The sequence below is a fragment of the Nonomuraea sp. CA-141351 genome, from assembly GCF_050944675.1.
GTDB lineage: Bacteria > Actinomycetota > Actinomycetes > Streptosporangiales > Streptosporangiaceae > Nonomuraea.
The window spans coordinates 11,527,328-11,582,030 of the sequence record NZ_CP191982.1 but is presented as its reverse complement, the minus strand read 5'-3'; the positions used below and the strand labels follow the sequence as shown (position 1 = coordinate 11,582,030).

Sequence of the window (54,703 nt, the reverse complement as noted above, 5' to 3'; positions counted from 1 at the left end):
CGAAACACCTGTGAACTCAGGAGCGCCGTCGGCTCCCTTGATGTTGCGCAGCACCGGTGCGAGCTCTATTCGGTGAGCAAGGCGCCGGGTGAGCAACTGGTACGTGCCTTCGCCCGTGAGGTGGCCCCACGTGGGATAACGGCGCTCGATGGGTCACCGGTCAGAGGATCGCCGTCGACGGCGGTCTGACCGCCTGACCTGAGAGAGCCTCAGCCAGCGACAGGGGCCACGCGAAGGATGCTCCTGCCGCGGGTCGCGCCGTTGGCGAGCCGCTGGATGGCGGTGTCGAGGTCGGCTGGTTCGTATTCGGCGGTGATGTCGATGTGTATCCGGCCGTCGGCGACGAGCCGCAGTGCCCGGCGTGCGCTGTCGGCGAGGCGGCCGGGGTGGGTCTGGCTGAGCAGGTTGCTGTTGTACGTCAGCAGGGACTTCCCTTGCATGAGGAGGTCGTTGGCGGAGGCCTGGACGGGTTCGAAGGTGGCGATGTTGCCGTAGACGGCCAGCCGGCCGTGGGGAGCGAGGCGTTCCAGATTGGCGTGGCGAGTGGGGCCGCCGATGGGATCGAGGATCACGTCGAACTTCCTGCCGCCCAGAGCATCGGGAAATTCCTCGCGCACCAGCACCTGATCGAAGCCGAACCGGACGGCGTAGCCGGCCCGGTCGGTGTCGCCTGCCACTCCGACGATGGCGCCCGCTCCGGCGGCTCTGGCGAACTGCGCGGCCAGGGTGCCCACGCCGCCGGCCGCGGCATGGATCAGCACGTGCTCACCGGGCTGCACGCGAGCGACGGTGTTGATCAAGTCGTACGCGGTGGGGGTGGCCCAGCCGAAGCCCGCGGCGATCCGCGGGTCGATGCCTGCTGCCTCGATGGCCAGCTCCGCAGAGGCGAGGACCACTTCGGCGTAGGCGCCGGCACCGGTCAGCGCGGTGACCTGCTCGCTGATGCGGGCCTGGTCGACGCCGTCGCCGACCGCGATGATGCGCCCGGCGGCCTCAAACCCGGGGACGAACGGCCGCGGGAGGTCGAAGTGGCCGTTGCGGACCAGTACGTCGCCGTACTGGATCCCGGCGTAGGCGACGGCGATGGCCACCTGGCCAGGGCCCGGGGTGGGCTCGTCGAGGTCGGTGAGATGGAGCCGGTCGTCGGTGTCGAGCACGACAGCCTTCATTGCAGCCTCCTGAGCTGAATCAGTAACCTGATACTGGGAAACCGTAGTGAGTATCAGGAAGCTGAGTCAACCCAGCAGTCTGTGAAAGTGGTGGGATGATGACCGAGATCCCGGTCGAGGAGTACCTGTGCACCCGCATCAGGCGCACCGAGCAGGCGCTGATGGGCCACCATGAGGCGGTGCTGCGCGGTTATGGGCTCACTATGACGCAGTACACGGTGCTGCTGACGCTCTCGCGGGAGGGCGGGATGTCCGGCGCCCAGCTCGCCCGTGCCTGCGGCGTCACCCAGCAGACCATGGCCACCGTCCTCACCAGTCTGCAGAACAAGGACCTCATCGTCCGCGAACCGTCCCCGGTGCACGCCAAGGTAATGATCGTCACGCCGACCGAGGGGGGCAGGCAACTGCTGGATCGCGCCTACCAGGAGGTGATCGTGCTGGAACGCGCGCTCACCGACGCTTTCACACCCGACGAACATGCCGCCTTCTGCGACTTGCTGGAGCGCGCGACCGCCATCTTGGTCCAGCAGACTCCCCAGCGCGAGACCCAGCCCGCCACCTGAGCCCGGCGGCCGGCTCCATGTGGTCGGGGCATGCCTGCTCATCGCGTCGAGCATCCGCCAGGTCCAGACGGCTTTCGCGGCGTGATCTTCAAAAGTCGTCGAAGCCTCGGCCCCAGGACTCGAACGGATCGCTTCGTTCTACGAAGAGGTCGACGCCCGCAGCCGCCGATTGATGGCCACCTTCTGACCGCTGGCATCCTGGCGCTGACCGCCGCGATCTGGCACAACGACCGCACCGGCCGGCCCGTCGAACACCTACGACTGAACCCCTTGGAAGCAGCCTTCTAGTGCTGTGGCCCCACCGTCCACGGCCGGAGCTTCTCGGGATTGCGTACCGCCCAGATGCGCATGATCCGGTCGCCTGCAACGTCGAACGCCGCCACCGTCAGGACGACGCCGTCTCGCTCAGCCACCAGCCCGGGCTGACCGTTGACCGTACGCTCCAGAATCGTCAGGCCGGGTACCCTGCCGGCGATATCGACCATGTAGCGGGCAACCCGCTCGCTGCCTTCGATCGGGCGGAGTGCGGCGCTGACCAGGCCGCCGCCGTCGGCGATCATCGTGGCGTCGGGGTCGAGGAGGCCGATGAGGGCGTTGATGTCCTTGGCCTCCCATGCCTGCTTGAAGTCCTTGACGATGCCGGCGCGCTGGGCTGCGGGAGTCGCGGGAGCCTGCGACGCGCCAATGCGACGGCGGGCCGACCAGGCCAGCTGGCGGCATGCAGCCGGGGTACGGCCGATGATCTCGGCCACTTCGGCGAAGGAGTACTGGAAGACGTCGTGCAGGATGAACGCGACGCGCTCGGCCGGGGTCATCGAGTCGAGCACGACGAGGAAGGCCATGTTGACCGACTCGTCGAGGGTGACCCGGTCGGCCGGGTCGACGGTGGTGCCGCCCGGCCGCGCGTTGATCCACTCCGTACGCTCGGGCAGCGGCTCGGGGATCCATTCGCCCACGTAGCGTTCCCGCCGGGCGCGTGCCGAGCCGAGCAGATCGAGGCAGATGCGACTGGCGACCTTCGTCAGCCAGCCGCCGGGGGACTCGATGGCCTCCTGCTGCTGCCGGGACATGGCGTACCAGCGGGCGTAGGTCTCCTGTACGACATCTTCGGCATCGGCCAGGGAGCCGAGGAGCCGGTACGCCAGATTGATCAGCTGACGCCGCTCACTCATGATCGCGCTCAGGCCCGGATCGAGCCGGTCGGCTCCTGGCTCGGATGGGGTGGTCATGGTGTCGCCGACTCCCTTGGTCGCATCGGCCCCCGCCAGTTCGACGAGACAGCGCACCGAACTGTCAGGTTGGCGTCGCCTGACATTTCCAGCGGTCGTGTCGTCGGACTACTGAGACACCGGTCGCAAGTCTCAAACCACCGCTGAGATTTAGAAGGGAAGACCTTGCCATGTCCATGCTTACGACGACAAAGCAGGGCAACCTCATGTTCTTGCGTGTCGCGATCATCCTGCAAACCTTGGCCGTCTTCGCCGCGCCGATCACCGCCGGACTGTTGCTGTCCTCGCCGAGCGGACGGGCATTGCACAGTGTTGCGGCGTACGGGGTGTTCACCGTGGCGCTGTTGCACCTGGTCGCCGCGATCCTGGTGTGGCGGCCGGGCGGCGGCTCGCCCAGGCCCATCCTGTACGCGCTCGTGTTCTTCGGGCTCACGCTGGCACAGATAGCGCTGGGCATTTCGCACGTGAAGACCCTACATGTCCCATTGGGCGTCCTGATGTTCGGCGTGAGCGTCCTTGAGCTCAGCCGCGTCTCGGCCGGTCGCCGCGCTCAGGTGGACGCAGCGGCATGACCCTTGGCGCGTCGCCTCGACCGATCCCACCAGATCCCCACGCCTCAAACCACCGCTGAAATTCAGAAGGGAACCTCGCCATGTCCACACCCACGACGACCAAGCAGGACAACCTCCAGTCGCGTCTGCCCGACCCCACCCAGCTCTTCCCCGAGCTGGCAGCAATCGCCGGAGCCATGTCCAAGGCCACCCGGAACGGTTCGATTCCGCACACCACCATCGGCCTGGTGCAGCTCCGCGCCGGGCAGATCGTCGGCAGCACGTACCACACCGTCCGGCAAGCCGGCAATCTCCGCAAGGCCGGGGAAACAGAGGAGCGCATCACCGCCGTGGCGTCATGGCAGGACGCCCCCTACTTCACCGACGCCGAACGGGTCGCGCTGGAGCTCGTGGAGGCCGTCCTCACCCCGAACCCGTCCGGGGAGCGTGTCCCCGACGAGCTGTACGCCAAGGCATCCGCCCACTACGACGACAAGGCGCTGTGGACGCTCACCCTTGCGATCAGCCAGATCTGCTTCTTCGTCCCAGTCGCTCTCATCGCCAAGCCGATCCCCGGTAAGGCCCCCGGGAAGAACTACAGCAGATAACGCCGGGCAGGCTCAGGACGAGGACGGCAACCGCCGACGCAGGGCCGGCGGCCGGCGGAGCTACCGCCGCCGGTGCCCGGTGTCCACGTCGAGCCGTTCTTCGACGCGTGTCTCTGGAGTCGTCGCCGCCACAGCCAGTGCCGCGAGGGCTACCACGACGAGATAGTAGCCGGGTGCCATCGCGGTCCCGGTGACCTCGACCAGCCACGTGCCCACGAACGGCGCCGTACCGCCGAAGAGGGCGAAGGCCACGTTGTAGCTGATGGCAGCGCCCGTCACGCGGGTCGCGGCGGGCAGCAGCTCGACGAAGAAGGTGTAGCTGCCGCCCCCGTACGTGCACAGGGCCGCGGCCAGCAGCAGCTGCCCGATCACCGCGGTGCTGAATGAGCCGCTGGTGACGAGCATGAACGCGGGCAACCCCACGGCTGCCACCGCTGCGGCGCCGATGATCAGCATCGGCTTGCGGCCGAACCTGTCGGACAACCGGCCGCCGATCGGCAGCAGCAGGGAGAACGACAGCAGTGCCACGGCGTTGGCCGCGAGCGACTCCAGCAGATTCAGCCCGACGACGGTTTGAAGGTAGGTGACGAAGTAGCCGACCAGGACATAGAAGCCCAGGCCGGACAGCGCCATGACGGCGAAGATCTGGCCCAGCCGGACCCGGTTGCCGCGCAGGCTGCCCCGCACCGGGCTGGCCTCGACCGCGTTCTCCCGCTGGAGCTCCTGGAACACAGGGCTTTCCTCGGTGCGGCGGCGGATGTAGATGCCGATCAGCGAGAGCGGCAGAGCCAGCAGGAAGGGGACGCGCCAGCCCCACGAGGCGTAGGCCGTGTCCGACACCGCGCCGGATATGGCCATGATGAGGACCAGCGCGATGACGGACGTCGCGGCGGAGGCGGCGATCGTGATGCCGATCCACGTGCCGCGACGTTCGAACGGCGCGTGTTCGAGCACGAATGACGGCGCGCCGACCGCCTCGCCACCCGCCGAGAAACCCTGCGCCAGCCTGCACACCACGAGCAGGACGGGGGCGATGATCCCGGTTGCGGCGTGCGTGGGCAGCAGCCCGATGAGCGCGGTGGACACACCCATGCACATGAGCGTGGCGTACAGAACGGTCCAGCGGCCGGCGCGGTCGGCGAGCGCGCCGAAGAACAGCCCACCCAGCGGACGGGCGACGAACGCGACACCGTACGCGGCGAAGACCGACAGCAGGCCGGCGACCGGGTTCTCACTGGGGAAGAATGCCTTGGCGATGGTCACAGCGGAGAAGCCGTAGATTGCGAAATCGTAGAACTCGACGAACTGGCCTGTGCTGGCGCCTACCAGCACGCGCCGCTGGGCGGCGGTCGTGCCGCCCGGGCTGATGAAGTCGCGGATCATGGAGGGGGTGAATCCTTTCGGCCGGGCGATCAGCCCGCGAAGGCGAGCGCGCGAGCGGGGTTGGCCACGGTGATCTGCGCGATCTGGGCATCGCTGACGGCCTTTCGCCGCATCAGCGGCAGGACGTGCTCCAGGATGTGGGCGTAGCCTTCGCCGCCGTAACGCACCAGGTTGGTCTTGTGGCAGATGTCCTGGGAGATGAGGATCTGGGACGCGTAGCCGCCGTCGATCAGATCCACGATGTAATCCACGCGGGTGGCGTCGTTCGGCATGTCGATCGGTGCCAGCGAGTAGTAGCTGGACTCCTGCCCGAAGAGGTCGAACTCGACGTAACATCCGCTGCTCGCAATGGCCCGCATCTCGGGCGCGGAGAACACGGTGCGCTCGACGTGGCTCATGACGACCCGCGCCGGGTCGACGCCCTCTGCGATCACGATGTCCAGTGCCTGCCCCGGCGAGCGCGGATCGCGACCGGGATGGATCATCAGGGCCGCGCCGGTCTCCCTCTGCGCCGTGCACGCGGCCCGCAGCACCTTCTCTTCCTCCGGGTGCAGCGGGTGGCTGAGCCCGATCTCCCCGATGATCCCCGCCCTGATCGACGTGCCGGCCACGCCGGTACGTACGTCGGAGACGATCTCCGCGGCCAGGTCGTCCCGGTCCCTGGTCGTCACGTCGGCGGGGTGATAGTCGCGGTAGTAGAAGCCGCAACCCATGACGACGTGAACGCCGCTGCGCCGGGACACGGCGGCCAGGCCGTGAGGGTCGCGGCCGAGCCCGATGCTGGTGGCGTCCACGACAGTGCTCCCGCCCGCCTCGGCGTAGGGCCGCAGCTCGGCCACGGCCACGTCCACGCTGTCGAGGCGGAGATCCTCGGAGGTGTGCCGGCGGCGTACCCGGTAGTGGTTCTCGAGGGTGATCGGCGCGTTGTCGATCGCCCGCTCACCGACCGTGGAACGGGACGGGAGCGGGCGCGACAGGTCGATGAGCAGGTGCTCGTGCGGCTGCGTGTGCCCCAGTTCGGCCGGGTCGATGTCACCGAGTACGGTACGGACAATGGTCTGCGGCATGGCTCCTCCTGCCGGTCATGCCCAGGCCGGGCGCTGTCCCCTGGGCAGGGCCCGCAGGTCGCCCGAGCGTGCGTGTCCCTCGAAGCGCTCGGCCCGGGCGGCACGGCCGCACAGTTCGCCGAGGTAGGCGCTGGCGGAGTCGGTGGTCACCTCCTGGTAGGTGACGGTCTTGAGGTACATGCCGACCCACAGCCCGCCCGTGTAGCGGGCGGCGCCCCTGGTAGGCAGCACGTGGTTGGTGCCGATGACCTTGTCGCCGAAGGAGACGCAGGTCCGCTCGCCGAGGAAGAGCGAGCCGTAGTTGCGTAGCCGGTCCAGGGCCAGGCGGGGCTGTCTGGTCAGCACCTGGACGTGCTCGCCGGCGTACTCGTCCGCCACGGCGAACGCCTCGTCGAGGTCGTCCACCACGATGACCTCGCCGTGGTCCCGCCAGGCCGGCCCGGCGATGTCGCGGGTGGGAAGTTTCGCCAGCTGCTCGTCCACTTCGCGCAGCGTCGCCTCGGCGAGGCCGGCCGAGGTAGTGACGAGTACGGCCGGCGAGTCGGGGCCGTGCTCGGCCTGGCTCAGCAGGTCGACCGCCACCACGAACGGGTCGGCACTGTCGTCGGCCACGATCAGCACCTCGGTGGGCCCGGCGAACAGGTCGATGCCGACCTCCCCGAACAACTGGCGCTTCGCCTCGGCGACGTATGCGTTGCCGGGCCCCACCAGCATGTCCACCCGCGGGATCGACTCGGTCCCGAGCGCCAGCGCTGCCACCGCCTGTACGCCGCCGAGCAGGTAGACCTCGTCGGCTCCCGCCAGGTGGATCGCGGCGATCGTGGCGTGGGGGAGGTCGCCGCCGGTGGCCGGCGTGCAAGCGGCCACCCGCGCCACGCCGGCGACCTTGGCCGGCACGATCGTCATGTGCGCCGAGGCCAGCAGCGGATAGCGGCCGCCCGGTACGTACGCGCCCACGGCCCCCACCGGGATGCTCCGCTGCCCGAGCAGCACACCGGGCTGCGTCTCCTCCTCGAAGTCTCGCAGCGAGGCCCGTTGCCGCTCGGCGAACCTGCGTACGTTCGCCTGCACCTCCCTGATGTCGGACAGGGTCTGCCGGTCCACACGGCGCAGCGACTCCTCGATCTGCCGCTCGCTCAGCCGGAATTCGGCCGGTGCCCACTTGTCCAGCCGCTCGGAGTGGGCGCGGACCGCCGCATCCCCGTTCCGCCGCACATCGTCGATGATCTCGGCGGCCACGGTGCGGGGATCCGCACCCGCTGCCGCCGGGGCGCTCGCCGACGCACCCTTGATAATCCTCCGCATGCCGCTCCCTGTCTGAAATGGCGTCATCGCTGCTGGTCAGAGGTGGTTTTCACGGAGCATAGAAGACGGCGTGCCATCGCACAACGGGGACAAATCCATTCCGATCGATAGGGTTTCCCTATGACTTTGCAACAGCTGCAGGCATTCTTGGCAGCCCGCAGGGGCGGCTCGTTCACCGCCGCGGCCCGCGATCTCGGGCTGACCCAGCCGTCTGTCTCGGAGCTGGTGCGCCGGCTGGAGGACGAGCTCGGCATGGAACTGTTCCGCAGAGTGGGCCGGGGGCTGGTCAGCACGCACGCGGGCGACGAGCTCGCGCCCTTCGCCGAGCGCGCCCTCGCCGCCGCCGATCAGGGCGTCACGGCCGTGCGCGCGCTGCGCGACCTGGAGGGCGGTACGGCGACCTTCGGCCTGTTGCGCAACGCGGAGTTCTACGCCCTGTCGGAGCTGGCCCTGCACTTCCACCGCCGCCACCCCTCGGTCCGGGTACGGCTCGTGGGCCAGAACTCCGCCGAGACCTCAGCCGCCGTCCAGAGAGGCGAGATCGAGGCCGGGCTGGTAGCGCTGCCCGTGGACAACCAGGGCCTATCCGTGACCCCGCTGGTGCGCGACGAGATCGTCTACGTCACCGCGGACGCCGGCCGCGCCGCCTCCCCGCGCACCATCGCCGACGTGGCCGACGCCCCCATGATCCTCTACGACGCCCATTACGGCGACACCGACCCGGCACGCCGCCAGCTGGCCACCCGGGCCCGGCTCGCGGGCGTCACCGTCGAACCTCTCATCGAGGTCGAGCATCTTGCCTCAGCCCTGACCCTGGTCCGGGCAGGCGTAGGTGACACGTTCGCGTGCCGGGCGGCGGTCGCCAGCGACATGTTCCCGTCCGGACTGCTTGTGACCTCGTTCGCCGAACCGATGTACGACACCATCGCGCTCGTCACCCGCCTCGGCCACACCCTGTCACCGGCCACGCGTGAACTCGTCCGGTTCGCCCAGCAAACGCTCCTGGACCACGCTCGCGGCCCGCACGGCACAACGACCGTCATTTTCCCACACTGACCAGCGCCTGCCCGTCGCGTGTCCTCCCAGCCTCGCCAGCCTGACCTGCGTCCTCGCGCTCGAAGAATCCGGCGCCGGCTCTGTGGCACGCCGATGCGGCGGCCCGGCGCTGCGGGCCGTCACCCAGGACTGGATGGCGCGCAGCCGCCAGGCTCTGGAACGCCACTTCGACGCCACCACCGCCCGGGAGCTCGACGCGCTCATCGTAGGCCTCGTGCTGCACAGCGCCCTGTCGACCGACCCGATGACGCCCCGAGCAGATCCGCCACGCCATCCACCGATACCTGCGCTGATCCCCTCCCCGGCGTGCGCCGGCAACGCCGTGGCCGCGTCCAGGGCCTGCACGCTGCCGGGCTTCCCAACCAAGGGCCACCTGCACGTACGGACGAACGCGGCGGCTGACCCGAACCGCGAAAGGCCCGTCTCGAGCGACTACCCGGACGGAGGTAGGCGCGGCGACGTCTGCGCTGGTCGACGCGCCTGGCACGTGATTGCGGGCACGCTGCGGCATGACGTTCTGTCGGTGGTCGGGCGGCCCTTCTGAGCAGCTGTCTTAAGTGCCCGTGAGCAAACCGATAGTTAAGGCGACTTGTACGAGCTGGCAGGGTCCCAAGTGGGAGCCACCTTGAGAGTGGCCCGGATCATCCGTCTTTACTCCAGATTCCGCGGCGGTCATGATGCGGGCGTGGACCTGAGGACAGATTACGGGCTCTTACCCGACGAGGTGTTTCCCGTGCTACGGACGCTTGCCGGCCGTCGCCGTATGGCGATTGCCTTTCTGATCGGGTTCCTGGCGCTTCCTGTCATCGCGCTGAACGTGGTGGTCGACCAGCACCCGGCCAGCATCGCTATCACGGTGCTCACCATCGCCGCGGAGATGGCGCTCGTGCTGTTCGTGAGGCGCAGCCTGAAACGGGACGCCGCGAGGCTGCTGCTGCCGGATTCCGTGCACCTGACCGATGACGATGTCGAGATGGTGACCGGGGACCGCGCAACGACGGTGGGATGGTCGCATGTCACCGGTCTGAAGGCGACACCCGAATTCTGGTTGCTGCACACCGGCGAAGGGCGCGTCCTTGCCTTACCGCGCCGACTGTTCACCGCCGACCAGCAGACAGAGATCGACACGTTCTTCCCGAGGGTCATCCAGGGGACGCTCCAAGCCTGGCAACGGCCGAGACCCGATGTCCCCTCTTAAGGGCATCCGAGCCGTGAGCGGTCACTGGGTCTGTGATAGTCGGCCGGTTGGGCCGCGGCCTGAAGCGCGCTTGCTCGACGGCCTCCGGCACCATTCTCCTTCTGCCCACACTCACCGTGTGCTGCGTTTCCTGGTTCATGGTGTGACTCCATCGCATTGGCCGGTGATGTGTAGAGCTTGCGAGGTGGGGTTTGTCACCTCGTCGAGGAGGCTGTCGAGGAGGTCCACTCGGCGTTCGGTGTGGTCGGCGATTGCGATGAGGACCACGCTCAGGTCCAGATCGGGTATGCGGGCCAGTAGGGCACGCAGACCGGGCCAACCTCCTCCGTGGCGATAGACGCGATGGCCGGCGTGTGATCGGACGCCGATGCCCCAGGCATAGTCGATGGGTGTTCCGTCATCAAGGCATCCCGGAGTCTGCATGAGTGTCGAGATGCCGAGTTCGTCGGCGTTGAGTGCCTGGCTCCATTGCAGGAGGTCGCCGGCGGTGGTCCACACGCCTCCGTCGCCCAGGGACAGCGGGGCGGGATGAGGGTGGGTAAGCGGCGCGGCGCCGGCAGGTGTGGGATCGGGCCCTGGCCAGTAGCAGGTGTTGGCCATCGCCAGCGGGGCGAAGAGCCGGCGTTGGGCATAGTCGGGCAGCGGCTGGCCGGCTGCTTGTTCCACGGCGGCGGCAAGGCAGACGTATCCGGCGTTGGAGTAGACGTGCTCAGCGCCCGGCTGGCGATCCAAGGCCGGGAACTGAGCGAGCGCCTGGATGACGGCCTGGCTGGTTCGGTCGGCATCGCCGGCCATGAAGGCATCGATCCTGGAGCCGGCCGGGAGGCCTGCTGTGTGATGGACGAGGTGCCGGAGCCGAATGGTGTCGGCCCATGCAGGTAGCTGGGGCAGCCAGCGTGATAGGGCAGATTCCATGTCCAGATCACCACGCTGGGCGAGCTGCGCAGCGCAGGCAGCGGTCATCTGCTTCGATAGTGAGGCCGCGTAAGCGACCGTCGTAGCGTCCAGCGGCTCGCCACCGAGTGTGAGCCCCTGGGCTAGAAGGACGGGTGGCTTGCCACGCTGCTGCATCCCGACCACGATCGGTTCGTCACCGCGGTAGCCGGCTCTGTCGACGAGGGTGGCCATGCGTTGTTGCGGTTGAGACATATCGGCGGTTCTTCCAACCTCTGAAGGCACCCTGTCCTCCTCCGTGACAGTTCAGCGCTGAGGAGTGAACTGATTGGTTGAATGATTCGACGGTGGGGGTGCGCCCTGGCAGCCGGGGGACTGGAGCGAAGCCGCACTGTTTCCCTTGCCGCATGTTCATAGCCGAAATGGCCGGAGACGTGACAGCCCTGCCTGTCGGCGACGGCGTAGCAGGTGCCGGGAACTTCGGGTCCATCCCGCTTGCGCGGGGAGGAGCCCGTTCGAGCCCGAAAATCGGGGGTGGTTGCGTGTACGGGGCCCGTCTCCCCGCAGGCCTACGCCATGAGGGGCCGGCACGGATTGCCGAGGAGGGCGTCCAGGTCGGGATCCGTGTCCGCCGCCCAGGCCACGTAGCCGTCGGGCCGGACCAGAATCGCGTGGGGCAGGCCGTCCACCGGCTGGGCGCGCGTGGCGCCGAGGTCGTGCGGGAGGATCCCGGCCAGGTCGAGCAGGACGGGCCTGCCGGCCAGGAACAGCGACGGATCGAGACCGGCGACTCGGTGACCGACCAGCGGGTGGTCGCCGGGCAGGTCGTAGGAGTGCGACAGCCCCGACATCAGGCCCGCCAGGTGTCTGTTGGCCTCGGGCAGGCTCATCAGGTCGGTGAAGACCTTGCGCAACTCCATGACGTCCGCGCTGGGCCGGAGGTTGGCGAAGACTCGCTGCGCCCGGGTGATGTGCAGGACCCAGGCCCCGGCCGGGTGCCGCTCGGCGTGGTAGGTGTCCATGAGGTCCGTCGAGGCCCGGCCCCGTAGCACCGCGGCCATCTTCCAGCCCAGGTTGAAGGCGTCCTGCACGCCCAGGTTCAGGCCTTGGCCACCGAAGGGTGGGTGGATGTGCGCGGCGTCGCCGGCGAAGAACACGTTGCCCACCCGGTAGCTGTCGATCTGCCGGGTGGCGTCGCCGAACCGTGAGGCGTTGTCCACGGCGGCCAGCACGGTCTGCTCGCCGTACACGATGCGCAGCAGCTCGGAGATCTCCTCGAAGGTGACCGGCCTGTCCTTGGCCGGCTCCTCCTCGCCCGCCGCCTCGCCGGTGAACCGGTAGCGGCCGCCGCCCAGCGGCACCAGCATCACCCAGCGGTCGTCGGCCTCGCGCGTGAGCGTGCTGATGTGCCCGGGAGCCTTCGGTACGAGGTCGGACACCGACGACAGCCGCACGTCGGCCAGCACCGCCGTAAACGTCCCCGGCCTGCCGGGAAACGGCACGTTGAGCAGCTTCCTGACCGTACTGTGCGCGCCGTCGCAGGCCACCAGGTAGCGGGCCTCGATCCGCCGGTCGCCGGCCGTCACGATCACGCCGTCGTCCGACTGCTCCACCGCCGTCACCGCGGTCTCGCGCAGCACCTTGACCCCCAATGCCGTGGCACGCTCCTCCAGCACCTCCTCGATCTCCCACTGCGGTATCGCGAGCGGGTACGGGTGCGCGGTGTCCCACGCCGTGCAGTCGAGCGGTACGGGCAGCATCGCGAAGTGCCCGCCCATCGGCTCGCGTGAAAGCGCCCTGGCCTGCATCGGCTCCAGCAGGCCGCGCAGTTCGAGCAGTTCCTGTGTGCGCGGCTGGATCGTGCCGCCCTTGGTCTGCTCGATCCGGTACGGCAGGCGCTCCACGACCAGGACGTCCACTCCAGCCAGAGCCAGCTCGCAGGCCATCGTCAGCCCGGTGGGTCCGGCGCCCGCCACGATCACTTCGGTCATCGTTCCTCCCAATACTCAACCCGGTGCAAATATATACCAAGCGCAAGAAACGTACGAGTGCAGGGTTTTGATAGCGTGGAGGCATGACAGGGCTGCGTGAACGCAAACGGGCACGGACCCATGCCGCCATCTCGGAAGCCGCCATCGCGCTCTTCCTTGAGCGCGGGTTCGACCAGGTGTCCGTGGCGGAGGTGGCTGAGGCCGCCGAAGTGTCGAAGCGGACCCTGTTCGCCTACTTCCCCGCCAAGGAGGACCTCGTCGTCCACCGCTTCGCCGACCACGAGACCGAGGCGGCCCGCGTGGTGCGCGCCCGCCGGCCGGACGTCGGGCCGCTGGCCGCCCTCCGTGACCACTTCCTGGACGGCCTGCGCGACCGCGACCCGATCACCGGCCTCAACGACGTCCCAGAGATCCTCGCGCTCACCCGCATGGTCCGGGAGACTCCGGCGCTAAGAACGAGGGCGATCCGCTTTCAGGAGGGTTCGCAACAGGCACTCGCCGAGGCGCTCCAGGACTCCGCCGGCGTCCCCGCCCTGACCGCGCGCCTGGCGGCCACCCATGTGGTGGCCACGCACTGGCTGTTGTCGATGGACAACGCCCAGGCGCTGATCGGCGGCCAGTCCGCTGACGAGCGCTATCCGGAGGCGGTCGCCGACGCCGAACACGCCTTCACCTTGCTGTCCGAGGGCCTGGCCGGGCACGTATAGCGATCTTTGGGCACCATCCAGTGCTCAACTGCGCAGTGCGTGGGAGCCGGATCGTCGCAGGCAGGTTGTTCAACGAAGGTCGGGGATGCGTTCGCCACCCGTCACAGGGCTCCGGGCCGGCGCAGAATCCGGCCACGCAACGTCGTCAATCGCGAGCCACGGCGCGACGGCCACGGCCGTGGGCGTGAGCCCGGCGAACGCCTTGACCTCGCGGTGGAGGTGGGACTGGTCGACGTAGCCGCTCTCGGTGGCAACGCCGGCGGCGGCGTGACCCGCCGCGAGAAGGTGGGCGGCGTGGTCGAACCGCACCAGCCGGGCGGCGCGTTTGGGTGTGATGCCGAGCTGGGACCGGAAGCGGGACCACAGGCGCTTGCGGCTCCAGCCGACCTCGTCCGCCAGGCCTTCGACCCGCACCCGCCCCCGGCTGGTGAGCGTCCGCCGCCAGGTGTAGGCGACCTCCGGATCGACCGGTGGGCGGGCGTCCAGCCGCCGGCCGAGGAGCTCCGCCGCGATCGTGAACCGTTCGTCCCACGACGCGGCGGCGCGCAGCCTGTCCTCGGCCCGCCCGGCATCGCGGCCCCAGACGTCCTCGAGGGATGCCACCGTCCCGCTGAGCTCGGCCGATGCGCCGAGCACCGCAGCCGCCACGACCGGCTCCAGCCGGATCTGGAGGCACTCGGCGACCCCATAGCCGGCTGCCCGAAGGTCGCCGGGGAGGAGCCCGACGACGACGCTGCCGCGCTCGTGCCGGCCCTGGGCGTCGTAGACGATGCCTTCTCCCTCGCTCAGGTCGATGAGCAGGGTGACGGACGGGTGCGCGACCATGGCGATGTCCACGAGTATGGGAACGCGTGGGCGGAACCCGGCCATGCTCACCCCCGGCAGCCGACCTGGCGGGCGCGGGACTGCGACGTCCACCCACGCCCAGTCGAGTGGTGTCCCGGTCGACAGCACATGACCAGTCTAGGTCTCAGGGATCACGGGGTGTCAGCGGCCTGTGCCGTGAAGTCCAGCAGCAGTTCGCCGGTCGCCTCGGGCGCTTCGAGCAGGGGTAGGTGCCCGACGCCGGGCAGCAGCTCGATCCGCGCGTTCGGCACCCGGTCGTACTGGTGCGCCGACGACGGCTCCCATCGGGGGTCGGCAGTGCCGAAGATCGCCAGCACCGGGAGCTCGAGGGCGGCGAGGCGATCGGGCACGCTCCGCTCGGTGATGTAGGCGGCGTTCCCGCGCAGCACCGCCCTGGTCGTGCGGTACGTGATGCGCCGTAAGTCGGCGACCAAGTCGTCCGAGACGTCCACCGGGCGAGCGGCCGTCGCCCTGATCCCACTGCGGATCATCGCGTCCGAACGCCTCGGCCACAGGAGCGGGCCGAGAGGCGGGGCCAGCAGGACCCGGAGGATGAACGGCTGCGGAAGGAACGCATCGAGACTCGGGCCGGAGCTGATCAGCGCGAGTGACCCCACCAGGTCGGGGCGCTGTTCGGCAAGCGCGGTGGCGACGTAGCCGCCGCTGGAATGCCCGGCCACGGCGATGCGACGAAGGCCGAGGTCGTCGAGTACCTCCGCCACCCGGGCCGCCTGCAAGGGCACGTCGTATGACGGCGCGGGCGGGGACTGGCCGCAGCCCGGGAGGTCGACCCGGATGACGTGATGGTGGCCGGCCAGTGCCGGGACCACCGGCCCCCAGAAGGCGCCCGAGGCCCCCGATCCGTGGATGAGCAACAGCGGTGGCGCCTGCCGCGGGCCGTCGTGGACCACGTGTATCCCATGCGACTGCTCAACGTCGTACTCACTCATGCAGGGAATGATGCATGGGCTGCCGACTATCAGTCTTGGACAAATGTCGTCGTGGAGTTGACGACCGCCGGGCTCCGCTCCAGCGAGCGCTCGAAAGCCAGGGTCGACGGCCAGGCGCGACACGTTCATCCGGCTGGACGGCGCAGCCAAGAGCGTGAGCCGGGACCTGGAAGCCAAGGCCGAAAGCTGGCCGTGCGGCATCAACCGGCTCGAACGCCATCGCGCTGTGGCCTACGCTTGCGGTGCGCTACGAAGCCGTGGTTCTCATCGTCCTGATCAACGAATGGCTCTGACCGGACTTCGGCGCAGGCCCTGGTCGGTCGTCGCCACGGTTCGGCTAAATTGCTGATGTGCGAGTCGAATTGCTTGGTCCGTTCGAGGTCCGGAACGGCGATGGGGCCGTGATGGAGGTTCCTGGGATTCGGCTGCGCGCCCTGCTGGCTGCACTCGCCCTCGAACCTGGCCGGATCGTCACGCGTGCGAGGCTGGTGGACTGGATCTGGGGGCAACGGCCGCCCGCGGACGAAGTGAATGCCTTGCAGGCGTTGGTGTCCAGGCTACGCAGGGTGTTGCCGGACGGTGTGATCGAGGCGGATTCCGGCGGGTACCGGCTGGCCGTGGCTCCTGATGCCGTGGACGTGTGCAGGTTCGAGCACCTGGTCGGTCAGGCCCGTGCCGCCGAGCCTGCGGCGCGGGCGGATCTGCTGCGCTCGGCCTTGGCATTGTGGCGCGGCACTGCCATGGCGGACATCGCGCTGCAAGACAGCGATGCGTTCGACGCCGCGGTCGCGCGTCTGGACGAACTCTACGTCGCCGCGCTCGGGGATCGGGTGGATGCGGACATTCGCCTCGGCCGTGGCTCCGAGTTGGTCTCCGAGCTGACCGAGCTGGTTACCACGTACCCGCTGCGGGAGGGGTTCGTGGCGGCCTTGATGCGAGCGCTCGCCGAGGCGGGGCGCGGGAATGAAGCGTTGATCGTGTACCAGCGGACGCGTGAGCGGCTCGCTGAGGAGTTGGGCACCGATCCATCGGCCGAGCTCTCCGCGCTGCACACCGCGTTGCTACGTGGCGAGCTGGGCGAGCGGGCGGAGAACCGCCGGACGAACCTGCGCGCCGAGCTGACGAGTTTCGTCGGCAAGGACGAGGACATCTCCGCGGTCGCCGTGTTGGCCATCGGGCATCGGCTGGTCACCTTGACGGGAGCGGGTGGCTCCGGCAAGACAAGGCTGGCAACGGAGACCGCGCGGACGGTGCTCACCGAGCTGCCGGATGGGGCGTGGCTGGTCGAACTGGCCTCGGTGCGGGCAGGCGGTGATCTGGCGCAGGCCGTCCTTACCGCGATCGGCCTTCGTGACCAGGCATTGCTCGGTGATGCGCGCGGCGGGGAACCGATGGATCGGCTCATCGCCGCGCTCCGGGAGCGCGCGATCTTGCTGATCCTGGACAACTGCGAGCACGTGATCGAGGACGCCGCGGCCTTCGCGGATCGGCTTCTGGGGGAGTGCCGGAGGCTGCGGATTCTGGCCACGAGCAGGGAGCCGCTCGGTATCACCGGCGAGGTGCTGTGGCAGGTCGAGCCACTCGCGCTGCCCGCGGAGGGAGCGGACCCCGCCGAGGTCGCCTCCTCGTCCGCGGTGCGGCTGCTGCGGGACCGCGCGGATTTGGTACGCAAGGACATCGGATCCGACGCGCACACCTTGTCGGCCATGGCGCGGATCTGCCGGGCGCTCGACGGGGTGCCGCTGGCGATCGAACTGGCCGCGGCACGCCTGCGCACCATGTCCATCGATCAGCTGGCACACCGGCTCGACAACCGATTCCATCTGCTGACCGGCGGCAGCCGTACGGCACTTTCCCGGCACAAGACGCTGCGCGCGGTGGTGGACTGGAGCTGGGATCTCTTGTCCGAGGCCGAACGTGGCGTGCTGCGGCGGCTCTCGGTGTTCTCCGGCGGGGTAAGCCTGGAAGCGGCCGAACGGGTGTGCGGCGACGAGGCGTTCGCCGGCGAACAGGTGCTCGACCTGCTGACCGCGTTGATCGAGAAGTCGCTGCTGCTCGCAGACGGCGAGGGCACGCCGCGCTACCGGATGCTCAACACCATCAGGGAATACGCGGCGCACCGGCTCGCCGAAGCCGGGGAGACCGAGTCGGCGCGCCGGGCGCACCTTGCCTACTTCACCGAGCTGGCCGAGACGGCCGAGCCGCAACTGCGTCGGGCCGAGCAGCTGGAGTGGCTGGCCACGCTCAAGGCCGAGCACGACAACATCAGTACGGCCCTGCGCGGGGCGATCGCCGAGGGATGGGCCCAGGAGGCGATGCGGCTGGTCGCAGCCGTGGGCTGGTACTACTTCCTCAGCGGGCACAGGGCCGAGGGCACCGAGTTGAGCATCGCGGCGGCCTCGCTGCAGGGTGAGGTGCCCGATGAGGTGCGGGCGATCGCGTACGCCATCGTGACAGTGTTCATGACCTCCGGGCCCGGCCGTGATCAGTATCAGGCGCAGGAATGGATCCACGAGGCGCACCGGCTCACCCAGCGCACCGGGCATCGCCACGTCATGCTCGGGTTCGTCGAGCTGTGGGAGCGGCTGCTGCAGGAACCGACGGATTTCCTGTCCGTGTTCGAGCCGCTCATCGCCGACGAGCATCCATGGGTGCGCGCGCAGGCCAGGCTCACTCGTGGCCGATTCCGGCTCACGCTCGGTGGCGACGAGACGGGCGTGGACATCGACGCCGAGATCGCCCTTGCCGAGTTCCGCACGCTGGGTGACCGGATGGGGATCTCGTTGGCGCTGACCTTCCTGGCCGATCGGCTTGCCATGCGCGGCGAGCTCGCACGCGCGTGTGAGCACTACGACGAGGCGGCCGCGGCGCTGACCGAGTTGGGCTCGACCGAGGACGCGGTCGGCCTGCGGACGCGGCAGGCTCAGCTGTACTGGTTGCTCGGCGATGAGCGATCCAGCACCTCCGCCATGGCCGAAGCGCAGCGGTGCGCGGACGGGATCTCCTGGCCGGACACGCTTGCCGAGCTGGCGCTTTCGAAGGCCCAGCTGGCCCGCTGGCGCGGCGAGCCGGACCAGGCATACGAGCACCTGGCCACGGTGCGGGCGATGATGGGCGACGAGGAACTGAGCGACCTGGCCCGCGCCAAGACCATGGACCTGTACGGCTATCTCACCGAGGATCTCGAGAAGGCCCGCGCGCATCGGCGCGAGGCGCTCGGCGCGGCTGTGGGGACGACGTATCCGCCGCTGATCGCCGAGGTGTTGATCGGGATCGCGGATCTCGCGCTGCGCCAGGGCCAGTACGAGCAGGCCGTGCGATTGCTCGCGGCGAGCGACGGCGTACGCGGTACGCCGGATCGTTCGCAGCCGGACGTTTCCAGGATCGCCGCGGAGACGCGGAATCACCTTGGCGAAACCGTGCTCGCCGAGGCGACCCGCGACGGACAGCGGCGGGATTGGCGTGAGCTGGCCGAGATCACGCTCGCTTCGTGAACGTCGCGCGCGCCCACAGGTAGCCGATCAACGTGAGCCCGGCACACCAGACGATCGCCGTGATGGCCGTGCCCGCCGACGGCGTGCCGGTCAGAAATCCGCGCAGGGTTTCGATGATCGGGGTGAACGGCTGGTACTCCGCGAATTGCCGCGCACCCGGCCCCATTTTGTCGGTCGGCGCGAATGCGCCAGTGCCGTCAGCATGATGATGCGGACGCGCCGAGCCAATGCGGGAAGCTCGCCGACGGGCGGAACCCCATCAGCAACGCGACCCGATGATGAACGCGATGGCCACCAGGGTCCGTAGCAGGGTCGCGATCACGTGCGCGTGGTTGGGGCTCGTGACACTTGGTTGATCACCATGGTGCTCACCGACACCGGCGCCAGCTGTCCCAAATCGCGGCGCGGTTACCCGAGCCCGCCTTGGACCGCGACCTCGTGGGGCTCGTGCCGGAAGGGACGCGGCGTCTCCAGCCCATTGGATGGTGCAGGTGTACTGGCTGCCCTGAGGGGGCGTGTCCGTGAAAGCAGAACGACCCGTCGCCAGCGGGCGTCACAGCCGGCAAGGTGATGGTGAGGGTTTCCTTGCGATTGGAGAAGGTGCGTCGCACGGTGAGCGAGGCGCCCGGCGGGGATGCCTGGACGGTTCACGGCGGGCGGCTCAGCATCTTGACATGCCGACGGCTGAGTGGATCAATTGCGGACTTGTGCGCATCCTTGCAGGAACACTGGTGGTCGCCACCATGGTCGCCGGGTGCTCGAGCGACCCCGTCGACGTAGCACCGTCGGTCGCGCTCGCGCCCCCTTCGCCCATGGCCCCGAGCCCCGAGCCGCGGGTGGAGTCCGTAGCTCCTTCGCCGGCGACGCCGAGCCCAGTGCCGCTTACCGTCGATCAGGCGGCCCGGCGTTATCTGGGCATCGTGCGGCCGTACAACATCGCGCTCGAGCGACTCGAGCAGGCGATCAACGGCGGCCAGCCTGTCGCGGTGCTACGCCGCCGAGCAGCGCAGGTCGCCACCGCGAACAGGACGCAGATCCGATATTTGACCGACACCGCCTGGCCCGGGGCGCTGCGCGGGCCGATGGGGCAGCTCAAGGCCGAATCGCTCAAGGCGCAACGGCACTGGCTCCTGGGCGCGCGTGCCCGTGCCCGCGACGCGCTCATCCAGGAGGTGCTGAACGCCGCCCGCCACGACGGGAAACCGGCGGTGGGAAAGATCCGCGCCCTACTCCACCTGGAGCAGTACGACGAAGACGACTACTCCTGATCGTCTGTGGCATGCGACTGGTCCACACCAGCCGACCCGCGGGGTCGGCTGGCAGTTGTCCGTCCATTGGTTGCCGTTGCCGTTCGGGCTGGTCTTGGAGACCAGGTCGGCGATGGCCGGACCCTCGTACGTCAGGGCGGTGCCGTTCTTGTTGGCCCCTGCATCGTGATCTTCAGCGGGAAGCCGGTCTTCGGGTCGTACTCCTACGTCGTAACGGCGACTTCCGTAGTACCGGCGTTCTCGCCTTTGGGAGAGCAAGGGTGCCACGATCATCACCCCACGGAGGGCCCGCAGCCCGACTGCCATGACCAGGATGCTCACCGGCACGTTGACGAGGAAGATCCACGGCCGGCCCAGCGCGTCGACCATCATGCCGACCAGCGCACGTCGATTACATCAAAACAATTTGATGTATTGTGTGGAGCATGATGCTGTCCGGTCAAGCCGGTCCGCCGCCGTTCGCTCGGTTGGCCGCTCATGAGGTGCGCTGGCGGCTGCTGAGCGAACTGGCGCGCAGCGATCTACGTGTGCGGGAACTCGTCACCCTGGTCGGCGAGCCGCAGAATCTGGTCTCCTACCATCTGCGGCTGTTGCGCTCGGCCGGGCTGGTCAAGGCCCGCCGGAGCAGCTTCGACGGCCGCGACAGCTACTACCACCTGGACCTGGAGCAATGTGCGCACGCACTGGCCGTCGCCGGTGCCGCGCTGCATCCCGCGCTGGGTCTGCTCCGCGCCGAGCCGGCGAAAGCGGCCGAAACGAACGCGGCGGAAACGTCGGCGGCGCCCTCTGTGCTCTTCATGTGCACCGGTAACAGTGCCCGTTCACCCATCGCCGAGGCCCTGCTACGCCACCGCGTCGGCAACCGCGCCGAGGTGACCAGCGCCGGCAGTCACCCCAAAGCGCGTCTGCATCCCGACGCCGTGCGTGTGCTGCGCCGGCGGTACGGCATCGACATCGCCGACCAGCGTCCGCGGCATCTGGACACGATGACCAGCCGCAGCTTCGACTACGTCATCAGCCTGTGCGACAAGGTCCGCGAGGCCTGCCCCGACTTCGACGACCATCCGCAACGCCTGCACTGGAGCATCCCCGACCCGGCCGCCACCAGCGGCGACAACGCGGCCCGGGACAGCTACCCCGCCTTCGACCGTACCGCCGCGGAGATCGACACCCGCATCCGATATCTGCAACCCATCCTTTTCCCCGCCCCACACCGGGAGGTCCAGTCATGACAGCAGCCGATCAGGTCGCCAGCGTCCGCTACATCGTCGACGACGTGCAAGCGGCCATCGACTTCTACACCACTCACCTCGGCTTCACCCTGAACTTCAGCGCTGCGCCCGCTTTCGCCGACGTGGTACGCGGGCCGTTGCGGCTGTTGCTGTCCGGACCCGCCAGCTCCGGTGCCCGCGCAACCCCCGACCAGGCCACCCGCGCGGGCCGCAACCGCATCCACCTGGTCGTCGACGACCTGGACACCGAGATCGCCCGCCTGCGCGACGCAGGCCTGTCGTTCCGCACTGACGTGGTCACCGGCCCCGGTGGACGCCAGATCCTGCTTGCCGACCCCGCCGGCAACCTCATCGAGCTGTATCAGCCCGCCGGTCGGCCCGCGCCCACACCCTGAGCAACGCCTCTACGCGACGGCCCCGCATGCCGCAGCCATGGTGAGCCGGCCGCTCTCAGATGGCCGCCGCGCTGCTCCACCACCACGCCCGCGGCCGGATCGCTGTCCGCTCCGCTGGCTCCGTGCCCGCCGCCACGATCAACCCCGCCGTGGTGCAGGCCATGGCGGAGGCGGTACGTGGACTGGGATCTGCCCGACCCGGCCGGCAAGGACGTCCAGCACGTCCGGCCGATCCGTGACGAGATCGACCGACGCGTTCAGGTCTCGCTCGCCGAACTGATGATGACCGGCGCCTGAACAGTGAGTCCTGCGAACCTCGGCCGCCTCGGCCCCAACTGAGCGTTCGTCTGATCACAGTGGTCGTGAGGCGGCTGCGCTGTCGGGCCTCCCGGGCGATCCCTGACCATGACCAAGCAGTATCGAAACCCGATATCGGGATCCGTTCCAACAGGAGGTCGCCGTGGCAGGCACACCCACGCCCACCGGTCAGGGGCAGCTGGAGCGCCGCCTGGGCCTGGCCGACGCCGTCGTCATCGGACTCGGCTCGATGATCGGTGCCGGAGTCTTCGCTGCTTTCGCGCCGGCGGCCCGCGCGGCCGGCTCGGGGCTGCTGCTCGGGCTGGCACTGGCCGCAGTGGTCGCCTACTGCAACGCCACCTCCTCAGCCCGTCTGGCCGCCCGCTATCCCGCCTCCGGCGGCACCTACGTGTATGGGCGCGAGCGCCTGGGGGATTTCTGGGGCTACCTGGCCGGATGGGGATTCGTTGTCGGCAAGACAGCCTCGTGCGCTGCGATGGCCCTGACTGTCGGCTCCTACCTCTGGCCCGAGCACGCACACGCTGTCGCGGTGACCGCGGTAGTGGCGCTCACCGCGGTCAACTACACCGGGATGCACAAGACGGTCTGGCTGACCAGGACGATCGTCGCCGTGGTGGTGGCCGTGCTGGCCGCGGTTGCGATCGTCTGCCTCACCTCCGGCGCCGCGGACGCCGCACGGCTGGATGTGACCTCCGATGCCACTGTCACCGGGACACTGCAGGCGGCAGGTCTGCTGTTCTTCGCCTTCGCGGGATATGCACGCGTCGCCACGCTGGGCGAGGAGGTCCGTGACCCAGCCCGGATCATCCCGAGGGCCATCCTGCTCGCGCTCGGCTTGACCCTGGTGGTGTACGCGGGAGTCGCGGTGGCGGTGCTGACCGTGCTGGGCAGCACCGGCCTGGGCCGGACGAGCGCCCCGCTGGCCGAGGCCGTGCGCGCCGCCGGGCTGCCCGCCCTGGCGCCGCTGGTCGGCGCGGGCGCCGCGGTGGCCGCGGCCGGCTCGCTGCTGGCGCTGATCTTGGGCGTCTCCCGCACCACGCTGGCCATGGCCCGCGACCGGCACCTGCCGCACGTGCTGGCCGCCGTCCACCCTCGCTTCAAGGTCCCCCACCGCGCCGAGCTGGTCATCGGCGCGATCGTGGCGATCCTGGCCGGTACGGCGGATCTGCGCGGCGCGATCGGCTTCTCCTCCTTCGGCGTGCTGGTCTACTACGCCATCGCCAACGCCGGCGCCTGGACCCTCACACCCCGTGAGGGCCGCCCGGTACGGCTGATACCCGCCGCCGGCCTGGTCGGCTGCCTGGTCCTCGCCTTCGCCCTGCCGCTTTCCTCAGTGATCACCGGAGTCGCGGTACTGGGCGTCGGCGCCGCCGCATATGGCCTGCGACGCGCGATCACAACTCGCTCATCAGAGAGTCGTCGGTGATCTCCTGGGCGAGTGCTCGGCGCGGGTGGGCACCGCTCAGGTCGTCCCGCGCTTCCTGCTGGTGCCTCAGCTACGCGTCGAGGCACGCGCGCTGGCCGAACGCGGCCCCAGTCTGCGGCTGAGGGCCAGTCACCCGAGCATCTGAGGTCGGGGCGGGCACGTATGGCGCACTGGAACTTGGTGGGTGGTCTTCTGACAGAGCCGAACACGCGCTCGTATTCGCGCCGGTCAGCCGGTGCGGCGGGAGCGGGTCAGAGCGAGCCCGCCGAGGATGATGCCGACCAGCCCCACCACCAGGGCCACGTAGCCCCCGACTATTCCGTAGCCGGTGCCGGGACCACCATCGGCGGCGGCCACGACCAGCCCGCCGATGACCGCGCCGGCCAGCCCCATTACCAGGGCTACGTTGGCCCCACGTCTTCCGGTGCCGGTGCCGATACGACCCGCGGAGCGGGCCAGCGCGAGCCCGCCGATGACCACGCCGGCCAGCCCCAGCAGCGCGGCCACGACGGACCAGAGACGTCCGGTGGTCAGGGCGTAGGAACTGACGGGATCCGGCTGGACCCAGACGTGCACGGCGGTAATCAGGTGACGGATGGACACGGGGTGCTCCTTCTCCTCCTACGACTGGTCGCCGCTTGATGATGTCCGCCGGACCTGTGGCCGGTCGTCGGGCGGGCGTGGGCGATTCGCGCTGCCGCCGTTGCCGTAGCCGGTTGCTGCGGACGCTGCAGGAACCGTGAAGGTACTGCGTGTGCGGTAGGCGCCGGTCGTCCGTGCGTAGGATTCGCCCGCGCGGACAACCGGTTATCGTGCGCCCATGAGCACAGGACGGTTCGCTGTCCGGCCTGGTGTCGCAGACTGGGTGATCGCCGTCGGTGTGGCGGCCGCGCTGCTGGTCACCGGGCTGTCCGGACAGCACTCCGCCACGTACCTCGACCTGCTCGGCTACGCGCTGCTGACGGCTGGGGGCCTGGTGCTGGCCGCGCGCCGCCGGGCTCCGGTTCTCGTCCTGGCCGTCACCGGGCTGTGTGCGGTGGGTTACCAGGCGGCCGGTTTCGACGTGCCTGCCGTCGCGTACTTGTTCGCGGTGTACGCAGCCGTACGGGCTGGACACCGTACCATCACGGTGGCGGCGAGCGTGATCATGCTGGCGGTGCTCCCTCTCGCGGCCCTGGCCTCGGGCCTGCACGACACAGGTGAGGCGTTCGCGCAGGCCCGGGGCGCTCTCGAGCTGGCCTGGCTGATCGCGGCCGGTGCCGCGGGCGAAGCGCTGCGGCAGGCCGAGCGGCGGGCGGACGAAGCCGAGCGCACCCGGGAGGAGACCGCGCGGCGCCGTGCCGACGAGGAGCGGCTGCACATCGCGCGGGAGCTGCACGATTCGCTCACCCACCAGATCTCGATCATCAAGGTGCAGGCCGAAGTAGCCGTCCACGTGGCCCGCAAGCGGGGCGAACAGGTGCCGGAGGCCCTGCTGGCGATCCAGGAGGCCGGACGTGAGGCGACCCGGGAGCTGCGCGCGACCCTGGAGGCGCTGCGCGACGACGACACGACCCCGCCGCGTGGGCTCGACCACGTTGCGGAACTGGTTGAACGGGCTCGGACGACCGGCCTGGACGCGACGCTGACGATCGAGGGACATCGCCATGACGTGCCGGCCGCGGTGGACCGGACCGTCTACCGGATCGTTCAGGAGTCCCTCACCAACATCGCCCGCCACGCCGCCGCGGCGACGGCGTCGGTCCGGATCGACTACCGTCCCGGCTCCCTCGCGGTACGCATCGATGACGACGGCAAGGCCACCCCGGACACCGCCCCGGTACCCGGCGTCGGGCTGCTCGGGATGCGCGAACGAGTCACCGCCCTCGGCGGTCGCGTGCTGGCGGCACCGCGCGGCGAGGGCGGCTTCACCGTCCAGGCCGAACTTCCCGTGGACCGAACATCGTGATCCGTGTCCTGCTGGTCGACGACCAGCCACTGCTCCGCAGCGGCTTCCGTGCGCTCCTCGACCTCGAGGACGACATCGAGGTGGTGGCCGAGGCCGCCGACGGGCAGGAGGGCCTGGCCCTGGTCAAGGAACACCTGCCCGACGTTGCGCTCATCGACATCCAGATGCCGGTCGTCGACGGCATCGAGGTGACCCGGCGCATTGCCGCGGACCCGGCCCTGGCCGGGGTGCACGTCGTCATCTTGACCAACTACGGGTTGGACGAGTACGTCTTGAACGCGCTGCGTGCCGGCGCGGCCGGATTCCTCGTCAAAGACATCGTGCCGGAAGATTTCCTGCACGCCGTACGCGTCGCCGCGCGCGGCGACGCCATGCTCGCACCGTCGATCACCCGCAAGCTGATCAACCGGTACGTCACCCAGCCGCTCGACATCGGCGCCGGTACGGGGCTGAAAGAGCTGACCAACCGCGAACGCGAGGCCGTCGCCCTGGTGGCGCAGGGTCTGTCCAACGACCAGATCGCCGGCCGCATGGTGATCAGCTCACTGACCGCGAAAACCCATATCAACCGGGCCATGGCCAAGCTCCAGGCCCGTGATCGTGCCCAACTCGTCGTCCTCGCCTACGAATCCGGCCTGATAGTCCCACGCAACTCCTGACGTCCACGGTCCGGATGCCGGCTCCCCACCAGGGTGGTTGCCCGGATCCTGCCGCGTGGTCTGGGCCAACCCTAGGAACGTTGCATTAGGCCCTTTCTCTACCTGGGGCCGCGCCATGGGCTACCCGCCACAATCGCAAGACCCGTACGGTCAGCCAGGGCAACCCAACCATGCGTATCCGCTGCAGGTTGGGTGCTCACGGGCGCCTGGATCGCGTTCTGGGCTCTGTCCTGGGGCGTTATCTCGTCATTCCTGTACATGGCCGTCAACCTCACCAGCGTGGCGACCCAAGGTGTTGGCGCAGCCGGCCCACGCTTCGAAGGGCTGGCGATCGACGGCGACACCCTCTACCTGGCTAGTGGTTCTGGAGGGCGGCGATGAAGTCCGACTGGATGGAGTCCAGGCGGGCGCGGGCCTCGGCCGGGTCCATGGGCAGGGGGCCGGCGTGGTCGATGCCCACTGCGCGTACCTGCTCCTCCGTCTGTTTCCGGACGGACATCTGGGCCGCGCGCAGCGCCGCCACGATTGCCTCGGCCAGTTCGTCGGTGCCCATCGTCCGCAGCACGCGCGGGTCGAGCCGGAGGTCGCGGACCAGACCGTCGGCCTCCACGGTGGCCTTGATCTTCCCGCCCGCCGCCATGGCCTCGCCGGTGATGTCACGAAGCCCGTGCATCGCCTCGCCCAGCTTCGCCATGGCCTCGTCGGCTTGCCTACTGATCTTCTCGAGTTCTTCGGGCGTGACGTCGAACATGACGGCGAGTCGATCAATGGCGTCTGAACCGGCCCCTAGTAGTACTTTGTTAGTTCGTCATGGTGGTCGTTGATGACAGGTGGGGCATCGGCCGGCCCAGGTGGCTAACAGCACCTGGAGCATGTGCAAGATCTTGTAGAAGGTCAGGCCGCCCCAGTCGCTTTTGGGATGGACAGCCGGAGTTCGGTGAGGAACAGATGGGCGGCCGAAGCCAGGGTGACGTGCCGGTGCCAGCCGGTGAAGGAGCGGCCCTCGAAGTGGGTCAGGCCCAGGCCGGTCTTGAGCTCGCGGTAGTCGTGCTCGATCCGCCAGCGGATCTTCGCCAGGCGCACCAGTTCCCGCAGCCGGATGTCTGGCGGAAGGGTGGACAGCCAGTAATCGGTGGGCTCGGGCTCACCAGGTGGCCATTCGGCCAGAAGCCAGCATTCGGGCAGATGCCCGTCACTGTCTCGGGCGATGCCGCTGTTGGCGGGCCGCACCCGCAGCACGAGGAAGCGTGAGCGCATCGTAGCGGTCGGGTTGCCCTTGCTCTTCTTGGTGCCCTGCCGCCAGCTCACCCGGCGCAGACTGCTGCGTCCGGCGGCCAGGGCCAGCTCGCGCAGGCTGGAGGGCGCGCTGCGGTATTTGGCCACCGGACGGCGGCCGTTACCGGAGTAGGGCACCGTCTCGGGGACGACATCGGCGGGATACGCGCTGGTGGTGCCCTTGAGGGCGACCACGTACGGCAGGTCGCGCCCGGTCAGGCCGAGCCGGAGCGCGGTCACATCGCCGTATCCGGCATCGGCCACCACCAGCGGCGGCACCTGCCCCCAGGCGGCCAGCTCATCGAGCATGTCCAGCGCCTGCTGCCACTTGGGACGGTGCCGCTGATCGTCAGGGATGCCGCAGCGCCGCCGCCGCCCGGCGATCGCCGCGGCCTGGGCTGCATCCTCGGCCAGCGCGTCGTCCCATCGCTCAGGTAGGAACAACCGCCAGTTCAGCGCCGCCGAGCACGTATCGGTAACCGCGTGCACGCTGACCGCGATCTGGCAGTTGGTCACCTTTCCCGCGGTGCCGGTGTACTGCCGGGCCACCCCCGGCGAGGCATCGCCGTCCTTGAGGTGGCCAGTGTCGTCCAGCACCCACGCCTGCGGCGCCACCACGCTGACCGCGCGCTGTGCCAGACGCCTGCGCACCGCCGCATAGTCCCAGGTCGAGGAGGTGATGAACTGCTGCAGCCGCTGGTGATCCACCCCCAACCGCTCAGCCATCGGAACCATCGATTTGCGCCGCCCATCCAGCATCAGCCCACGCAGGTACAGCCCGCCGTTGGACCGCTGTTCCCGACGCGCGAAGGAAGTGAACACCTCACCCGCGAAGTCCTCAAGACGGCCTCGAACCTCAGCCAGCTCAGCCGGAGTCACACAAAAATCATCTCACACAAGATCCCGAACTAACAAAGTACTACTAGAGAGCGGTGGCATTCCGCCGAACATCGGGTGAACCAAGACGATCAAGACCTGCCGAGCCGCAAAGATGACCTTCGACGTACCACATCATGAGGAGCCGCATGTCTTCCCGGGAAGAAACACGTTTCATCACCTCGAACACGATCTACGCGATGAGCGAGCAGTACAGCGACATCTGGGATGACTTCCTCCTCAGCAAGAAACGCGTCTGGCTTGAGGCCGACCTCGATGACACCACCTTCGGCAAGACCATGTCGAAGATTTTCAGGTCAGCGTACGACAAGGCGTATGAGGGCTGCATCGATGCGCTGGACGACGGCCTCGAGGTGGCCGATGACATGTCCAGCGCGCTGTCCACCTGCGCCCGCAACTGGCTGAGGGCCGAGCAGGCGAGCACGGTGAAGTACCGATGATCGCGCCCAGGGAAACCATCCTTGCGATCCGGCGGCTCAGTCTCTACGCGGGCGTGCCCTTGGTGGGACTCTCCTTGCTGGAGAACGTGGACATGGACGTGGACAAGGTCGAAAAGGCCGCCAAGCTCTGGAGAAGTGCGGCCAGAGCCCTTGACCGCCCCGTCGAGACGCTCGACGGGCTCCCCGCTGCGGCGCGGAAAGGCTGGATCGCCGACGATCAGCGCGAGTTCTCCCGGGTGACGGGCCACATGCACACGTCTACCGAAGACCTGAGGGACGCGCTCGACAAAATGGGCGACACCCTCGAGACCACGGCCTTCGCGTTCCGGGTGTTCGGGAAGGCGATGGCGGGCCTGGGCATCACGATCTCAGCAGCCTCCATATACGCGCTCACCATGATGCTGACGTCGCCCATCACCGCTCGCGTATACCTGAGGTATCTGGCGAAGGCCGCGGACAAGGTGCTGACCGGGATGTGCGCCGTGCTCCTTACCTACGTCATGGGACAGGCGACCGTTCTTGGCGTCATCGCCGGCCAGGCCAAGCGACTGGACGACATGGCGAAAACGCACTTCGATCAGAACGGCTTTCCGAGGGCGGAGCTGAGCGAGGTGGACTTCTCCTCCGTGGAGATCGATACCAAGAAGTTCCCCACCTTCACGAAGCTGGAGCCCGACCAGAAGCTGCCCGACGACTTCTGGGTCGCCCCCGAGCCCAAGACGTCCTAGCCGGTTCGAAGGTGACATGTAACTGGGCTCACTGCTCGGCTATGACGACGTCAGAGCCGAGGCGGACGTCACTTGTTCCTGGAGCGGCATGCGTCCGGCGCGCGACGGCACAGGACGGGGAGTCTGCTTATCGCGTCCAACACCACGCGATCGCCCAGCGGCTTGTTGAGCATGATGACGTCCTTGTCGAACCGGCCGGTGCCCGCGCACATGCCGGTGCCCTGATCAGGAACGTCGAGCCCCAGGACCACCACATCCTGCTGTTCGCTGACTCGTAAGCTGACGTCGAGCGGCTCGCCGGTGCAGGAGCCGTAGTCGTAGTTCACGAGCAGTGTGCGTTCGTTGAGAACCTTGAAGTCTGTGACTGCCTCGTCGACTGACGGTTGGTCGCCGACGGCGTCTTCTACGGTGCCGAGCGCGTCCTGATCGACCGCGACGTGGTCGATGGGGCCGGGCAGGTTCGAGAAGTGCAGCCGCCACGCGGGCACGGTGGCCATGCCGCGTACGGTCTTCAGCCGCATCGTCGTGAAGGTTGCGCCGGTCAGCTTGTACGCCTCACCTTCGGGCAAGGTGTACTCCTCGGGCCAGGGGGACAGAGCCAGGAGCGCCTTTCGCGGCCCGATTACGGGGACCCGCATCGTAGACCCGTCGTCCCAGCGGACCTGCGCCTCGGCCGGCGCGGCAGGAAGTGGGCCGTCCACAATCCAACCGAACTCCTCATCATGCTGGATCCGCTTGAGCACCTGCGGCGGCATCGCGCTCAGGTCCCCGATCGGGACGAACCCCTTGCGCCAGATCTCCGCGGCACCGCTGGTCCGCCAGGTCCAGATGGCTTGTGCGGCGTGATCTTCAAACATGAGCGGTCTTATCCACAGATGGCCGCTGCTGAGGAGCAGCACCACCGCCAGGAGAGTCGCGACTAATCGCGCCATGTGGCGATCTTGACAGGATGCCGCTTCCGATGCCGACGGCTTCGACGACATCGACTGTCGGAGGCCGCCGACACGCATCAGCCACTCAGTCGCGCGTATCCCTTGGCCGGCTCTGTGACCGCGAACGTCCCCACCGGCTGCGCGATCCGCTTGCGCGGTCCTTTGAGGTCGCGATTGCGCAGCAGATTCGGCCGCGACGCATCTCAGGCGGGCGGCCGACGCTCAAGTCGGATACAGACGGCCAGTCCGAGTGCTTCACCTACGACGGTCTGCTCCGCCTCAAGACCGCCTACACCACCACCGCCAGTTCCTGCACCGGCACCGGCGACGCCAAGGGCATCGACCCCTGCAGCCAGGCCTACGCCTACGACAAGGTCGGCGACATCACCACTCTGACCGACAACGGCCAGATCGCCACCTATACCTACCCCGCCCCAGGCTCCAATGCCGTCCGCCCGAACGCCGTCACCGCCATCGCCCGGCCCAGCGGTACTGATACCTACGCCTACGACAACAACGGCCAACTCGCCGCTCGTACTGTCGGCGGCAAGCAAGCCACCTTCGACTGGAACCAGTTCGGCGAACTCACGCAGGCCACGGTAGACGGCCAGCAAACCGGCATGGTCTACGACGCCGACGGAGAACGGCTGATCAGGCGCGACCCCGACGGCAGCGCCACCCTCTACCTAGGCGCCATGGAACTGCGCCTGGCTGGTGGCCAGGTCACGGCCAAGCGGTACTACACCACCGCCGATGACGGTCTGGTGGCCATGCGCGACACAGGCGGCGTCACCCGAGCCCCTGCCGCTCGCCGAAGCCGTGCGGCGGCACTGGCGACCAGGCATGACCTCCTGGACGCGCTGGCACGCAGAAAACCCGGGCATGTGCGACTGCGAGGAGGGCAACCCATCGACGTTCTGCATGCCCGCGATCATTCCCCAGGCCGATGGGGGCGATGATGGGGCCCGTATCCAGTCATCCTGCTAAGTCGGGCATTCATGGACAGATTGTCCCGATATGCGAGCATGCTCTATGCATTATGCCGCGCCATTTATGCTGTTTGGGACCCTGCGGTCGGAGCTTTGTCTCGCACGGATATCCCTTTTCTCGGACAGGCGCATTGTTGACCGGGCCTATGTGGAACATTCCGCGTCCGGCGATCACGCGTGCCGAATAATGCGTATCGAGAAGAGGGAATCGTATACTCGCTTTGTTCCTGGAGTCCCTATGCGCTCGCCGACCAAGAACGTCAAGCAGGGATGGCGGTACGGCCTCAGACTTGGCGTGGCCGTGACCGTCGCCGCCTGTGGGCTGCTCCCGCTGCCGTCCGCTCCGGCCGCCGCCGAGCCGCCGCCGCGCCGATCGCCGGAGCCCCGGACGATCGCCTACGTGACCAGCGGCTGTGTTCAAGGCGGTGGGGTGAAGCGGCTCGATCCCGCCACCAACACCGTGGCCGGTGAAATCGACACCGGCGGCTGCACTCACGTGATCACGCTCAGTCCCGACGGCAACCTCGCGTACGTGGCGACGCTCGCCAATGACAAGGACTACATCCTGGTGATTGGCACAGACATCAACCAGGTGATCGACCGGGTCGAAGTCCCCCACTTCCCGCAGGGCATGGCGGTAACCCCGGACGGCGCGCAAGTTTACGTCACCGTCCATGATTTCGGACCAGAAAGCAATAAGGTGGTGGTGATCGACGCGCATGCCGACATCGTCAGTGAAACCATCCCGATCGACGGGAGTCCGGTCCCGGTGGCGGTCGATCACGAGGGCCGCTTTGCCCTCGTGGGCGTCAGTGGCGCTGGGAAGGGCGCTTCTGAAAACGTGACGGTGATCAATACCAAGACCAACGCCATCGCAAGGACCATCCCTCTGCCCGCCGGCCCACGGGCGATCGCTGTCCACCCGTCCCGTCACCGCGCCTACGTGACCGGGGGCGGCGGGAAGAACGGGCAGGTGATGGTGATTAATCCAGTGAACGGGCACCTCTTGAGGTCCATTTCCGTCAGCCAATCGCCGCGGGCGGTGGCGGTCTCTGACGACGGTACCCGCACTTACGTGACCCTCGTCAGCGACCAGGGCGGAAACGCACTGGCAGTGATCAACACGGCGACCAACGCCGTAATCGCCACCATCGAGATCCCCGACTACCGGACGCCGATCGGGGTGGCGCTCAGCCACGACGGCAAGACCGCGTACGTTACGACGACCACCGGCAAACAGGACGCGGTGGTGGTGATCGACACCGCGCACAAGAGCGTCACCGCCACCATCGACCTCCACAACAGCGACCTGGAGCTAGCGGAGATACAGGACATCGCGGTCGGCCGCCGGCTCTTCTCACGCCGCCCGCCCGGCGAGCCTAGGCCAGGCAAGCCAATAGAGCCCGGGACGGCGGGCGAACCCGATGGGCCAGCGACGGCGGCGGACGTGCTGGAGGCTCCACTGCTTCCGGCGCCCCTCGCCCCTAGGAGCTCCACCGGCGCTGTGGGGTAGCCCACCACCCGAGCGGCTCTGGCAGAGCCTGATCCAGGCAGACAGTTTGTCGAACCGGTGAAGCTGGAAGTGCCTGATTGCCAGGAAAAGCTCCTCGGCCGGGCGCCAGGTCTAGCGAGACAGGGCACATTAGGACCATGAGCGCAGGCACCACCCCAACGCGATGACCAGCCCAACGCGCGACGGCAACGGCCGCTTCGCCCGCGACCCGGAGACCGCCCGGCGTGACGCCGAGGCGTGCCGTCTACGTGCCCAGAACCTGAGCTATCGGCAGGATCGCGGCCGAGCTCGGCGTGGACGTGCACACCGCCTACGAAGCCGTCCAGCGTGGCCTGCGTAACACCCTCCAGGAGCCCGCCGATGAGGTCCGCCGACTGGAGCTGGAGCGGCTCGACGAACTCGCACAGAAGGCGCGCGAGGTGATGCGGGCCACGCATTACCTGGTGTCGCAGGGCCGGGTCGTACGGCTCACGCGGGGCGGCATGCCGCTCGAGGACGACGGACCGGTCCTGCAGGCGATCGACCGATTACTGCGGATCCAGGAACGGCGGGCTCGGCTGCTCGGCCTGGACTGCCCGCAGCGGGTCGGCATCGACGCGCAGAACCCCGGCGAGGAGATCCGGGGCCTGATCGCCGCGCTCGTCACGGGGGGCGATGAGGACCTGGACGACGAGCCCGGCCCGGACGGTTCCGGTGACGCGCCCGCCTGACCTGGCGCGCATCGCCGCCTCCGTTGACGAGCTGGTGCGCGCCGGCGACACCCGCCGGCTGCGCACCGTGCACCGCCAGCTCAAGTCCGCGGTGGACCGCAAGCGGCTCGCCGAGCGAAGGCGCCTGTACGCGGCCAACCCGGTCGGGTGGCTGCAGCGGCGCCTCAACCAGGCGGTGTGGTCCAAGCAGGCCGAGATCCTCGAATCCGCGCGCGACCACCGCCGCACCGCCGTGCGGTCTGGGCACGGCGTGGGGAAGCGCTGGACTGCGGCGCTGGTGGCGTCCTGGTGGCTGGACACGCACCCGCCCGGCGAGGCCTTCGTGGTGAGCACGGCGCCGACGTTCAGCCAGGTCCGCGCGATCCTGTGGCGCTACATCCGCAAGCACCACCGCGCCGCCGGCCTCGGCCCGGACTGCCGCATTCTGGCGATCGACCCTGACAACCCCGCCAGCCGCTTCCGGCGGGTGTGCACGCCGGGCTCGGGCTGGCACCAGATCCGCATCAGCGCGTTCGACTCGCCGAACCTGACCGGTGAGCCCGTGCCGCCAGCGATGGCGACGGCGCTGGTGGGCCGTGTGAGTGGAGGAGAAGCGGCGGGAGTGGGGCGAGGACAACCCGCTGTACAGGTCCAAGGTCGAGGGCGAGTTCACGGAGGACTCCGAATGGCAGGTCGTCCGATCCTCGGACGTGGCCGCGTGCCGGATCGGCCGGGACGAGCCGTACACGGCCGAGGCCCTGCTGCCGGTCGAGTTGGGCGTCGACGTCGGCGGCGGCGGTGACGAGACCGTCGTACGCGAGCGGCGCGACCCGGTGGCCGGCCGGGAGTGGCGTAAGCACACCGATCGGCCGGAGGTGATCGCCCCGCTGATCAAGATGGCGATCCGGGAGACCGGCGCAACCAGGGTCAAGATCGACTCCATCGGCGTCGGGTTCGGCGTGATCGGCGAACTGCGGAATGACAAGGAACTGCGCGGCGTGCAGATCATCGGCGTCAACGTCCGAGAGAACGCGTCCAAGCCAGACAAGTACGCCAACCAGCGGGCCGAGATCTGGTGGGAGGTCGGCCGGCTGCTGTCAGAGCGGCGCGGCTGGGACCTGTCCTCGACACCACGGCGGCGCAGTTGCTGGAGCCTCGGTGGGACGCCGATCCCATGGGGCGCATCAGGGTGGAGAAGAAGGAAGAGATCATCAAACGCCTGGGGCGGAGCCCCGATAACGCCGACGCGTTGCTGCTGGCGTTCTACGGCGGCGGGCCGAGGGGACGCATCCGCTTCCTCTAGTCCTGCGACCGCTTCCTAATCTTCCGCCGTATGCCGGAATGCTGGCTAAGGAACGCTGAACTCCACTCCGCGACGGGTAAGGACGACGGGTCTGGTCGTCCAGCGAAGCCGATCGTCGTCCAGCGTGAGGTACTGGCACTCGAAACCAGTTGGCTGGTCAACTGTGACGCTCGTGCTGCGCGGGATCTTGTCACAGCGTAGTTCTTTGGATCCCTCGTGGAAGTTCTCCCAGAACTTGCCGTATACCGCCTTGGCCAGTAGTACGCCCGTGACCGGGTGGCTGTCGTATGTGATGATCTCTCCGAACTGGAGGTCGCATCTCGGTCTGCCTACGCATGCGCTGCCTGAGCTCGCGTACGGTTTGACGTCCTTGATGGAGACGCTCCATGTTGCCTTGATGCCTTCGTAGACGATGGCGCATTTGGCGTTGTTGCCAGGTACCGTACCGATCTCGCCGCCCTCGCACGATGAGCGGCTGAACTTGCCTTGGACCCCCGCCATGCGGGTGGTACCGCGTCGTATTTCCCATAGCACTTGCGTGGTGAAGGAGGCATCATCGCCGGGCTCGGGAGGCATGGCTTTGTCTACGTCGCTCTCGGTTAAGAGATCGGGCTCCGCCGACGTGATCTTGACAGGAAGGCCCTTGTCCTTGTCTCCCGGGTCAGGGTCAGGGATCAATGACGGCGCGATGCTCACCACAACCCAGGCCACAAGTCCGAGGACGGAAATGATCAAGATGATCCTCTCGAACCTACGTCTTCGGCGGAAGTCGTCTGCACTGAGCAGGTCCATGGGCGGAGAATAACGCGCGCGTCTGGGACCGGTCCGGTGCGGCCGATCACCAGGACACTTGTGGCAGGTGGCATGACCGTCAATTGAACGTGGCCGATCCCAGTTGGCGGGAAATATTTCTGCTATAACGGCGATGTGTCGAAAGATTTCCTGTCCGCTGTACTATCCGAAGTATGGCGACCCCCGCGCACGCCTCTCACCGTCCTGGCCGCGCGCTGCCTGGCGCGCGTCCTGCCCCGCTGGTCGACCGCCCGCACCGCAGTCCTGTCGATCTCCGGATTCGGGCTCCTCACCGCCGCGGCCTGGCACCTGCACACCGTGGCTGGCCTGGCCACCGCAGGCGTCAGCCGCCTGATCCTGGAGGCCCTGAGCGGCGGTGAACGCCGATGAGATCCCCACTGCGCACCCTGACCGGCCGCATCACCCAGCCGTCGAACAAGGCGCCCGTCCCGTACATCTCCCGCGGCCGCACGTGGGGCCACCTGTTCGGCAGCCGCACCGATGCCGAAGCGCAGATGCGCACCATGGGCAGCGTCGGCAGCGTGTTCGGCATCGTCCACCGCACCAGCAACGCAACCAGCCAGGTGCAGTGGAAGCTGTGGAAGACCGCCCCATCCGGCCTGGACGAGGACCGCGCACCGGTCACCACCCACCTGGCCCTCGACATCTGGAACCGGCCGAACGACTTCTACACCGGCCAGCTCTTCCGCGAGACCTTCCAACAGCACCTCGACCTCGTCGGCGAGGCGTGGTGGATGATCGCCCGCAACCCGGCCATGCGCAGCATCCCCCTGGAACTATGGCCGGTCCGCCCCGACCGCATGGAGCCGGTGCCCTCGCGCGAGAACTTCCTCGCTGGCTACATCTACCGCGGCCCGGACGGCGAGCAGGTGCCGCTGCGCCTGGACGAAGTCATCTTCCTGCGCATGCCCAACCCCCTCGATCCGTACCGAGGGATGGGGCCGATCCAGGCAGTGCTCGGAACCCTCGACGAGGTTCGCATCTACAACCGAACCCAGACCGCCGACCAAATCCAAACCGACATGAACACCCCGATTTCCGCATGTGGACTTGCGCGACTTCCTGGCTGAGATCTTCCAGCAGGTCGAGCCGGGCCTGGAGGTCCACCTGATCTGCGACAACCTGTCCACCCACAAGGCCCCGGTGGTTCAAAGTGGTTCCTCGAACACCCGACGGTCCACCTGCACTTCACCCCGACTTACTCATCGTGGATCAACAAGGTCGAGGGGTGGTTCGCCGAGTTACAGCGCCGCCGCCTCGATCGTGGCGTGTTCTGCTCCCTCGCCGAACTCACCACCGCGCTGTAGGAATGGCTCAAGCGCTGGAACGAGAACGCCCGCCCCTTCACCTGGACCAAGAACGCTGACCAGATCATCGATGCCATCGCCCGCTACTGCGCTCGAATTTCCGGCTAGCAAACTAGCGCTGTGACCAGCGGAAACCCCAGATACATCCGGGATGCACCCCCTACGTTCCAGCATGGGGCGCGCCGACGGCGCTGCGGCTCAGGCGTTGTAGCCGCCGTGGGCGTCCAGCACGGCGCCCGTGACGTACGACGCAGCGGGGCTCGCCAGGAAGGCGATCGCCGCGGCGATCTCGTCGGGGTGTCCCATGCGCTGCAGGGACAGCGAGCTGAGCAGGGCCTTGAGGGTCTCGGGGTCCGGCGGCTCCATGCCGCCCTCCATCAGCCCGGCTTCCACGACGTTGGCGGTAATGGCACGGGAGCCGAGGTCACGGGCGACGCCCATGGTGTACCGTTCGACCCCCGCCTTGGTCGCCGCGTAGTCGGCCAAGCCCGGGACGCCGACTCGAGTGCCCAACCCGGAACTCACCGTGATGACGCGGCCGCCCTCGCGCAGCACTCGGGAGGCGGCCCGGATGACGGCGATCACACCGAGGTAGTTGGTGGCGTGCATCCGATCCAGCGCGGCGGTGTCGGCATCCGGGTCGTCCACCGTACCGTTCACCGAGATCGCCGCGTTGTTGACGAGGATGTCCAGGCCACCGAAGTGCGCGACCACGTCGTCGATCAGCGCCGGCGCCTGGCTCACGTCCGCCTGGTCGGACTTGAACGCGGCGGCCTTCGCTCCCCTGTTGCGCACCTCGTCGACGACGGCCTGCGCCTGCTTCTCGGAGCTGACGTAGGTGAACGCGACGTCGGCGCCCTGCTCGGCAAGCAGCCGTACGGTCGCGGCTCCCAGCCCGCGGGACCCTCCGGTGACCAAGGCGACCTTGCCCGTCAGTGGCTTGTTCATTCTTCTCACCTCACTGGTTGACCATCTTCGGATGGTCGTAACAGTAATAGTTACGACGGCTTGTCGCAACTATAATTGTTACGACAAGCCGTCGTAACATCGAGAGTTGCGATCGAGAGGAACGAGTTCATGAGCGCCAACAGCAGGTTGACCATCGCCGCCCACGCGCTGGCCTGGATCGGCCTCTACCAGCGCCAGGGCCATGAGGTCGCCACCTCCGAGCAGATCGCGACCAGTGCGAGCACCAATCCCGTGGTGATCCGGCGGCTGCTCGGCGACCTGCGCAGGGCGGGGCTCGTGGAGTCCCGGCGCGGGGTGGGTGCGGGCTGGTCGCTGGCGCGCGACCTGGAGTCGATGACGCTGCTCGACGTGTACGAGGCGGTGGAACCTGGCCCGCTGTTCGCGCTGCACCGAGCCGCCCCGGACCCGGGATGCGTGGTGGGTTACGGCATCCAGCCGGCGATGCAGCGCATCTACGACGGCATCGAGGAGACCCTCCGGCGCGAGCTGGCCCGCGTCACGCTGAAGAATGTACTCCGGGACGTCCTCGCAGCACCTCGCTAAGTGGTCCTGTCCGTAAGTTCTTCGGGGGTCGGCGACTGAGGTGGAGATCGCAGGCGCAATCGAGGGCCTCTTGAGTCGTGCCGGCAGACATGCCAGAAGGCAGGACCCATCCATCGAACTCGGCGCATGCCACAAGACCACATCGACTGGCATTGCCACCAGGTGTTCCGCACGCCCGCTCGCGGCTGGGCCGTGGCTGTGGAGTCTGTACGCACTGCAGGGTTGGGGTGCCTCCAGGACCTACAAGCCGATCGTCAGCACGGCTGACATCGAGATGTCGGAAGGGCGGCGTACTGTCACCGGCATGCCAGCCTTGGAACGCGGCACACGAGGCGTGAAGCAGGCGAACTCCTGCGGCATGGGAAGCGCATCAGCCATGCGCACCACCGGTGGATGGCTGAAGCTAACCACAGCGCTACTTCTTGTCAGCTTGACAAAAAACCTAGAGACGGGCACGTGACCGACGATCGATGGCAGCCGCCCGGCATTCTGCTCGCCGTTGACCTGGTGATCCTCACGTTGCGTGACTCGCGCCTGCACGTGCTGCTCGTCGAGCGCGGCATCGAGCCGTACGAGGGCGCCCAGGCGCTACCTGGCGGCTTTCTGCATCACTCCCAGGAAAGCCTCGTCGCCGCGGCTCACAGGGAACTGGCGAAGGAGGCCGACCTGAACGTCGAGACACTCCGGCTGGAACAGCTCGGTGTTTACGACGACCCAGGCCGCGACCCGCGCGGCCGGGTGGTGAGCGTCGCCTTCCTGGCGATCGCCACCCGGCCGCCCGAGCCGACCGCCGGGACCGACGCCGCCGACGCCGGTTGGCAGCCCACCGACATGGTGCTGTCCGGTGAGCTGGACCTCGCGTTCGATCATCGGCGCATCGTCACCGACAGCACCGAGCTCGTCCGCGTCAAGCTCGAGCACTCCGCGCCTCGCCACGGCCTTCTGCGGGCCGACGTTCACGATCACCGATCTTAGGACGTCTACGAGGCGGTGTGGGGGATGCCGCTCGACCCCCGTAACTTCTACCGCAAGATCAAGAAAACCCACGACTTCATCGTCCCGGTCGGTTCGGCGCGTAAGGCCGCGACCGACTGCAGGACACAGACGGTGGCCTGTTGAGCCGGTGACAGGCCAGGGCACCCGTCGCGGGTACCAGTCGGCGAAGTCCTCGTCACACCACAGTCCGTCCAGCCGGTCTCGCATCCACATAGCTGTTGTACCGCCTAGGTTGCTCGCCCGCGCCACCTGCGCCGTCAGAGACGGGACCTGCTCCCCGGAACGAGGACGGAGCGACAACGGATACACCTCGACATCTGCATCGGGACTGCAAACAGCCTTGAGCATGTCAACTGATCACCCTGCCGCACGGGAAATTCCAAGATCTCCGACAGAGTCAAGCTAGTCCTCCTCCGGATGTGAGACGACCTCCACGGTGGGCAGCTCGGCCACCCGCAGCCGCGCCGACCCGTACGGCACCAGCCGCAGCGGCAGCGTCGGCACCCCGGGCGCGGGGCTGTCGGGCAGCGGCCCGGCCGAGCCGTCCACCAGCTTCCACTGGCGCACCACCGCTCCCTCGCCGTGCACGACCACCGGGGCCGACTCGGCCGCGAACGGCACCGACGACACCGGCCGCCGCTCGATCGGCCACGATTCCAGGTCGCCGGGCAGCGCCCCGAGGTTCCAGATACTGCGCGGCGTGATCTCCCATTCGGCCAGCCCGCGGTGACCGGGCACCGTACGCCAGATCTCGCCGACGCCGTGCACCATGACCAGCGGGCCGAGCCGGAAGCCGACCGCGCCCCGGTCACGCGGCACGGTGCGCAGCCGCATCGGCAGCACGAGCGAGATCACGTCGCCGTCCCGCCAGACCCGCCGGACGGTGACGTACCCCCGCTCATCAGGCGTCGCGGGCACCCGCTCCCCCGCGACCTCCAGCGCGGGCTCCTCGCACCAGGCCGGGATCCGCAGCCCGATGCCGTACGACACGGGCTCCGCCGCCGACACCGTGATTCGCACCGTCTCGGTGAACGGGTAGCCGGTCTCCACCTCCAGCCTGACCGGCCCGGCGTCCACCTGGCACGGCGCGTACGCGACCGCGTCGACGCCGTCGTCGTCACTGAGCATCCACAGCGACCGGACGAACTTCGGCCACCCCTGGTGCAGGTTGGCGGTGCAGCAGCCGAAGTGCGGTTCGAGGCCGAAGACGTTCGCGTCGGGGCCGCTGAAGCTCCAGTCGCGGTCGGCGAACGTGACGAGCACCTGGTTGGCTTGCTGGTGGTACTGGTGGGCCAGCATCCGCGGATCGTTGCTGGCGGCCATCAGGTTGAAGGCCACCTGTTCGAGGAGGTCGCCGTGGCGGCCGTCGCCGGAGATCCGGGCGAGCTGCTCCAGCGTGAACATCAGCTCGACGACCTGGCACGTCTCGACCCCGTGGTGCGGGTCGCGGCCGCCCAGCCACTCGTCGCCGGAGAACACGCCGTGGACCTGCCCGTGCAGGCGGTCCACGTTCTCCCACATGCGCGCCGTGTCGTCCAGGTGCCGGGCCTCGCCGTCCACCAGGTACGTGACGGCGGGTGTCTTGAGGCCCATGGCCACGTTCGGGCCGTGCGTCACGTGCCGGAACACCGGCGTGACGCCGGACGGCAGCTCGCGGGTCAGGAAGCCGGCCCAGTCGCTGGTCTGGGCGAGGATCAGCCGCGCCAGGTCGAGCAGCCAGTCCTCGCCGGTACGGTCGTGCAGCCACATGACAGACAGCACGTTGTCCGCTCCGCGGGCCTTGCCCCAGCTGCTGAGCGGCCGGCCGGGCAGGGCCGCGCGCTGGTGCTCGAAGTAGCGCCGCAGGAACTCCGGCACGCGGGGATCCCCGGTGGCGTCCGCGTACTGGGTCAGGACCTTGAGCGCGACCATGCGCGGCCACCAGTCGAGGTTGTCCGCGGGCCCGAACTGCCCGTCCGCCCGCTGACCGCTCAGAATGGCCTCGATCCACTTCTGTGCCTTGGCCTGCAGCTCGGTGGAGCCGAGCGTGTAGGCGAGCGGCACCAGCCCGTCGAGGTAGTACGGCCCGCGCTCCCAGGCCTCGCCGTCGCCGCCGAGCCAGGCGCTGCCGGGGCCGACGTCGGCCCAGATCTCCTCCAGCCGGCCGGTCTGGCCCTCCGCCTGGAGCCGCAACTGGTCGAGGAGCCACCCCTGCGGGCGGATGGCGCCGAGCGGCAGCTCACGCAGCCGGGCCTTACTGGTCGTCATATGCATCCTTCGAGAAAGTCGTTGATCAGCCGCGCAGCGCGCCGTTGATCAGTCCGGAGACGTAGTAACGCTGGAGCAGCAGGTAGACGATGAGCACCGGCCCGATGGCGAGCACGATCCCGGCCTGCAGCGCGCCGTAGTCGACCACCCCGTACGCGCCCGACTGGAGGCTGACCAGCATGACCGGCAGCGTGTACTGGGAGCCGTCGTTGAGGAAGATCAGCGGCGCCAGGAACTCGTTCCACGAGGCGATGAACGAGAACAGGGCGACCGTCACTATCCCGGGAGCGACCAAGCGCAGGGAGACGTGCCGCAGCGCCCGCAGGTTCCCGCACCCGTCCACCAGGGCGGCCTCCTCCAGCTCGCGCGGGATGGACTCGAAGCTGTTGCGCATCAGGAACACCCCGAACGGCAGCTGGAACATGATCAGGACCAGCGCCAGCCCGACCACCGTGTCGGTCAGCCCGAGCCAGCCGAGCACGATGTAGAGCGGTAGCAGGATCGTTGCGTACGGCACCATAAGGATCAGCAGCGTGGCCCCGAACAACGGCTTCTTGCCCCGGAACTCGAACCGGGCGAACCCGTACCCGGCCAGCACGGCGACGACCGTCCCGCCGGCCACGACGAGCAGGCAGAGCACCAGGCTGTTGCGCAGGTAGACGCCGATGCCCTCACCGTACGTGGCGAGCTGGTGGTAGTTGTCCAGCGACAGGGAATGCGGGAACCAGGTGGGCGGCTGGCGGTTCGCCTCCTGCGGCGACTTGACCGAGTTGAGCGCAGCCCAGATCAGCGGCATCAGGAAGATCGCCGCCAGGATGCCGCTGAACAGGTGGTAGCCGGAGGCCCGGAGCGGTGACAAGCGCATCTCAGCCGTCCTTCGGCCGCAGGAACCTGAACTGCACGGCGTTCAAGATGACCAGGACGATCAGCAGCACCACCGACAGCGCGGCGGCCCTGCCCAGGTCGAACTTCTGGAACGCCGTGTTGTAGACCGCGAACATCACCGTGATCGTGCTGTTGTCCGGCCCGCCCTTGGTCAGCACCAGGAACTGGTCGAAGGCCAGCAGCGACCCGGTGACGGAAAGGATCAGCAGCAGCGCGAGCGTCGGCCGCAGCAGCGGCAGCGTGATGTGGCGCAGCCGCCGCAGGGTGGAGGCGCCGTCCACGCGGGCGGCCTCGTACAGCTCGGCCGGAATCGACTGCAGGCCGACGAGCAGCACCAGCACCTGGAACCCGATGAACTTCCACACCACCAGCGTCATCGTCGTGAACAGCGCCTTGCCGGGCGTGCTGAGGAAGCCCCACGGCCCGTCGGTCAGGCCGGCGGCGCGCAGCACCTCGTTCGCGATGCCGTTCTGGTCGTTGACCGAGGCGAACCAGATCAGGGCGGCGGCCGCGGTGCCGACCACGTACGGCAGGAAGAACGCCGTCCGGTAGAAGCGGGCGCCGCGGCGGGCCGAGTTAGAGACCGCGACCAGCACGAACGACACGCCGAAGATCACGACGGTGGCGATCGCGGTGTAGAGGAGGGTGAACGTTATCGAGCCGAGGAACAGGTCGTTCGAGGCGATGTCGGCGTAGTTGTCCAGGCCGTTCGCCTCCGGCCCGCCGAGCAGCGGCCAGTCCTGGAACGACATGAACACCAGCACGCCGAGCGGCACCAGGAAGACCACCGCCACGATAACCGCGAGCGGCGCGACGAACAGCATGCCCGCGCCCGAGCGCCGGACGGCCCTGCGGCGGGTTGCGGTGGCGGCCGTCATTGGGCGTCGTCGATGGTCTTCTGGATGGTCTTCTGGGCGTTGACCAGCGCGTTGTCGTCGCCGCCGAAGATGTAGCCGCGCAGTCCGGACAGCCAGGGCCCGTTGGCGTTGTTGAAAATCTCGCCGTACGGGAGCGTCGCGGGCGTGTAGCCGTGCTCCCGCCCCTTGATCGCGGCGACCCGGGCCGGGTCCTTAGAGGTGTACTTGTTGTCGGCCAGGTCGAAGCGCGAGGTCAGGAAGCCGTTCTTGGCCCACACTTCCAGCTGCGGCTCGTCGGTGAGCGTCCACTTGAGGAAGTCCACGGCCTGCGCGAGGTGCTTGGAGTCGCGCGACACGCCGACCACGTCGCCGCCCACGAACGTGGCGGTCGCACTGCCGTCCGGCGAGGTGAAGGGCGCGACGCCCCACTTGAATTTGGCGCTCTTGGCCAGGGCGAGGAAGTCGAACGTGCCGATCGGGATCATGCCGATCTGTCCCGCGTTGAAGGCGGCCGACCAGGTCGTGCCGTCGTCGGTCTTGGCCGCTGACGGCACGAGCTGCTCGGCGTACAGCCGCCGGTACAGCGCTGCGGTCGCGGTCATGGCCGGGCTGTCGATCTGCGCCTTGGCACCGCCCTCGGCCAGCGGCGGCGTCTTCGCGGCGGCGGCGAACGGCATCAGCGTGTACGCCAGGCAGCCCGCGCAATTGCCGGGGAAGTAGAAGCCGTACGTGTTGCCGCCGAGCCCGCGCACGGCCTTGGCGGCCCGGTAGACCTCGTCGAAGTTCGCCGGGGGCTTGTCGGGGTCGAGCCCGGCCTTGGTGAAGAGATCCTTGTTGTAGATCATCAGCGAGGAGTCCACGAGCAGCGGCAGCCCGTAGATCTTGCCGTCCTTGGTGGCGACCTGCTGGTGCGCCTGGGAGAGGTTGCTCTTGGCCGGGAGGGTGTTCGCGACTTCGGTGATGTCCTGGTAGAGGCCCTGCTTGACGTAGTTGGGCGAGTAGACGACGTCGGAGCCGAGGATGTCGGGCAGTGAGCGCGCTCCGGCGGCGGCGCCCACCTTCTGCTGGAAGGCGTCGCCGGGGACGACCGTCAGCTTGATCTTGTTCTTGTGGGTGTGGTTGTAGAGATCGACGAGCTTCTGGACCGGCTCGCCGTCGGTGTGCCGCACCCACATGGTGAGCGTGGCGCCGTTGTCCGGCGCGTCATCCTGCCCGGTGCTCTGCTCGGAGCCCTGCCCGCACGCGGTGAGCAAGAGCGCCATCAAGGCGATCGGCCATGGCGGCTTCCCAGAGGCCATGACCCTCCTTCCGGAGACGGAAATTTAGGAAATCGTTTGCGGCACGATAGGATCGGCTTTCAGCTAATGTCAAGGACGTGTTTCGGAAATGTTTCCGGCGTTAGGATGAGCCGGGGAAGGGAGGTCGACGTGTCCCGCGAACGGACGAAACCCGCGACCGTGACGGACGTGGCCCGGCTGGCCGGCGTGTCGCCCGGCACCGTGTCCAAGGCGCTCAACGGGCGCGGCCAGCTCGCCGCCGCGACCCGCGAGCGCGTCATGTCGGCCGCCCGCGAGCTGGGATTCAACCCCAACCTGGTGGCCCGCGGCCTGGTCTCGGGACGCACCTACCTGGTGGGGGTGCTCACCACCGACACCATCGGCCGCTTCACGATCCCGCTGCTCACCGGGGCCGAGGACGTGCTGGGGCCGGGCCAGATGTCGATGCTGCTCTGCGAGAGCCGCGGCGACCCGATCCGCGAGCAGCACTACATCCGCAGCCTGCTCAACCGGCGGGTGGACGGCGTCATCGTGACCGGCCGCAACAGCGATGTGCGGCCCTCGCTGGGCGCCGAGGTGCCAATCCCGGTGATCTACGCCCTCGTGCAGTCCGACGATCCGCGCGACACCTCGGTCCTGCACGACGACCGCGAGGGCGCGGCCGTCGCGGTGCGGCACCTGGTCGAGACCGGCCGCCGCCGGATCGCACACGTGACCGGCCCAGGCAGGCACGCCGCCGTCAAGCGCCGCCTGCTCGGCGTCGAGGACGCGCTGCGCGCCGAGGGCGTCTCGCTGATCGACGAGCCCATGTACGGGGAGTGGAGCGAGGCGTGGGGCCGGGAGGCGGCCTTCCGGCTGGACCGCGGCGGGAAGGAGTTCGACGGGGTGTTCTGCGCCTCGGACCAGATCGCCCGCGGACTGGTGGACGGTCTGCGCGAGGCGGGGCGGCAGGTGCCGGAGGAGGTGGGCGTGGTGGGCATGGACAACTGGGACGCCATGGCCGAGGCCGCCCGGCCGCCGCTGACCACGGTTGACCTCAACCTGTCGGGGCTGGGGCGCACGGCGGCCGAGCTGCTAGTGGCGATGATCAACGGGCGGCCCATCGAGACCGGGCACCACCTCGTGCCCAGCAGCCTGGTCAAACGCCGCTCCACGGAGCTGTCCTAGCTCAGTGAGGGTCTGCGCTCACTGAGGAGTCTGCGGGACCGGGGCAGCACGTCCACGGTGTCCACCCGCAGGTAGGCAGGTCCGGCGACGCGGGCGGCCGGGTTGAGCGTGCGAGTGTCGATCTTGCCGTCCCTGTAGAGGTCGTCCCGGATCCATCAGCACCAGCTCGGCGGCGTTGTTCCTGGCGCCAGTAAGGCCAGCGGAGAACGGCGCCGGTGAGGTGGGTGTGGGTGAGCCGAGCATCCAGTTCGAAGCGGCATGTCCGTAGGGCGAGCCCCTCGGGCCCCCTCCACTACCGGGCGCCCGAGCAGCTTGTCGATGTTGCGGCGTTCGCGTTCGGTGGGGCGACCCGCGCCACGAGCGGACGGCCACCGGCATGGCCTCCTCGCCTGGAGGAGGTGGAGGGCTCCTGCCGACGCAGCACTCGGCGTCCACTGCGGCGCCGACGCGCTTGGTGATGATCCGGGAGTCGGCCGCGATGCGTTCGCGCCCCTCATGCCGTAGCCGGACCTCGTTACCGACCCGGACGACGTGCGGGCTTGACTCGCACCCCGTTGACCCGGACGTGACCGCCCCGGCAGGCGTCGGACGCGATCGAACGAGCCCTGGTCAGCCGCACCGACCAGATCCAGCTGTCCATCCGCGCACTCAACTGCTCACCTGCCACCCCGTCACTGCACTGAGAACACCAAGGCGAAGGCTTATGAGAGGCAGCCGGATCGTTCTGGGCAGCGGGGTCATCTTCGGAGGTGTACGCACGGATTTGGCACGGTCAACGGCTGCGTTCGTCGCTGCCCAGGTGGTCGTGGTGGGTTACCGGGGGCCTGAATGGCTCAGAATCACAGTCTGACCTGGGGAAACACCATCAAGATCATCCCCCGTATGTCTCTTGATCATGGTCTCACGGCTGCATGTGGGCACCGCCGGCTGCCTATCAAGGTCCACCAAGCAAAAGACCTGCGGCTGAGAAACCGCAGGTCGGGCGCTGAAATGCCTGTTCAGAAGAGTGCCCCCGGCAGTGTGCTGGTTCAGGACATAGGAAACCCATGTCGCAAGACATAGGAAACTTCAGCGGAGTGTGTCTCGAGACATAGGCAACCGCCGCGATCAAGAGCCTGGGCAGTGTGTCCAAGGCCAGAGTTGTCATCACCGCCGTTGTCGTCGAGGGCCGGTCCCAGGCAGAGGTCGCCCGCGCCTACGGGGTCTCCAAGGGCTGGGTGTCCAAGCTCGTCGCGCGCTACCGTGCCGAGGGTGATGCGGCGTTCGAGCCGCTGTCGCGTCGGCCGCGTACCTCGCCGAATGCGGTCGACGCCGAAACGGTCGAGTTGATCGTCCGGCTCCGCAAGGAACTCGCCGAGCAGGGACTGGACGCCGGGCCGGACACGATCGCCTGGCACCTGCGGCAGCACCACGGGCAGACGGTGTCACGGGCCACGATCAGCCGCTACCTCACTCGCCGCGGCCTGGTCGTGCCTGAGCCCAAGAAACGTCCCCGCTCGTCCTACATCCGCTTCCAAGCAGAGCTGCCGAACGAGACCTGGCAGGCCGACTTCACCCATTACCGGCTCGCCGACAGCACCGACGCCGAGATCCTGTCCTGGCTGGACGACCATTCCCGCTACGCCCTGTCGGTGACCGCGCACGCCCGCGTCACCGGCCCGATCGTGCGGGCCACCTTCCGCGCCGCGGTCGCCGCCCACGGCGTGCCCGCCTCCACACTGACCGACAACGGCATGGTCTTCACCACCCGCCTGGCCGGCGGCCGCGGCGGCCGCAACGCCTTCGAACACGAACTACGCCGCCTGCACGTCCAACAGAAGAACTCCACCCCCAACCACCCCACCACCTGCGGCAAAGTCGAACGCTTCCAGCAGACGATGAAGAACTGGCTACGCGCCCAGCCCCACCAGCCCACCACCCTGGCAGCCCTGCAGGCACTTCTCGACCGCTTCTGCGACGCCTACAACCACCACCGCCCGCACCGATCCCTGCCGCACCGCGCCACCCCGGCAGCGGCCTACGCCGCCTCGCCCAAGGCCCTGCCCTCCGGCAGCCGCGACGCCGACACCCACGCCCGCGTACGCCACGACCGCATCGACCCCTCCGGCGTCGTCACCCTGCGCGTCAACGGCCGACTGCACCACATCGGCATCGGACGAACCCACGCCCGAACCCACGTCATCCTGCTCGTCGACGACCTGCACGTCCGCATCGTCAACGCCATCACCGGAGAACTCCTGCGCGAGCTGATCCTCGATCCCACCCGCGACTACCAACCCCAGGCAAACCCCAACAAGACGAAACCCCCGAACCCGTAGGTTCGAGGGTTTCCGATGTCCTGAGACATCACAGAGTGCCCCCGGCAGGATTCGAACCTGCGGCACCCGCTTTAGGAGAGCGGTGCTCTATCCCCTGAGCTACGGAGGCGGACCCTCGTAAGCCTAGCGAAAGTCTGGCACTGCGTGCGACGTAGGGCGGGAGCGAGTTTGGCGGGGTTGGTTATGGGTGGTCTGAGCTGCGGTAAAGGCATGACAAGTGATCAGATTCGGGCGCATCCGGCGTGGATAGCGTCTGCCTGTGACCACGAGGCAATGCAAGCAAGCACGTCGGCGGCCCGTCGTGTTGTTCGGGGCGTTGTTGGCGCCCGCGATCCTGGCCGGGGGGTTGTTGGCCGGGGAGATGCGGGGGTTTGAGCAGGGGGTCGGCGGCCCTGTGGTGATGGGGGACGGCGTCGGGCGGGTGGGGTTCGGGCCGGTGTTGATGCGGGCGCCGGCGCATCCGGAGCGGCTATACGAAGGGAGCGTGCCGGAGCCCGTGCGGGTGGTGTCGCGGCCGCGGGTGGCGGATGCGCCCCAGGCGGTCGCTACTGATGAGCCCAGTTACGAGGAGCCTGTTACGCCGGCTCCTGAGCGGACGCAGGTCGGCGAGTGTCCCGGGGAGTGGGCGAACACCTGGTTGTGGGATATGTGCCTCGAGCGGGAGCGGCAGACGGCGGGGGCGAAGATGGAGATCGAGGTGCCTGATCTTTGAGGTGCCGTGCGTTGGTGGCGCTTCCTGATGGTGGATGTGGGAGGCGGGCGGGAAGAGTGCGCCTTTTGTCTCATAACAGCTCTCCCGAGTTCGGCTCGGGCACTCGGGGGGCTGTAGTAACGTGCGTCCCTGACCAGGGTAACGAGTTTGCAAACGGAGGAGTCGGACGTGCCAGCCCCTCGATCAGCGGGTCTGATCGCGGTAGTCATGGCGGTGGCTTCTCTTTTCGTGCCTTCCGGGCAGGGGCGCGCGCAGGCGCAGGTCGTACAGGTGCAGGAGAAGCCGGACCCCGGCAGCCTGACCGCGCTGCGGAAAGAGGCCGAGCGGTCGGCCAAGGAGCTGGAGGACGCCACCAAGGCTCTGGAGAAGCGGCGGGCGGACATTGCCGCCTCCGACAAGCAGCTGAAGGACAAGCTGGCGGCGCTGCAGGACCTGGAGCGGCGGGTGGCGGTGATGCGGCAGCCCGTGTCGCAGATGGCCGAGCTGCTGTACGAGCAGCCGCTCATGGCGGACGGAATCGTGCCGTTCCTGTCCGGGGGCGCGGATGAGAACACTCTGCGGGCGCTCTCCGACGCGACGCAGATCGTTTCCGTACGGCAGAAGGCCGTCGAGCAGGCCAGCACGCTCTACACGGAGGCCGAGCGGCTGGCCGCGGAGGCACAGGAGCTCCGGGCCGGGAACTTGCTGGCCGAGGCTCAGCTGTCGGCCGAGGTGGACACGCTTCGGCAGCGGTCGGACAAGATCGTGAAGTCTCTCACGGCGGCGCTCGTGAAAATGGGGATCAAGGTTGACAAGGTCGGGCGGGCGGCCTTGGGGTGCAATCCGCTGCGGGCCGCGACGGCCGGCGAATACCCCAACGGTCTGATTCCCAAGACCATGCTCTGTCCGTTGCAGCAGAAGGGGTTCAGTCTGCGGGCCGACGCCACCATCGCGTTTGTGAGCCTGAACGAGGCCTATCGGCGGAGATTTGGGAAGAGCATGTGCGTCACCGACGCCTACCGGAACCTGGCCGCCCAGCAGTCGATCTACTACCGGCGGCCGGGGTTCGCCGCCGTGCCCGGGCGTAGCAACCACGGGCTCGGGCTGGCTGTGGATCTGTGTGGCGGGGTGGAGAGGTCTGGGTCCACGGAGTTCGTCTGGATGGAGAAGAACTCCAAGAAGTATGGATGGTTCCATCCCGCCTGGGCCTACAGCAGCCCGTTCGAGCCGTGGCACTGGGAGTACAACCCGAAGAGCGACTCTCTGCTCTAGCCCTACGCCACCTGCGCGCTGCAGAAGGCGCAGCGGGACGCGGCCTTCGGGATCTCCGACAGGCATTCCGGGCAGTCGCGGGTCTTCGACCCGATCTTGGCTGCGGCGCGGTCTCTGAGCCGCGTGTACGGCTTCACCACCAGGAAGTAGACCACCGCGGCGACCATCAGGAACGAGACGACCGCGTTGACGAAGTTGCCGTACATGAAGTTGGACCGGCCCACCGTGACCTTGAGCGAGGAGAAGTCGGGCAGACCCCCGAACGCCGAGATCAGCGGCGTGAGGAGGTCGGCCACGAACGACTGCACGATCGAGTTGAAGGCCGTCCCGATGACGACCGCCACGGCCAGGTCGATGACGTTTCCCTGCGTGAAGAACTTCTTGAATCCGCTCATGAGGGAATCGTAATCGAGTGATTACGTAGAGTTGGGTTTGATGGTGATCGCGAGGTGGCCGGTGGTCTGGGCTGCCGCCAGGTCCGCCGCCTGGGTCGGGGTGGTCGCGAGCACCACCAGGGCGCCGTGGGCCTCGCTCGTGGCCTGGGCCGGTGGTGGGATGGTGATGACCCGTACTTCCTCGGCGACGGGACGGGCGGGCTGGGCTTCCTCCCACGTGGCCAGGACGGTGATCGTGGCGCCGGGGGAGAGAAGCTTCGCGGCCGCCGCGTCGGCTATGCGCACGGGTGTGGCGACCATGCCGGGCGGAAGGCGGAACGACTGGAGAAGGCGGAGGTCGGTTAATGGCTCGCCCTTGCGCATGGGGCTCGCCAGGACCTGGCCCGCCGCGGCTGCGCGTACGGCGCCGGTGGGTGGGTGGTTGAGCGCGGCGGGGACCAGGTCCCCTGGGCCGAGCGGGCCGGGGGACAGGTCGCGGGTCGCCACCAGGACCGTGGGGGCAGGCGTAGGACGGGTGGCGACAAAAGCGGAAATGACGGCGAGGGCGGCCAGCGCCGCCGCGATGAGGCGGCGACGACGGCCATAGCGGGTCAGCCAGGACTGGATCACGGCAACTCGAAGGGGAGCTTGATCCCGTCGAGGGCCGAGCCGCAGGGGCACGTGCGCTCCTCGGGAAGGGCCTGCACGGTCTCCGCCACCAGGGTGCGCATGCGTGTGACGTTCTGCGCGAAGAACTCGAGGACCTCGTCGTGGGTGACGCCCTGGCCCGCCTCCACCCCGGCGTCGTGGTCGGTCACCAGGGAGAGTGACGTGTAGCAGAGGGCCAGCTCGCGGGCCAGGATCGCCTCGGGGAAGCCGGTCATGCCGACGATCGACCAGCCGTTGCCGGCGAACCACTGTGACTCGGCCCGGGTCGAGAACCGTGGGCCTTCGATGACCACCAGGGTGCCGCCGTCGACGGTCTCCCAGTCGGCGGAGCGGGCGGTCTCCACCGCGGTGGCGCGGCCTGACGGGCAGTAGGGGTCGGCGAAGGAGACGTGGACTGCGCCGTCTATGTCGTAATAAGTCTGTACGCGGCCTGAGGTGCGATCAACGAGTTGGTCAGGGATGACCATGGCGCCCGGGCCGTACTCCACTCTCAGCGAGCCTACGGCGCTGGGCGCGAGCACCTGGCGGACGCCGAGCGAGCGCAGCGCCCAGAGGTTGGCCCGATAGGGGATGCGGTGTGGCGGGAAACGATGATCTCGCCCGTGTCTGGGGATGAACGCGACGGAACGCGAGCCGATGCGTCCGACCGTGACGACATCGCTCGGGGGGCCGTAAGGCGTGGCGAGCTCAATCTCCTCCGCGTCGTCGAGCAGGGAGTAGAAGCCCGATCCGCCGATGACGCCGATGTCTGCGCGAGTGACCATGGCCGAGAGAGTAACCGGATCGGCCACGAACTCGAGCGGTCCGAATCCCGTTCTGTGGATAACTCGCCTGTGGCCGCGCTGGGCGGCCACTTATCGGGAGGCCGAGGTCAGCTGGAGGCGGCGGCAGGGGCGGCGGCAGGGGTGGACGAGGACGAACTCGTGTCGGCGGACTTGCTCTCCGAGGTCTTCGACGACGAAGAGGAAGAAGAAGAGGTGGAAGGCGAGGTCGAGGACGAACGGTTGTCGGTCCGGTAGAAGCCCGAGCCCTTGAACACGATGCCGACGGCGGAGAAGACCTTCCGCAGGTTTCCCTCGCAAGCGGGGCAAACCGTCAGCGCATCGTCGGTGAACTTCTGAACGACCTCGAGCTGCTCGCCGCAGTCATTGCAGGCGTACTGGTATGTCGGCACGCGCTCCTCCTTCAGGTCTGGCACTCGAGGGATGCGACTGCTAATGGTAACCGATTAGGTCAAACGCCTATTCCAATCCCCGCTCGCCGTACCAGCCGGCCAGCTTGCCGCTGCGGCTAACGGCGCGCAGGCGGCGCTCCACCTGGTCGCGGCAGGAGGCCGTGGTGACCAGCAGGAGCTGGTCGTCCACCCTGATCCTGGTGTTGCCGGCGGGCACGAAGGATTTGCCGTCGCGAACGATCAGGGTCACCTGCGCGCCGGCGGGCAGACGGAGCTCGAAGATCTCCACGCCGTGCAGCTTCGAGCCGATGGGCACCTTGACCTGCAGCAGGTCTGCCTTGAGCTCCTCGAGCGGCGCCGACTCCACCTCCAGTTCGTGCGCCTCCCCAGGCGCGGCCACCCCGAGCACCCGGGCCACGAAAGGCAGCGTCGGCCCCTGAAGCAGGGTGAACGTGATGACGATCACGAAGACCTCGTTGAAGATCTCCTTGGATCCTTCGACGCCGGATGCCCACGGAATGGTCGCCAGCACGATCGGGATCGCGCCGCGGAGCCCCGCCCAGGACAGGAACGCCTGCTCACGCCAGCTCACGCTGCCTACCCGTAGCGCCCACGCCATCAGCGAGCTCACCATGACGGACAGCGGCCGCGCCAGGAGCACGAGGACGGTGCCGGCGATCAGGCCGGGCACGATGGCCGACGACATCTCGCTGGGGCTGGCCAGCAGACCGAGCATGACGAACAGCCCGATCTGCGCCAGCCACGCCGCGCCCTCCGCGAACCCCCTGGTCGCAGCCCGATGCGGCAGCCGCGAATTGCCCAGGATCAACGCCGTCAGGTAGACGGCCAGGAATCCCGAGCCATGCAGCAGCACGGCGCCGCCGTACGAGACGAATGTGAGCGACAGCACGGCGAGGGGATAGAGGCCGGAGGCGGGGAGCGCGACGCGGCGCAGCGCATATGCGCCCGCGGGGCCGACGGCCAGGCCGACCGCGGCGCCGATGACCAGCTCGACCGAGGTCTCCAGCAGGAACGTTCCCACGGTCGCCGATGAGTGCGCGGCCCCGCTCAGCAGCACGACCGCGATCACCGTGGGCGCGTCGTTGAAACCGGACTCCGCCTCCAGTACGCCCGCCAGCCGCGGGGGCAGCGGCAGCCTGCGCAGCACGGAGAAGACGGCGGCGGCGTCCGTGGAGGCCAGCACCGCGCCGAAGACGAGCGCGGTCGACTGGTCCATGCCGAGAAGTCCCTGTACGACCAGCGCCAGCACCACGATGCTGACCGCCACGCCCACGGTCGCCATAACCAGGGCCAGGGGTACGGAACGCCGCACATGGGACCAGTTCGTGGTGAGACCACCCTCGGCCAGGATCACCGCGAGTGCCGTGAGGCCGATTTGCTGGGCGAGCTGGGGGTTGTCGAACGGGATCCCGAACCCGGCCTCGCCCAGCACCAGGCCGAATCCGAGGAAGATGAGCAGGCTGGGCAGGCCGGTGCGATGCGCGAAGCGTACGGATGCGATGGCCGCGATGACAATTGCGGCACCAAGAAGAAGCCAGATATCTAGCGTCATCTGGCCCCCTCTCGTACCTTGGTTCACATAAGACTAATGAGTCCCTGTGGTGTCACGGCAAAACGGACGTGACGGTCATGCGGCTCCGCTGGAAGATCGTCGATCAGCTCCCCGTCGTGGAGCAGCGCGACTGTCGGGACGTTGGGCCCCACCCTGGTCAGGGCACGATCGTACGAGCCGCCACCGCGCCCCAGCCGTACACCCGTCTTCCTGTCCACCGCCAGCGCGGGCACGATCACCAGCGCGGCGGTGCGGATGGCGTCGACGCCGCGGCGGGTGTCGACCGGCTCCATGATCCCGAAGCGGCCCGGGGCCAGCGAGTCGGGCCCGTCGTACACCGCCCAATCCAGGTCGTAGTCCTCGCGGAGGACGGGGAGGACAACGGTGGCTCCATGTTTCCACAGAGCGAACACGAGCCCGTGCGTCTCCGGCTCCGTCCCCGTTGACCAGTAGCAAGCCACGAGACCGGCCATCTGGACCCACGGTTGGTCGAGCAGTGTTTCGCGGACCTTGATGGCGTTTGCTCGCAGCTGTTCGGGGGAGAGGGA

The 54,703-nt window shown here is 68.3% G+C and carries 58 protein-coding genes, 1 tRNA gene and 1 pseudogene (1 of these 60 only partly in view); 31 read left to right on the top strand and 29 right to left on the bottom strand.

Going from position 1 to position 54,703, the window contains the following annotated elements:
• Positions 1–209 precede the first annotated feature (209 nt).
• On the bottom strand, positions 210–1,169 hold the full coding sequence (locus ACQPWU_RS54535; protein WP_433434985.1) for a quinone oxidoreductase family protein: 960 nt from the start codon (positions 1,167–1,169) through the stop codon (positions 210–212).
• Positions 1,170–1,264: 95 nt separating this feature from the next.
• Here ACQPWU_RS54535 and ACQPWU_RS54530 point away from each other — a divergent pair, with 95 nt between their 5' ends.
• Positions 1,265–1,732 carry a MarR family winged helix-turn-helix transcriptional regulator gene (locus tag ACQPWU_RS54530; protein ID WP_433434984.1) on the top strand — a complete coding sequence of 156 codons (468 nt, stop codon included), beginning with the start codon at positions 1,265–1,267 and terminating at the stop codon, positions 1,730–1,732.
• Between the two features lie 284 nt (positions 1,733–2,016).
• Here the strand turns inward: ACQPWU_RS54530 and sigJ are convergent, their stop codons facing one another.
• Positions 2,017–2,961 carry an RNA polymerase sigma factor SigJ gene (gene sigJ, locus ACQPWU_RS54525; RefSeq protein ID WP_433434983.1) on the bottom strand — a complete coding sequence of 315 codons (945 nt, stop codon included), beginning with the start codon at positions 2,959–2,961 and terminating at the stop codon, positions 2,017–2,019.
• A 206-nt stretch (positions 2,962–3,167) separates the two neighbouring features.
• On the opposite strand from sigJ, the gene ACQPWU_RS54520 reads away from it, so the two are divergent.
• Together ACQPWU_RS54520 and ACQPWU_RS54515 are read left to right on the top strand one after the other, a co-directional pair.
• Positions 3,168–3,533 (top strand): hypothetical protein, encoded by a 366-nt coding sequence (locus tag ACQPWU_RS54520; RefSeq protein ID WP_433434982.1) that lies wholly within the window; start codon positions 3,168–3,170, stop codon positions 3,531–3,533.
• 80 nt (positions 3,534–3,613) lie between these two features.
• Complete coding sequence (locus ACQPWU_RS54515) at positions 3,614–4,120, top strand: carboxymuconolactone decarboxylase family protein (protein WP_433434981.1); 507 nt, start codon at positions 3,614–3,616, stop codon at positions 4,118–4,120.
• Positions 4,121–4,180: 60 nt separating this feature from the next.
• Here the strand turns inward: ACQPWU_RS54515 and ACQPWU_RS54510 are convergent, their stop codons facing one another.
• From ACQPWU_RS54510 to hisD, 3 genes are read right to left on the bottom strand one after another with little or no spacing between them, the layout of a single operon-like run.
• Complete coding sequence (locus tag ACQPWU_RS54510; RefSeq protein ID WP_433434980.1) at positions 4,181–5,503, bottom strand: MFS transporter; 1,323 nt, start codon at positions 5,501–5,503, stop codon at positions 4,181–4,183.
• A gap of 29 nt (positions 5,504–5,532) precedes the next feature.
• Positions 5,533–6,570: a phosphotriesterase family protein gene (locus tag ACQPWU_RS54505; RefSeq protein WP_433434979.1), complete on the bottom strand. Its 1,038-nt coding sequence runs from the start codon at positions 6,568–6,570 to the stop codon at positions 5,533–5,535.
• 15 nt (positions 6,571–6,585) lie between these two features.
• Positions 6,586–7,875: a histidinol dehydrogenase gene (gene hisD / locus ACQPWU_RS54500; protein WP_433434978.1), complete on the bottom strand. Its 1,290-nt coding sequence runs from the start codon at positions 7,873–7,875 to the stop codon at positions 6,586–6,588.
• Between the two features lie 120 nt (positions 7,876–7,995).
• Here hisD and ACQPWU_RS54495 point away from each other — a divergent pair, with 120 nt between their 5' ends.
• From ACQPWU_RS54495 to ACQPWU_RS54485, 3 genes are all read left to right on the top strand, one after another.
• Positions 7,996–8,931, top strand: a complete 936-nt coding sequence (locus ACQPWU_RS54495) for a LysR family transcriptional regulator (protein WP_433434977.1) — start codon at positions 7,996–7,998, stop codon at positions 8,929–8,931.
• Between the two features lie 82 nt (positions 8,932–9,013).
• Positions 9,014–9,475, top strand: coding sequence for a hypothetical protein (locus tag ACQPWU_RS54490; RefSeq protein WP_433434976.1), 462 nt, complete (start codon positions 9,014–9,016; stop codon positions 9,473–9,475).
• Between the two features lie 87 nt (positions 9,476–9,562).
• Entirely contained in the window at positions 9,563–10,129 is a 567-nt protein-coding gene (locus tag ACQPWU_RS54485; protein ID WP_433434975.1) for a YcxB family protein, read from the top strand.
• Positions 10,130–10,264: 135 nt separating this feature from the next.
• Here the strand turns inward: ACQPWU_RS54485 and ACQPWU_RS54480 are convergent, their stop codons facing one another.
• Both ACQPWU_RS54480 and ACQPWU_RS54475 read right to left on the bottom strand, forming a co-directional pair.
• Positions 10,265–11,308 carry a serine hydrolase domain-containing protein gene (locus tag ACQPWU_RS54480; RefSeq protein WP_433434974.1) on the bottom strand — a complete coding sequence of 348 codons (1,044 nt, stop codon included), beginning with the start codon at positions 11,306–11,308 and terminating at the stop codon, positions 10,265–10,267.
• A 284-nt stretch (positions 11,309–11,592) separates the two neighbouring features.
• Positions 11,593–13,014: an FAD-dependent oxidoreductase gene (locus tag ACQPWU_RS54475; protein WP_433434973.1), complete on the bottom strand. Its 1,422-nt coding sequence runs from the start codon at positions 13,012–13,014 to the stop codon at positions 11,593–11,595.
• An 83-nt stretch (positions 13,015–13,097) separates the two neighbouring features.
• On the opposite strand from ACQPWU_RS54475, the gene ACQPWU_RS54470 reads away from it, so the two are divergent.
• Positions 13,098–13,721, top strand: a complete 624-nt coding sequence (locus ACQPWU_RS54470) for a TetR family transcriptional regulator (protein WP_433434972.1) — start codon at positions 13,098–13,100, stop codon at positions 13,719–13,721.
• Positions 13,722–13,790: 69 nt separating this feature from the next.
• Here the strand turns inward: ACQPWU_RS54470 and ACQPWU_RS54465 are convergent, their stop codons facing one another.
• Together ACQPWU_RS54465 and ACQPWU_RS54460 are read right to left on the bottom strand one after the other, a co-directional pair.
• On the bottom strand, positions 13,791–14,675 hold the full coding sequence (locus ACQPWU_RS54465) for a helix-turn-helix domain-containing protein (RefSeq protein WP_433434971.1): 885 nt from the start codon (positions 14,673–14,675) through the stop codon (positions 13,791–13,793).
• A 23-nt stretch (positions 14,676–14,698) separates the two neighbouring features.
• The gene (locus tag ACQPWU_RS54460; RefSeq protein ID WP_433434970.1) at positions 14,699–15,517 is read right to left on the bottom strand and encodes an alpha/beta fold hydrolase; all 819 of its coding nucleotides are present in this window, start codon (positions 15,515–15,517) and stop codon (positions 14,699–14,701) included.
• 404 nt (positions 15,518–15,921) lie between these two features.
• Between ACQPWU_RS54460 and ACQPWU_RS54455 the strand changes: the two genes are divergently transcribed.
• Positions 15,922–19,011, top strand: a complete 3,090-nt coding sequence (locus ACQPWU_RS54455) for a BTAD domain-containing putative transcriptional regulator (protein WP_433434969.1) — start codon at positions 15,922–15,924, stop codon at positions 19,009–19,011.
• On the opposite strand, the gene ACQPWU_RS54450 is transcribed toward ACQPWU_RS54455, so the two are convergent.
• Complete coding sequence (locus tag ACQPWU_RS54450) at positions 18,995–19,177, bottom strand: hypothetical protein (RefSeq protein ID WP_433434968.1); 183 nt, start codon at positions 19,175–19,177, stop codon at positions 18,995–18,997. The genes ACQPWU_RS54455 and ACQPWU_RS54450 overlap by 17 nt on opposite strands.
• Positions 19,178–19,685: 508 nt before the next feature.
• On the opposite strand from ACQPWU_RS54450, the gene ACQPWU_RS54445 reads away from it, so the two are divergent.
• Positions 19,686–20,279, top strand: coding sequence for a hypothetical protein (locus tag ACQPWU_RS54445; protein ID WP_433434967.1), 594 nt, complete (start codon positions 19,686–19,688; stop codon positions 20,277–20,279).
• Here ACQPWU_RS54445 and ACQPWU_RS54440 read toward each other — a convergent pair.
• Positions 20,238–20,651: a hypothetical protein gene (locus ACQPWU_RS54440; protein ID WP_433434966.1), complete on the bottom strand. Its 414-nt coding sequence runs from the start codon at positions 20,649–20,651 to the stop codon at positions 20,238–20,240. The genes ACQPWU_RS54445 and ACQPWU_RS54440 overlap by 42 nt on opposite strands.
• Before the next feature lie 53 nt (positions 20,652–20,704).
• Here ACQPWU_RS54440 and ACQPWU_RS54435 point away from each other — a divergent pair, with 53 nt between their 5' ends.
• From ACQPWU_RS54435 to ACQPWU_RS54420, 4 genes and pseudogenes are all read left to right on the top strand, one after another.
• Positions 20,705–21,511 carry an ArsR family transcriptional regulator gene (locus ACQPWU_RS54435; RefSeq protein ID WP_433434965.1) on the top strand — a complete coding sequence of 269 codons (807 nt, stop codon included), beginning with the start codon at positions 20,705–20,707 and terminating at the stop codon, positions 21,509–21,511.
• Positions 21,508–21,906 (top strand): VOC family protein, encoded by a 399-nt coding sequence (locus tag ACQPWU_RS54430; protein WP_433434964.1) that lies wholly within the window; start codon positions 21,508–21,510, stop codon positions 21,904–21,906. Before ACQPWU_RS54435 ends, ACQPWU_RS54430 begins: the two co-directional genes overlap by 4 nt.
• A 59-nt stretch (positions 21,907–21,965) precedes the next feature.
• A pseudogene (locus tag ACQPWU_RS54425) lies at positions 21,966–22,203 on the top strand (hypothetical protein).
• A gap of 163 nt (positions 22,204–22,366) precedes the next feature.
• Complete coding sequence (locus tag ACQPWU_RS54420) at positions 22,367–23,650, top strand: APC family permease (protein WP_433434963.1); 1,284 nt, start codon at positions 22,367–22,369, stop codon at positions 23,648–23,650.
• A 228-nt stretch (positions 23,651–23,878) separates the two neighbouring features.
• Here the strand turns inward: ACQPWU_RS54420 and ACQPWU_RS54415 are convergent, their stop codons facing one another.
• Positions 23,879–24,253, bottom strand: coding sequence for a DUF6223 family protein (locus ACQPWU_RS54415; protein ID WP_433434962.1), 375 nt, complete (start codon positions 24,251–24,253; stop codon positions 23,879–23,881).
• A gap of 217 nt (positions 24,254–24,470) precedes the next feature.
• Here ACQPWU_RS54415 and ACQPWU_RS54410 point away from each other — a divergent pair, with 217 nt between their 5' ends.
• On the top strand, positions 24,471–25,598 hold the full coding sequence (locus ACQPWU_RS54410; protein ID WP_433434961.1) for a sensor histidine kinase: 1,128 nt from the start codon (positions 24,471–24,473) through the stop codon (positions 25,596–25,598).
• A complete protein-coding gene (locus ACQPWU_RS54405; protein WP_433434960.1) occupies positions 25,595–26,257 on the top strand; it encodes a response regulator in 663 nt (220 codons plus the stop codon). Before ACQPWU_RS54410 ends, ACQPWU_RS54405 begins: the two co-directional genes overlap by 4 nt.
• Before the next feature lie 355 nt (positions 26,258–26,612).
• Here the strand turns inward: ACQPWU_RS54405 and ACQPWU_RS54400 are convergent, their stop codons facing one another.
• Positions 26,613–27,008 carry a YbaB/EbfC family nucleoid-associated protein gene (locus ACQPWU_RS54400; protein WP_433434959.1) on the bottom strand — a complete coding sequence of 132 codons (396 nt, stop codon included), beginning with the start codon at positions 27,006–27,008 and terminating at the stop codon, positions 26,613–26,615.
• 143 nt (positions 27,009–27,151) lie between these two features.
• Positions 27,152–28,411, bottom strand: coding sequence for an IS701 family transposase (locus ACQPWU_RS54395; RefSeq protein WP_433432965.1), 1,260 nt, complete (start codon positions 28,409–28,411; stop codon positions 27,152–27,154).
• Positions 28,412–28,545: 134 nt separating this feature from the next.
• On the opposite strand from ACQPWU_RS54395, the gene ACQPWU_RS54390 reads away from it, so the two are divergent.
• Together ACQPWU_RS54390 and ACQPWU_RS54385 are read left to right on the top strand one after the other, a co-directional pair.
• On the top strand, positions 28,546–28,869 hold the full coding sequence (locus tag ACQPWU_RS54390) for a hypothetical protein (protein WP_433434958.1): 324 nt from the start codon (positions 28,546–28,548) through the stop codon (positions 28,867–28,869).
• Positions 28,866–29,597, top strand: a complete 732-nt coding sequence (locus tag ACQPWU_RS54385; protein WP_433434957.1) for a WXG100 family type VII secretion target — start codon at positions 28,866–28,868, stop codon at positions 29,595–29,597. Before ACQPWU_RS54390 ends, ACQPWU_RS54385 begins: the two co-directional genes overlap by 4 nt.
• Before the next feature lie 68 nt (positions 29,598–29,665).
• Here the strand turns inward: ACQPWU_RS54385 and ACQPWU_RS54380 are convergent, their stop codons facing one another.
• Positions 29,666–30,499 carry a hypothetical protein gene (locus ACQPWU_RS54380; protein ID WP_433434956.1) on the bottom strand — a complete coding sequence of 278 codons (834 nt, stop codon included), beginning with the start codon at positions 30,497–30,499 and terminating at the stop codon, positions 29,666–29,668.
• 47 nt (positions 30,500–30,546) lie between these two features.
• On the opposite strand from ACQPWU_RS54380, the gene ACQPWU_RS54375 reads away from it, so the two are divergent.
• The 5 genes from ACQPWU_RS54375 (at position 30,547) to ACQPWU_RS54355 (ending at position 35,042) form a co-directional block, all read left to right on the top strand.
• Complete coding sequence (locus ACQPWU_RS54375) at positions 30,547–31,488, top strand: hypothetical protein (RefSeq protein WP_433434955.1); 942 nt, start codon at positions 30,547–30,549, stop codon at positions 31,486–31,488.
• Between the two features lie 268 nt (positions 31,489–31,756).
• Positions 31,757–33,031: a YncE family protein gene (locus tag ACQPWU_RS54370; protein WP_433434954.1), complete on the top strand. Its 1,275-nt coding sequence runs from the start codon at positions 31,757–31,759 to the stop codon at positions 33,029–33,031.
• 293 nt (positions 33,032–33,324) lie between these two features.
• Positions 33,325–33,741: a hypothetical protein gene (locus tag ACQPWU_RS54365; RefSeq protein ID WP_433434953.1), complete on the top strand. Its 417-nt coding sequence runs from the start codon at positions 33,325–33,327 to the stop codon at positions 33,739–33,741.
• Positions 33,725–34,522 (top strand): hypothetical protein, encoded by a 798-nt coding sequence (locus ACQPWU_RS54360; RefSeq protein ID WP_433434952.1) that lies wholly within the window; start codon positions 33,725–33,727, stop codon positions 34,520–34,522. The genes ACQPWU_RS54365 and ACQPWU_RS54360 overlap by 17 nt, the downstream gene beginning before the upstream one ends.
• Positions 34,494–35,042, top strand: coding sequence for a hypothetical protein (locus ACQPWU_RS54355; protein WP_433434951.1), 549 nt, complete (start codon positions 34,494–34,496; stop codon positions 35,040–35,042). Before ACQPWU_RS54360 ends, ACQPWU_RS54355 begins: the two co-directional genes overlap by 29 nt.
• 26 nt (positions 35,043–35,068) lie before the next feature.
• Here ACQPWU_RS54355 and ACQPWU_RS54350 read toward each other — a convergent pair whose 3' ends face one another.
• Positions 35,069–35,815: a hypothetical protein gene (locus ACQPWU_RS54350; protein ID WP_433434950.1), complete on the bottom strand. Its 747-nt coding sequence runs from the start codon at positions 35,813–35,815 to the stop codon at positions 35,069–35,071.
• Between the two features lie 135 nt (positions 35,816–35,950).
• On the opposite strand from ACQPWU_RS54350, the gene ACQPWU_RS54345 reads away from it, so the two are divergent.
• Positions 35,951–36,205: a hypothetical protein gene (locus tag ACQPWU_RS54345; RefSeq protein ID WP_433434949.1), complete on the top strand. Its 255-nt coding sequence runs from the start codon at positions 35,951–35,953 to the stop codon at positions 36,203–36,205.
• Positions 36,202–36,906: a phage portal protein gene (locus tag ACQPWU_RS54340; RefSeq protein ID WP_433434948.1), complete on the top strand. Its 705-nt coding sequence runs from the start codon at positions 36,202–36,204 to the stop codon at positions 36,904–36,906. The genes ACQPWU_RS54345 and ACQPWU_RS54340 overlap by 4 nt, the downstream gene beginning before the upstream one ends.
• Positions 36,907–37,341: 435 nt before the next feature.
• Here the strand turns inward: ACQPWU_RS54340 and ACQPWU_RS54335 are convergent, their stop codons facing one another.
• Positions 37,342–38,091 (bottom strand): SDR family NAD(P)-dependent oxidoreductase, encoded by a 750-nt coding sequence (locus tag ACQPWU_RS54335; protein ID WP_433434947.1) that lies wholly within the window; start codon positions 38,089–38,091, stop codon positions 37,342–37,344.
• A 129-nt stretch (positions 38,092–38,220) separates the two neighbouring features.
• On the opposite strand from ACQPWU_RS54335, the gene ACQPWU_RS54330 reads away from it, so the two are divergent.
• The 3 genes from ACQPWU_RS54330 (at position 38,221) to ACQPWU_RS54320 (ending at position 39,774) form a co-directional block, all read left to right on the top strand.
• A complete protein-coding gene (locus ACQPWU_RS54330; RefSeq protein ID WP_433434946.1) occupies positions 38,221–38,655 on the top strand; it encodes an Rrf2 family transcriptional regulator in 435 nt (144 codons plus the stop codon).
• 456 nt (positions 38,656–39,111) lie between these two features.
• Positions 39,112–39,630 carry an NUDIX domain-containing protein gene (locus tag ACQPWU_RS54325; protein ID WP_433434945.1) on the top strand — a complete coding sequence of 173 codons (519 nt, stop codon included), beginning with the start codon at positions 39,112–39,114 and terminating at the stop codon, positions 39,628–39,630.
• A 15-nt stretch (positions 39,631–39,645) separates the two neighbouring features.
• The gene (locus ACQPWU_RS54320; RefSeq protein WP_433434944.1) at positions 39,646–39,774 is read left to right on the top strand and encodes a hypothetical protein; all 129 of its coding nucleotides are present in this window, start codon (positions 39,646–39,648) and stop codon (positions 39,772–39,774) included.
• 279 nt (positions 39,775–40,053) lie between these two features.
• Here the strand turns inward: ACQPWU_RS54320 and ACQPWU_RS54315 are convergent, their stop codons facing one another.
• The 4 genes from ACQPWU_RS54315 to ACQPWU_RS54300 are packed head-to-tail and all read right to left on the bottom strand — an operon-like array spanning position 40,054 to position 44,938.
• Complete coding sequence (locus ACQPWU_RS54315; protein WP_433434943.1) at positions 40,054–41,898, bottom strand: beta-L-arabinofuranosidase domain-containing protein; 1,845 nt, start codon at positions 41,896–41,898, stop codon at positions 40,054–40,056.
• A gap of 25 nt (positions 41,899–41,923) precedes the next feature.
• Positions 41,924–42,763, bottom strand: a complete 840-nt coding sequence (locus ACQPWU_RS54310) for a carbohydrate ABC transporter permease (protein ID WP_433434942.1) — start codon at positions 42,761–42,763, stop codon at positions 41,924–41,926.
• A 1-nt stretch (position 42,764) separates the two neighbouring features.
• Positions 42,765–43,661 (bottom strand): carbohydrate ABC transporter permease, encoded by an 897-nt coding sequence (locus ACQPWU_RS54305; protein WP_433434941.1) that lies wholly within the window; start codon positions 43,659–43,661, stop codon positions 42,765–42,767.
• Positions 43,658–44,938 (bottom strand): ABC transporter substrate-binding protein, encoded by a 1,281-nt coding sequence (locus tag ACQPWU_RS54300; protein WP_433434940.1) that lies wholly within the window; start codon positions 44,936–44,938, stop codon positions 43,658–43,660. Before ACQPWU_RS54300 ends, ACQPWU_RS54305 begins: the two co-directional genes overlap by 4 nt.
• A gap of 129 nt (positions 44,939–45,067) precedes the next feature.
• Between ACQPWU_RS54300 and ACQPWU_RS54295 the strand changes: the two genes are divergently transcribed.
• Positions 45,068–46,084 carry a LacI family DNA-binding transcriptional regulator gene (locus tag ACQPWU_RS54295; RefSeq protein WP_433434939.1) on the top strand — a complete coding sequence of 339 codons (1,017 nt, stop codon included), beginning with the start codon at positions 45,068–45,070 and terminating at the stop codon, positions 46,082–46,084.
• 514 nt (positions 46,085–46,598) lie between these two features.
• Here the strand turns inward: ACQPWU_RS54295 and ACQPWU_RS54290 are convergent.
• Positions 46,599–46,724, bottom strand: a complete 126-nt coding sequence (locus ACQPWU_RS54290; protein WP_433434938.1) for a S4 domain-containing protein — start codon at positions 46,722–46,724, stop codon at positions 46,599–46,601.
• A gap of 484 nt (positions 46,725–47,208) precedes the next feature.
• Here ACQPWU_RS54290 and ACQPWU_RS54285 point away from each other — a divergent pair, with 484 nt between their 5' ends.
• Positions 47,209–48,402, top strand: a complete 1,194-nt coding sequence (locus ACQPWU_RS54285) for an IS481 family transposase (protein ID WP_433434937.1) — start codon at positions 47,209–47,211, stop codon at positions 48,400–48,402.
• 36 nt (positions 48,403–48,438) lie between these two features.
• Here the strand turns inward: ACQPWU_RS54285 and ACQPWU_RS54280 are convergent.
• Positions 48,439–48,511: transfer RNA gene (locus ACQPWU_RS54280), tRNA-Arg, on the bottom strand.
• Between the two features lie 150 nt (positions 48,512–48,661).
• Between ACQPWU_RS54280 and ACQPWU_RS54275 the strand changes: the two genes are divergently transcribed.
• Positions 48,662–49,114, top strand: a complete 453-nt coding sequence (locus tag ACQPWU_RS54275; RefSeq protein WP_433434936.1) for a hypothetical protein — start codon at positions 48,662–48,664, stop codon at positions 49,112–49,114.
• Between the two features lie 207 nt (positions 49,115–49,321).
• Positions 49,322–50,365, top strand: a complete 1,044-nt coding sequence (locus ACQPWU_RS54270) for a D-alanyl-D-alanine carboxypeptidase family protein (protein ID WP_433434935.1) — start codon at positions 49,322–49,324, stop codon at positions 50,363–50,365.
• A gap of 2 nt (positions 50,366–50,367) precedes the next feature.
• Here ACQPWU_RS54270 and mscL read toward each other — a convergent pair whose 3' ends face one another.
• The 6 genes from mscL to ACQPWU_RS54240 form a co-directional block, all read right to left on the bottom strand.
• Complete coding sequence (gene mscL / locus ACQPWU_RS54265; protein WP_433434934.1) at positions 50,368–50,760, bottom strand: large conductance mechanosensitive channel protein MscL; 393 nt, start codon at positions 50,758–50,760, stop codon at positions 50,368–50,370.
• A 21-nt stretch (positions 50,761–50,781) separates the two neighbouring features.
• On the bottom strand, positions 50,782–51,369 hold the full coding sequence (locus ACQPWU_RS54260) for an RcpC/CpaB family pilus assembly protein (protein ID WP_433434933.1): 588 nt from the start codon (positions 51,367–51,369) through the stop codon (positions 50,782–50,784).
• Positions 51,366–52,172 carry an S-methyl-5'-thioadenosine phosphorylase gene (locus tag ACQPWU_RS54255; protein ID WP_433434932.1) on the bottom strand — a complete coding sequence of 269 codons (807 nt, stop codon included), beginning with the start codon at positions 52,170–52,172 and terminating at the stop codon, positions 51,366–51,368. Before ACQPWU_RS54255 ends, ACQPWU_RS54260 begins: the two co-directional genes overlap by 4 nt.
• A gap of 107 nt (positions 52,173–52,279) precedes the next feature.
• Positions 52,280–52,582 (bottom strand): FmdB family zinc ribbon protein, encoded by a 303-nt coding sequence (locus ACQPWU_RS54250; protein ID WP_433434931.1) that lies wholly within the window; start codon positions 52,580–52,582, stop codon positions 52,280–52,282.
• Positions 52,583–52,649: 67 nt separating this feature from the next.
• Positions 52,650–54,155, bottom strand: coding sequence for a potassium/proton antiporter (locus tag ACQPWU_RS54245; protein WP_433434930.1), 1,506 nt, complete (start codon positions 54,153–54,155; stop codon positions 52,650–52,652).
• 23 nt (positions 54,156–54,178) lie between these two features.
• Positions 54,179–54,703 carry the 3' portion of a 5-formyltetrahydrofolate cyclo-ligase gene (locus tag ACQPWU_RS54240; RefSeq protein ID WP_433434929.1) on the bottom strand. Its footprint extends 45 nt past the window's final position, so 525 of the gene's 570 nt are visible here — the last part of the coding sequence; the start codon falls outside the window, past its right edge; the stop codon is at positions 54,179–54,181.

Bases quoted from the DNA above. Each gene is read 5' to 3' on its own strand.
- ACQPWU_RS54535 (WP_433434985.1), bottom strand. From the start codon at position 1,169: ATGAAGGCTGTCGTGCTCGACACCGACGACCGGCTCCATCTCACCGAC.
- ACQPWU_RS54530 (WP_433434984.1), top strand. From the start codon at position 1,265: ATGATGACCGAGATCCCGGTCGAGGAGTACCTGTGCACCCGCATCAGG.
- sigJ (WP_433434983.1), bottom strand. From the start codon at position 2,961: ATGACCACCCCATCCGAGCCAGGAGCCGACCGGCTCGATCCGGGCCTG.
- ACQPWU_RS54520 (WP_433434982.1), top strand. From the start codon at position 3,168: ATGTTCTTGCGTGTCGCGATCATCCTGCAAACCTTGGCCGTCTTCGCC.
- ACQPWU_RS54515 (WP_433434981.1), top strand. From the start codon at position 3,614: ATGTCCACACCCACGACGACCAAGCAGGACAACCTCCAGTCGCGTCTG.
- ACQPWU_RS54510 (WP_433434980.1), bottom strand. From the start codon at position 5,503: ATGATCCGCGACTTCATCAGCCCGGGCGGCACGACCGCCGCCCAGCGG.
- ACQPWU_RS54505 (WP_433434979.1), bottom strand. From the start codon at position 6,570: ATGCCGCAGACCATTGTCCGTACCGTACTCGGTGACATCGACCCGGCC.
- hisD (WP_433434978.1), bottom strand. From the start codon at position 7,875: ATGCGGAGGATTATCAAGGGTGCGTCGGCGAGCGCCCCGGCGGCAGCG.
- ACQPWU_RS54495 (WP_433434977.1), top strand. From the start codon at position 7,996: ATGACTTTGCAACAGCTGCAGGCATTCTTGGCAGCCCGCAGGGGCGGC.
- ACQPWU_RS54475 (WP_433434973.1), bottom strand. From the start codon at position 13,014: ATGACCGAAGTGATCGTGGCGGGCGCCGGACCCACCGGGCTGACGATG.
- ACQPWU_RS54470 (WP_433434972.1), top strand. From the start codon at position 13,098: ATGACAGGGCTGCGTGAACGCAAACGGGCACGGACCCATGCCGCCATC.
- ACQPWU_RS54460 (WP_433434970.1), bottom strand. From the start codon at position 15,517: ATGAGTGAGTACGACGTTGAGCAGTCGCATGGGATACACGTGGTCCAC.
- ACQPWU_RS54455 (WP_433434969.1), top strand. From the start codon at position 15,922: ATGGAGGTTCCTGGGATTCGGCTGCGCGCCCTGCTGGCTGCACTCGCC.
- ACQPWU_RS54450 (WP_433434968.1), bottom strand. From the start codon at position 19,177: ATGGGGCCGGGTGCGCGGCAATTCGCGGAGTACCAGCCGTTCACCCCG.
- ACQPWU_RS54445 (WP_433434967.1), top strand. From the start codon at position 19,686: ATGCCGACGGCTGAGTGGATCAATTGCGGACTTGTGCGCATCCTTGCA.
- ACQPWU_RS54440 (WP_433434966.1), bottom strand. From the start codon at position 20,651: ATGATGGTCGACGCGCTGGGCCGGCCGTGGATCTTCCTCGTCAACGTG.
- ACQPWU_RS54435 (WP_433434965.1), top strand. From the start codon at position 20,705: ATGATGCTGTCCGGTCAAGCCGGTCCGCCGCCGTTCGCTCGGTTGGCC.
- ACQPWU_RS54430 (WP_433434964.1), top strand. From the start codon at position 21,508: ATGACAGCAGCCGATCAGGTCGCCAGCGTCCGCTACATCGTCGACGAC.
- ACQPWU_RS54410 (WP_433434961.1), top strand. From the start codon at position 24,471: ATGAGCACAGGACGGTTCGCTGTCCGGCCTGGTGTCGCAGACTGGGTG.
- ACQPWU_RS54400 (WP_433434959.1), bottom strand. From the start codon at position 27,008: ATGTTCGACGTCACGCCCGAAGAACTCGAGAAGATCAGTAGGCAAGCC.
- ACQPWU_RS54390 (WP_433434958.1), top strand. From the start codon at position 28,546: ATGAGGAGCCGCATGTCTTCCCGGGAAGAAACACGTTTCATCACCTCG.
- ACQPWU_RS54385 (WP_433434957.1), top strand. From the start codon at position 28,866: ATGATCGCGCCCAGGGAAACCATCCTTGCGATCCGGCGGCTCAGTCTC.
- ACQPWU_RS54375 (WP_433434955.1), top strand. From the start codon at position 30,547: ATGCCGCTTCCGATGCCGACGGCTTCGACGACATCGACTGTCGGAGGC.
- ACQPWU_RS54370 (WP_433434954.1), top strand. From the start codon at position 31,757: ATGCGCTCGCCGACCAAGAACGTCAAGCAGGGATGGCGGTACGGCCTC.
- ACQPWU_RS54350 (WP_433434950.1), bottom strand. From the start codon at position 35,815: ATGGACCTGCTCAGTGCAGACGACTTCCGCCGAAGACGTAGGTTCGAG.
- ACQPWU_RS54340 (WP_433434948.1), top strand. From the start codon at position 36,202: ATGAGATCCCCACTGCGCACCCTGACCGGCCGCATCACCCAGCCGTCG.
- ACQPWU_RS54335 (WP_433434947.1), bottom strand. From the start codon at position 38,091: ATGAACAAGCCACTGACGGGCAAGGTCGCCTTGGTCACCGGAGGGTCC.
- ACQPWU_RS54330 (WP_433434946.1), top strand. From the start codon at position 38,221: ATGAGCGCCAACAGCAGGTTGACCATCGCCGCCCACGCGCTGGCCTGG.
- ACQPWU_RS54315 (WP_433434943.1), bottom strand. From the start codon at position 41,898: ATGACGACCAGTAAGGCCCGGCTGCGTGAGCTGCCGCTCGGCGCCATC.
- ACQPWU_RS54310 (WP_433434942.1), bottom strand. From the start codon at position 42,763: ATGCGCTTGTCACCGCTCCGGGCCTCCGGCTACCACCTGTTCAGCGGC.
- ACQPWU_RS54305 (WP_433434941.1), bottom strand. From the start codon at position 43,661: ATGACGGCCGCCACCGCAACCCGCCGCAGGGCCGTCCGGCGCTCGGGC.
- ACQPWU_RS54300 (WP_433434940.1), bottom strand. From the start codon at position 44,938: ATGGCCTCTGGGAAGCCGCCATGGCCGATCGCCTTGATGGCGCTCTTG.
- ACQPWU_RS54290 (WP_433434938.1), bottom strand. From the start codon at position 46,724: ATGGACAGCTGGATCTGGTCGGTGCGGCTGACCAGGGCTCGTTCGATC.
- ACQPWU_RS54270 (WP_433434935.1), top strand. From the start codon at position 49,322: ATGGCGGTGGCTTCTCTTTTCGTGCCTTCCGGGCAGGGGCGCGCGCAG.
- mscL (WP_433434934.1), bottom strand. From the start codon at position 50,760: ATGAGCGGATTCAAGAAGTTCTTCACGCAGGGAAACGTCATCGACCTG.
- ACQPWU_RS54255 (WP_433434932.1), bottom strand. From the start codon at position 52,172: ATGGTCACTCGCGCAGACATCGGCGTCATCGGCGGATCGGGCTTCTAC.
- ACQPWU_RS54245 (WP_433434930.1), bottom strand. From the start codon at position 54,155: ATGACGCTAGATATCTGGCTTCTTCTTGGTGCCGCAATTGTCATCGCG.